The 55,778-nt window shown below is 67.5% G+C and carries 52 protein-coding genes and 1 tRNA gene (1 of these 53 running past the window's edge); 23 read left to right on the forward strand and 30 right to left on the reverse strand.

The window, feature by feature from the left end; all coding sequences use genetic code 11:
* The 3 genes from AC07NX_RS07500 to AC07NX_RS07510 form a co-directional block, all read right to left on the reverse strand.
* Positions 1-142 (reverse strand): hypothetical protein (locus tag AC07NX_RS07500; RefSeq protein WP_494640869.1); only part of this gene is annotated, 142 nt, incomplete at its 3' end.
* A gap of 95 nt (positions 143-237) precedes the next feature.
* A complete protein-coding gene (locus AC07NX_RS07505) occupies positions 238-1,026 on the reverse strand; it encodes a hypothetical protein (protein WP_494640474.1) in 789 nt (262 codons plus the stop codon).
* A gap of 70 nt (positions 1,027-1,096) precedes the next feature.
* The gene (locus AC07NX_RS07510; RefSeq protein WP_494640476.1) at positions 1,097-1,729 is read right to left on the reverse strand and encodes a peroxiredoxin; all 633 of its coding nucleotides are present in this window, start codon (positions 1,727-1,729) and stop codon (positions 1,097-1,099) included.
* A 122-nt stretch (positions 1,730-1,851) separates the two neighbouring features.
* Here AC07NX_RS07510 and AC07NX_RS07515 point away from each other — a divergent pair, with 122 nt between their 5' ends.
* Positions 1,852-2,601 (forward strand): creatininase family protein, encoded by a 750-nt coding sequence (locus tag AC07NX_RS07515; RefSeq protein WP_494640478.1) that lies wholly within the window; start codon positions 1,852-1,854, stop codon positions 2,599-2,601.
* Positions 2,602-2,647: 46 nt separating this feature from the next.
* Here the strand turns inward: AC07NX_RS07515 and AC07NX_RS07520 are convergent, their stop codons facing one another.
* The 5 genes from AC07NX_RS07520 to tsaD all read right to left on the reverse strand — a co-directional run bounded on the left by AC07NX_RS07520 (position 2,648) and on the right by tsaD (position 6,374).
* The gene (locus AC07NX_RS07520; protein ID WP_494640480.1) at positions 2,648-3,430 is read right to left on the reverse strand and encodes a class I SAM-dependent methyltransferase; all 783 of its coding nucleotides are present in this window, start codon (positions 3,428-3,430) and stop codon (positions 2,648-2,650) included.
* 60 nt (positions 3,431-3,490) lie between these two features.
* The gene (locus AC07NX_RS07525) at positions 3,491-3,859 is read right to left on the reverse strand and encodes a Rieske (2Fe-2S) protein (protein ID WP_494640482.1); all 369 of its coding nucleotides are present in this window, start codon (positions 3,857-3,859) and stop codon (positions 3,491-3,493) included.
* A gap of 37 nt (positions 3,860-3,896) precedes the next feature.
* Complete coding sequence (locus AC07NX_RS07530) at positions 3,897-4,178, reverse strand: YciI family protein (RefSeq protein WP_494640484.1); 282 nt, start codon at positions 4,176-4,178, stop codon at positions 3,897-3,899.
* A 100-nt stretch (positions 4,179-4,278) separates the two neighbouring features.
* Positions 4,279-5,274 (reverse strand): NAD(P)H-dependent glycerol-3-phosphate dehydrogenase, encoded by a 996-nt coding sequence (locus AC07NX_RS07535; RefSeq protein WP_494640486.1) that lies wholly within the window; start codon positions 5,272-5,274, stop codon positions 4,279-4,281.
* Positions 5,271-6,374, reverse strand: coding sequence for a tRNA (adenosine(37)-N6)-threonylcarbamoyltransferase complex transferase subunit TsaD (gene tsaD / locus AC07NX_RS07540; RefSeq protein WP_494640488.1), 1,104 nt, complete (start codon positions 6,372-6,374; stop codon positions 5,271-5,273). The genes AC07NX_RS07535 and tsaD overlap by 4 nt, the downstream gene beginning before the upstream one ends.
* Positions 6,375-6,445: 71 nt before the next feature.
* Here tsaD and hemC point away from each other — a divergent pair, with 71 nt between their 5' ends.
* The 5 genes from hemC to AC07NX_RS07565 all read left to right on the forward strand — a co-directional run bounded on the left by hemC (position 6,446) and on the right by AC07NX_RS07565 (position 10,756).
* Entirely contained in the window at positions 6,446-7,402 is a 957-nt protein-coding gene (gene hemC / locus AC07NX_RS07545; RefSeq protein WP_494640490.1) for a hydroxymethylbilane synthase, read from the forward strand.
* A gap of 3 nt (positions 7,403-7,405) precedes the next feature.
* Positions 7,406-8,113 carry a uroporphyrinogen-III synthase gene (locus tag AC07NX_RS07550; RefSeq protein WP_494640492.1) on the forward strand — a complete coding sequence of 236 codons (708 nt, stop codon included), beginning with the start codon at positions 7,406-7,408 and terminating at the stop codon, positions 8,111-8,113.
* A 42-nt stretch (positions 8,114-8,155) separates the two neighbouring features.
* Positions 8,156-9,040 carry a COG4223 family protein gene (locus AC07NX_RS07555; RefSeq protein WP_494640494.1) on the forward strand — a complete coding sequence of 295 codons (885 nt, stop codon included), beginning with the start codon at positions 8,156-8,158 and terminating at the stop codon, positions 9,038-9,040.
* Positions 9,037-10,596 (forward strand): heme biosynthesis HemY N-terminal domain-containing protein, encoded by a 1,560-nt coding sequence (locus AC07NX_RS07560; protein WP_494640496.1) that lies wholly within the window; start codon positions 9,037-9,039, stop codon positions 10,594-10,596. Before AC07NX_RS07555 ends, AC07NX_RS07560 begins: the two co-directional genes overlap by 4 nt.
* Positions 10,597-10,680: 84 nt before the next feature.
* Positions 10,681-10,756, forward strand: a tRNA-Thr gene (locus tag AC07NX_RS07565).
* Between the two features lie 21 nt (positions 10,757-10,777).
* Here the strand turns inward: AC07NX_RS07565 and AC07NX_RS07570 are convergent.
* The 6 genes from AC07NX_RS07570 to AC07NX_RS07595 form a co-directional block, all read right to left on the reverse strand.
* Entirely contained in the window at positions 10,778-11,428 is a 651-nt protein-coding gene (locus AC07NX_RS07570) for a hypothetical protein (protein WP_494640498.1), read from the reverse strand.
* A gap of 230 nt (positions 11,429-11,658) precedes the next feature.
* Positions 11,659-13,011: a hypothetical protein gene (locus tag AC07NX_RS07575; protein ID WP_494640500.1), complete on the reverse strand. Its 1,353-nt coding sequence runs from the start codon at positions 13,009-13,011 to the stop codon at positions 11,659-11,661.
* A 315-nt stretch (positions 13,012-13,326) separates the two neighbouring features.
* A complete protein-coding gene (locus AC07NX_RS07580; protein WP_494640502.1) occupies positions 13,327-13,470 on the reverse strand; it encodes a hypothetical protein in 144 nt (47 codons plus the stop codon).
* Positions 13,471-13,759: 289 nt separating this feature from the next.
* Positions 13,760-16,213, reverse strand: coding sequence for a GH12 family glycosyl hydrolase domain-containing protein (locus AC07NX_RS07585; RefSeq protein ID WP_494640504.1), 2,454 nt, complete (start codon positions 16,211-16,213; stop codon positions 13,760-13,762).
* A 726-nt stretch (positions 16,214-16,939) separates the two neighbouring features.
* Positions 16,940-19,126, reverse strand: a complete 2,187-nt coding sequence (locus AC07NX_RS07590) for a 3-hydroxyacyl-CoA dehydrogenase NAD-binding domain-containing protein (RefSeq protein ID WP_494640506.1) — start codon at positions 19,124-19,126, stop codon at positions 16,940-16,942.
* 18 nt (positions 19,127-19,144) lie between these two features.
* Positions 19,145-20,350, reverse strand: a complete 1,206-nt coding sequence (locus AC07NX_RS07595) for an acetyl-CoA C-acetyltransferase (RefSeq protein ID WP_494640508.1) — start codon at positions 20,348-20,350, stop codon at positions 19,145-19,147.
* 82 nt (positions 20,351-20,432) lie between these two features.
* On the opposite strand from AC07NX_RS07595, the gene AC07NX_RS07600 reads away from it, so the two are divergent.
* On the forward strand, positions 20,433-21,365 hold the full coding sequence (locus tag AC07NX_RS07600) for a phytanoyl-CoA dioxygenase family protein (RefSeq protein WP_494640510.1): 933 nt from the start codon (positions 20,433-20,435) through the stop codon (positions 21,363-21,365).
* Positions 21,366-21,373: 8 nt separating this feature from the next.
* On the opposite strand, the gene AC07NX_RS07605 is transcribed toward AC07NX_RS07600, so the two are convergent.
* The 5 genes from AC07NX_RS07605 to AC07NX_RS07625 all read right to left on the reverse strand — a co-directional run bounded on the left by AC07NX_RS07605 (position 21,374) and on the right by AC07NX_RS07625 (position 24,685).
* Positions 21,374-21,736: a hypothetical protein gene (locus tag AC07NX_RS07605; RefSeq protein ID WP_494640512.1), complete on the reverse strand. Its 363-nt coding sequence runs from the start codon at positions 21,734-21,736 to the stop codon at positions 21,374-21,376.
* The gene (locus tag AC07NX_RS07610; protein WP_494640514.1) at positions 21,736-22,116 is read right to left on the reverse strand and encodes a hypothetical protein; all 381 of its coding nucleotides are present in this window, start codon (positions 22,114-22,116) and stop codon (positions 21,736-21,738) included. The genes AC07NX_RS07605 and AC07NX_RS07610 overlap by 1 nt, the downstream gene beginning before the upstream one ends.
* A gap of 2 nt (positions 22,117-22,118) precedes the next feature.
* The gene (locus AC07NX_RS07615; RefSeq protein WP_494640516.1) at positions 22,119-22,310 is read right to left on the reverse strand and encodes a hypothetical protein; all 192 of its coding nucleotides are present in this window, start codon (positions 22,308-22,310) and stop codon (positions 22,119-22,121) included.
* Between the two features lie 2 nt (positions 22,311-22,312).
* A complete protein-coding gene (locus AC07NX_RS07620) occupies positions 22,313-24,103 on the reverse strand; it encodes an acyl-CoA dehydrogenase C-terminal domain-containing protein (RefSeq protein WP_494640518.1) in 1,791 nt (596 codons plus the stop codon).
* Positions 24,104-24,205: 102 nt separating this feature from the next.
* Positions 24,206-24,685, reverse strand: coding sequence for a MerR family transcriptional regulator (locus tag AC07NX_RS07625; protein WP_494640871.1), 480 nt, complete (start codon positions 24,683-24,685; stop codon positions 24,206-24,208).
* 187 nt (positions 24,686-24,872) lie between these two features.
* Here AC07NX_RS07625 and AC07NX_RS07630 point away from each other — a divergent pair, with 187 nt between their 5' ends.
* The gene (locus AC07NX_RS07630; RefSeq protein WP_494640520.1) at positions 24,873-25,508 is read left to right on the forward strand and encodes a S24 family peptidase; all 636 of its coding nucleotides are present in this window, start codon (positions 24,873-24,875) and stop codon (positions 25,506-25,508) included.
* A 6-nt stretch (positions 25,509-25,514) separates the two neighbouring features.
* Here the strand turns inward: AC07NX_RS07630 and AC07NX_RS07635 are convergent, their stop codons facing one another.
* The 3 genes from AC07NX_RS07635 to galE all read right to left on the reverse strand — a co-directional run bounded on the left by AC07NX_RS07635 (position 25,515) and on the right by galE (position 28,603).
* Positions 25,515-25,724: a hypothetical protein gene (locus AC07NX_RS07635; protein WP_494640522.1), complete on the reverse strand. Its 210-nt coding sequence runs from the start codon at positions 25,722-25,724 to the stop codon at positions 25,515-25,517.
* Between the two features lie 112 nt (positions 25,725-25,836).
* Complete coding sequence (gene pgm, locus AC07NX_RS07640) at positions 25,837-27,474, reverse strand: phosphoglucomutase (alpha-D-glucose-1,6-bisphosphate-dependent) (protein ID WP_494640524.1); 1,638 nt, start codon at positions 27,472-27,474, stop codon at positions 25,837-25,839.
* Between the two features lie 139 nt (positions 27,475-27,613).
* Positions 27,614-28,603: a UDP-glucose 4-epimerase GalE gene (gene galE / locus AC07NX_RS07645; RefSeq protein WP_494640526.1), complete on the reverse strand. Its 990-nt coding sequence runs from the start codon at positions 28,601-28,603 to the stop codon at positions 27,614-27,616.
* 373 nt (positions 28,604-28,976) lie between these two features.
* Here galE and rfbC point away from each other — a divergent pair, with 373 nt between their 5' ends.
* Genes rfbC through AC07NX_RS07685 form a run of 8 tightly spaced genes read left to right on the forward strand, consistent with a single transcriptional unit; the run spans position 28,977 to position 36,408 of the window.
* A complete protein-coding gene (rfbC, locus tag AC07NX_RS07650; RefSeq protein WP_494640528.1) occupies positions 28,977-29,546 on the forward strand; it encodes a dTDP-4-dehydrorhamnose 3,5-epimerase in 570 nt (189 codons plus the stop codon).
* A gap of 29 nt (positions 29,547-29,575) precedes the next feature.
* Complete coding sequence (rfbB, locus tag AC07NX_RS07655; protein ID WP_494640530.1) at positions 29,576-30,628, forward strand: dTDP-glucose 4,6-dehydratase; 1,053 nt, start codon at positions 29,576-29,578, stop codon at positions 30,626-30,628.
* Positions 30,621-31,523, forward strand: coding sequence for a dTDP-4-dehydrorhamnose reductase (rfbD, locus tag AC07NX_RS07660; protein ID WP_494640532.1), 903 nt, complete (start codon positions 30,621-30,623; stop codon positions 31,521-31,523). The genes rfbB and rfbD overlap by 8 nt, the downstream gene beginning before the upstream one ends.
* Positions 31,520-32,407 (forward strand): glucose-1-phosphate thymidylyltransferase RfbA, encoded by an 888-nt coding sequence (gene rfbA, locus AC07NX_RS07665; RefSeq protein WP_494640534.1) that lies wholly within the window; start codon positions 31,520-31,522, stop codon positions 32,405-32,407. The genes rfbD and rfbA overlap by 4 nt, the downstream gene beginning before the upstream one ends.
* Positions 32,404-33,522 carry a DUF1972 domain-containing protein gene (locus AC07NX_RS07670; protein ID WP_494640536.1) on the forward strand — a complete coding sequence of 373 codons (1,119 nt, stop codon included), beginning with the start codon at positions 32,404-32,406 and terminating at the stop codon, positions 33,520-33,522. Before rfbA ends, AC07NX_RS07670 begins: the two co-directional genes overlap by 4 nt.
* Positions 33,519-34,877 (forward strand): O-antigen ligase family protein, encoded by a 1,359-nt coding sequence (locus AC07NX_RS07675; protein WP_494640538.1) that lies wholly within the window; start codon positions 33,519-33,521, stop codon positions 34,875-34,877. The genes AC07NX_RS07670 and AC07NX_RS07675 overlap by 4 nt, the downstream gene beginning before the upstream one ends.
* Complete coding sequence (locus tag AC07NX_RS07680; protein WP_494640540.1) at positions 34,874-35,890, forward strand: glycosyltransferase family 2 protein; 1,017 nt, start codon at positions 34,874-34,876, stop codon at positions 35,888-35,890. The genes AC07NX_RS07675 and AC07NX_RS07680 overlap by 4 nt, the downstream gene beginning before the upstream one ends.
* Entirely contained in the window at positions 35,887-36,408 is a 522-nt protein-coding gene (locus tag AC07NX_RS07685; protein WP_494640542.1) for a serine O-acetyltransferase, read from the forward strand. Before AC07NX_RS07680 ends, AC07NX_RS07685 begins: the two co-directional genes overlap by 4 nt.
* Here AC07NX_RS07685 and AC07NX_RS07690 read toward each other — a convergent pair.
* The 5 genes from AC07NX_RS07690 to AC07NX_RS07710 form a co-directional block, all read right to left on the reverse strand.
* On the reverse strand, positions 36,394-37,689 hold the full coding sequence (locus AC07NX_RS07690; RefSeq protein WP_494640544.1) for an oligosaccharide flippase family protein: 1,296 nt from the start codon (positions 37,687-37,689) through the stop codon (positions 36,394-36,396). The two genes, AC07NX_RS07685 and AC07NX_RS07690, sit on opposite strands and share 15 nt — an antisense overlap.
* Before the next feature lie 48 nt (positions 37,690-37,737).
* Positions 37,738-38,724, reverse strand: coding sequence for an NAD-dependent epimerase/dehydratase family protein (locus AC07NX_RS07695; protein WP_494640546.1), 987 nt, complete (start codon positions 38,722-38,724; stop codon positions 37,738-37,740).
* 2 nt (positions 38,725-38,726) lie between these two features.
* The gene (locus AC07NX_RS07700; RefSeq protein WP_494640548.1) at positions 38,727-40,034 is read right to left on the reverse strand and encodes a UDP-glucose dehydrogenase family protein; all 1,308 of its coding nucleotides are present in this window, start codon (positions 40,032-40,034) and stop codon (positions 38,727-38,729) included.
* 322 nt (positions 40,035-40,356) lie between these two features.
* Entirely contained in the window at positions 40,357-42,012 is a 1,656-nt protein-coding gene (locus AC07NX_RS07705; protein ID WP_494640550.1) for a lysine--tRNA ligase, read from the reverse strand.
* Positions 42,013-42,205: 193 nt separating this feature from the next.
* Complete coding sequence (locus AC07NX_RS07710; RefSeq protein ID WP_494640552.1) at positions 42,206-44,338, reverse strand: ATP-binding protein; 2,133 nt, start codon at positions 44,336-44,338, stop codon at positions 42,206-42,208.
* A 509-nt stretch (positions 44,339-44,847) separates the two neighbouring features.
* Here AC07NX_RS07710 and AC07NX_RS07715 point away from each other — a divergent pair.
* From AC07NX_RS07715 to AC07NX_RS07740, 6 genes are all read left to right on the forward strand, one after another.
* Positions 44,848-46,218, forward strand: a complete 1,371-nt coding sequence (locus AC07NX_RS07715; protein WP_494640554.1) for a BNR repeat-containing protein — start codon at positions 44,848-44,850, stop codon at positions 46,216-46,218.
* A gap of 322 nt (positions 46,219-46,540) precedes the next feature.
* On the forward strand, positions 46,541-47,392 hold the full coding sequence (gene kduI, locus AC07NX_RS07720; protein ID WP_494640556.1) for a 5-dehydro-4-deoxy-D-glucuronate isomerase: 852 nt from the start codon (positions 46,541-46,543) through the stop codon (positions 47,390-47,392).
* A 70-nt stretch (positions 47,393-47,462) separates the two neighbouring features.
* Positions 47,463-48,656 carry a glycoside hydrolase family 88/105 protein gene (locus tag AC07NX_RS07725; protein WP_494640558.1) on the forward strand — a complete coding sequence of 398 codons (1,194 nt, stop codon included), beginning with the start codon at positions 47,463-47,465 and terminating at the stop codon, positions 48,654-48,656.
* A 10-nt stretch (positions 48,657-48,666) separates the two neighbouring features.
* On the forward strand, positions 48,667-49,923 hold the full coding sequence (locus tag AC07NX_RS07730; RefSeq protein ID WP_494640560.1) for a DUF2264 domain-containing protein: 1,257 nt from the start codon (positions 48,667-48,669) through the stop codon (positions 49,921-49,923).
* Positions 49,924-50,029: 106 nt separating this feature from the next.
* Complete coding sequence (locus AC07NX_RS07735) at positions 50,030-50,821, forward strand: IclR family transcriptional regulator (protein ID WP_494640562.1); 792 nt, start codon at positions 50,030-50,032, stop codon at positions 50,819-50,821.
* Between the two features lie 367 nt (positions 50,822-51,188).
* Complete coding sequence (locus AC07NX_RS07740; protein ID WP_494640564.1) at positions 51,189-54,044, forward strand: TonB-dependent receptor; 2,856 nt, start codon at positions 51,189-51,191, stop codon at positions 54,042-54,044.
* 209 nt (positions 54,045-54,253) lie between these two features.
* Here the strand turns inward: AC07NX_RS07740 and AC07NX_RS07745 are convergent, their stop codons facing one another.
* Both AC07NX_RS07745 and AC07NX_RS07750 read right to left on the reverse strand, forming a co-directional pair.
* Positions 54,254-54,427, reverse strand: coding sequence for a hypothetical protein (locus tag AC07NX_RS07745; protein ID WP_494640565.1), 174 nt, complete (start codon positions 54,425-54,427; stop codon positions 54,254-54,256).
* A 105-nt stretch (positions 54,428-54,532) separates the two neighbouring features.
* The gene (locus AC07NX_RS07750; protein WP_494640566.1) at positions 54,533-54,829 is read right to left on the reverse strand and encodes a hypothetical protein; all 297 of its coding nucleotides are present in this window, start codon (positions 54,827-54,829) and stop codon (positions 54,533-54,535) included.
* Positions 54,830-55,241: 412 nt separating this feature from the next.
* Between AC07NX_RS07750 and AC07NX_RS07755 the strand changes: the two genes are divergently transcribed.
* Entirely contained in the window at positions 55,242-55,721 is a 480-nt protein-coding gene (locus AC07NX_RS07755; protein WP_494640567.1) for a MarR family winged helix-turn-helix transcriptional regulator, read from the forward strand.
* On the opposite strand, the gene AC07NX_RS07760 is transcribed toward AC07NX_RS07755, so the two are convergent.
* Positions 55,696-55,778, reverse strand: partial view of a DUF6894 family protein gene (locus AC07NX_RS07760; RefSeq protein WP_035075536.1) — the final stretch only. 166 nt of this gene lie beyond the right edge of the window; only the last 83 of its 249 coding nucleotides appear in the window; its start codon lies off the right edge, out of view; its stop codon occupies positions 55,696-55,698. The two genes, AC07NX_RS07755 and AC07NX_RS07760, sit on opposite strands and share 26 nt — an antisense overlap.

Below are 55,778 nucleotides of genomic sequence, written 5' to 3' on the forward strand. Positions count from 1 at the left end.
AGTCCAGCCGGCCGGCCACGTCGCGCCAATAGCCCTCCGGATCGGCCTCCACCCGCGCCAGCGCCGCCTCATAGCCGGCCGCGTCGATATGGGCCTTGCCCGCCCAGTCGTCGGGAACCGGAAAAACCTGTCCGTCGCTCACGCCGTCTACTCCCTTGGCCTTGTTGCGGCGGAGTTATGCGCGGCGGCGGGTATCGCGCAAGCAGACCACTGCGATTTCTCGAAACGATCGTCCGTTCAGGGCACGGTGTAGTCGCTGCAGTCGGGCAGGGGGGCGTCGGGCGCGTAGGCGTCCGAAGCCTCGTCGAGGGCGAAGACGCGCCGATAGCTGCAGACGGGATCACGGGTCGGCGTCAGGTCGCTCTTGCGCAGACGGCTACGCGCCCGCGAATCGCCGTAGCGGGAGGCGCCGGCCGGAAAGGCGGTCGCCTGGGTCTCGAACACGAACCGCGGCGGGCCCGAGACGGTGGCCGGGTCCAGGGTCAGGTCGCCGCCGAAGCTGTATTCGTCATGACACGCCCCGCGCCGGGCCTTCATGTCCCGCTCGTCGAAGCAGGCGCGGATCATCAGCGAGCCCGAGATCGGGGCGGTGAGCATCGGCTTGGCCTCGTCGCCCACCACCCGGATCAACTGGAGCTGCGTCGCCCCGCCGCCGCCGCCCGAATAGCTGGTGCTGGCATGGCGTTGGACGCCGATGATGACTGCCGACTCGGGTCCGGCGATGCGGACGATGGAAGGCCACAGCGCCAAGTCGTCGTTATCGTCACTGCCCAGGTCCAGGGTCGCGGCGGGCGGCTGGCCGGTCGGCGTTCCAGTGAACACGTGCAGCGCCGAGGTGTTCTGATCGACGTCGCGGCTGATCTCCGCGCACCAGTCGCGATTGGTGGCGCAATGCAGCGGCGGTGCGCCCTCAGGCCCTTGCGACGGCGTCGCGGCGAAGGCCTCGAGCCGGTTGCCGGCCAGGTCCTGGACGGGCGGGGCGATCGTCGCCGCCACGAGCGCCAAGGCGAGTACGATCGATGTCATCGGGATCTCGGGTTTGAACGGCGCAGGCTCGAGCTAGCGCGTTTGGCCTGCGTCGTCCAAGGCTCGTGGATCAGGCCGGCTGCTTGACCACCCGCAGATAGGGCTTCTGCTCGTCCCAGCCGCCCGGGAACAGCGTCCTGGCCGCCTCGTTGTCGACCGACGGGACGATGATCACGTCGCCGCCCTGGGTCCAGTTGGCCGGGGTGGCCACCTTGTGGCCGTCGGTCAGCTGCAGGCTGTCGATCACCCGCAGGATCTCGTCGAAGTTCCGTCCCGTCGAGGCCGGATAGGTCAGGGACAGCCGCAGCTTCTTGTTCGGATCGATGATGAACACCGAGCGCACGGTCAGGGTGTCCGAGGCGTTGGGATGGATCATGCCGTAGAGGTTCGACACCGAGCGGTCGGTGTCGGCGATCAGCGGGAAGTTCAGCCTGGCGCCTTGCGTCTCCTCGATGTCGGCCGCCCAGCCGCCGTGGTTCTCCAGGCCGTCGACCGACAGGCCGATCACCTTGACGTTCCGCCTGTCGAATTCGGGTTTCAGCCTGGCCACGGTTCCCAGTTCGGTGGTGCACACGGGGGTGTAGTCCTTGGGGTGGGAGAACAGCACCACCCAGGAGCCCTGGGCCCAGTCGTGGAAGTGGATCGGGCCCTCGGTCGAGGCTTGGGTGAAGTCCGGAACGATGTCGCCAAGCTGCAGCGCCATGGATGGCTCTCCTGTCCGCAAAGGGGGTCGGCTTCACCGTTGGATGGGCGTAAAGCCGTGCCCAAGTTGTAGGCGGGCGCCTTTTCCCGCGCCGCCCAGGATTTCTCGCGGAGTTTCCAGCCATGCTGCTCGCCCTTTCGACCTGGCCCGAGATCGAGGCCTATCTGAAGACGTCGAAGACGGTGGTGGTGCCGATCGGCTCGAACGAGCAGCACGGACCGACGGGCCTTCTGGGCACCGACTGGCTGTGCCCGGAGATCATCGCGCACGAGGCGTCGAAACTGTCGGAGACGGTTCTGGTAGCCCCGACCTTCAATGTCGGCATGGCCCAGCATCATCTGGCCTTCCCGGGCACGATCTTCCTGCGCCCATCGACCTTCATCGCCGCGATCGGCGACTGGGTGCGCTCTCTGGGCGCGCATGGCTTCGAGAAGATCTATTTCCTCAATGGCCACGGCGGCAATGTCGCCTCGATCGAGGCGGCGTTTTCCGAGATCTATGCCGAGTACAGCTTCCGCAAGGAACGCGCGCCATTCGCCCTGAAGTTGAAGAACTGGTGGGACCTGAAGGGCGTGCTGAGCCTGGCCAACCAGCAGTTTCCGGTTGGTCACGGCAGCCATGCGACGCCGTCCGAGATCGCGGTGACCCAGTGGGCCTATCCCGACAGCATCAAGACCGCGTCTTACGAGCCGAGGATCGCGCCCACCGGCCCGATCCGCGAGGCGCTGGACTTCCGCGCCCGCTACGCCGACGGTCGCATGGGCTCGGACCCGGCCCAGGCCACGCCCGAGAAGGGCGGGGCGCTGGTGGCCCAGGGCGCCAGGGCGCTGATCGAGGACCTGGCCGAGTTCTCGGCGGAGAAACGGGTCTAGGCTCTGACGGGGACAGGCGCGTGCGCCTGTCCCCAGTCGTGAAGCCTTAGCGCGGGATCTCGGCGATCTTGGTCAGGGCCACCTGCCGGTACACGGCGGTGATCTCGAAATAGCGTCCGAACGCGCCGAAGAACTGGTCGGTGGCCTGCTTCACGCCCGGGCCGCCGATCTCGCTGATGTCGTGCCAGTAGTCGTCCAGCACCATCATGCCGCCCACGCTGAGCAGGCTGGCGCAGAAGCACAGGTCGATCAGCACGGCCAGGGCCGTGTGGCTGCCGTCGACATAGATCAGGTCGAACGACTCGCCCGCCGCCAGCATCTTGGGCAGCTCGTAGGTCGAGAAGCCCTTGCGGGCGGTCATCGACCGGAACGAGGTGCGGGCCATGTTGCGGTGAAAGCGCGGCTCGACGGCGTGGTACTTTTCTTCCGGGTTCAGGGCCTCGTCGAACCAGGGATCGATCACGGTGACGTCCAGGCGGTCCGGCATCAGCCAGTCCATGAAGGCCAGGTTGCGGCCCTCATAGGCCCCGATTTCCAGATAGCGGATCGGGGCGTCGCCGCGCTTCTTCGCGAACTCGCGCAGCAGCGGGGTGACGAACGGGATGTTGTTCGAGGCCCAGCCCGAGGTGAACTCGTAGCCGGTCTTTTCGCTATGGGCGTTGAAGGCCTCGACCACCGAATGGTCGCGCCGGGCCAGCATGGTGCGGGCCAGGTCCGGGGCGAAGCGGGGATTGACCTTGGCGAACGAGCGCAGCTTGGCGCCCAGGCCCCGGGCGTCCTGGGCGTCGGTCAGTTCGGCGTCGAAATTGGTCGTGGACCCGTCGGCCATGGCGCGGTTTCCCGGTTTGTGTCGAGCGCAAGCCTAGGTCGAACGGGTTAAGACGAGGTTCTAGGCGACAACGATATGTGAACCCTGGATCCGCACCGGCCACGGCGTCAGGGCGACTTCCTGGCAGGGACCGGCGACCATCGCCCCGTCCTCTATCCGGAACAGGGCCGCGTGGCCGGCGCAGAGGATCAGGTCGTTCTCGCGGGTCAGGAAGCGGCCGTTCGGGCCGGCCAGGGGCCAGCCGGCGTGCGGGCAGCTGTCGACATAGCCGACCACGGCCTCGTTCCGCCGGACGACGAAACCGGCGAACACGGCCTCCCCGTTCCGGAAGCGAAAGCCCCGCGCGCCGGGCGAGGCGATCTCGTCCAGGGGACACAGGATCGTGCCAGCGGCGGGGCGGGCGGGATTGGCGGGGTCGGTGCGGGACATGGCTCGAACAGGGCGCTCGTCCGGGGTGAGGTCGAGGCTACAGCGCGCCGATCGCCAGCCGCCAGAAGTGGACCTCGACGCTCTCGAACACGCCGGCGGCCGTGAACGGGTCGTTGTCGGCCTGGGCCTGGGCGGCGGCCTTGTCTTCGGCCTCGACCACGATGATCGATCCGATCGGATTGCCGTCGTCGTCCAGCAGGGCGCCGGCCAGCTTCAGGTTCGGGCTGTTGTTCAGGTAGTCCAGGTGGGCCGGGCGGGTCGCCAGGCGGGTCTCGAGCGCGCCGGGCTTGTCCTTGCAGGTGATGGCGTAGAGGGGCATGGGACGGTTCCTTTCAGGATCAAGATGGGGACACACACTCACGCGTCTGTCCGTGCCGGTATTCAAAGGCCGTGGGGTGAGTGTGTGTCCCCTCGTTGCTCTAGGCCTCGGCCTTCAGGGGGCGCGAGAGGAGGCCGAGGATGGCGCTGTCGACGTCGACCTCGCCGGCGAGGATGGCGGCGACGGCCTCGCAGATCGGGGTCTCGACCCCCAGGGATCGGGCCAGGGCGCGGACGGCGGGCGCGGAGGCGACGCCCTCGGCCACCGAGACCTTGCCGGCCAGGGCCTGGTCCAGGGTCTGGCCGCCGCCCAGGGCCAGGCCGACGCTCATGTTGCGCGACTGCGGGCTGGAGCAGGTCAGCACCAGGTCGCCCAGGCCGCACAGGCCGGCGACGGTCTCGGCCTTGCCGCCCAGGGCCACGGCCAGGCGGGTCAGCTCGGCGAAGCCGCGGGTGATCAGGGCGGCGTGGGCGCTGCGGCCCAGGCTCTTGCCTTCGGAAATGCCACACGCGATGGCCAGGACGTTCTTCACCGCTCCGCCCGCCTCGGCCCCGATCACGTCGGCGGCCCAGTAGGGCCGGAACGTGGGAATGGCGATCGCCTCGCCGATGCGGCGGCCCAGGTCCTCGTCCTCGCAGGCCAGGGTGACCGCGGTCGGCAGGCCGCGCGCCACCTCGCCGGCGAAGCTGGGTCCCGACAGCACGGCGATCGGCGCGTCGGGCAGCACCTCGGCGGCCACGTCGCTCATCAGTTTCAGCGTGCCTTGCTCGACGCCCTTGGAGCACAGCACCACCGGGACGCCCGCCTTCAGGTGCGGCTTCAGGGCCGTCAGGGCCGAGCGCAGGTGCTGGGCCGGCGGCACGGCCAGGATCAGGTCGCAGGCGGCCAGCGCCGCCATGTCGGCTGAGGCGGTGATCGCGTCCTCCAGCTTCACCCCGGCCAGGAACATCGTGTTCTCGCGGTCGGCGGCGATCGAGGCGACGACCTCGGGCTCGCGGGCCTGCAGGGTGACCTGGAGACCCGCCCGGGCCGCGACCTGGGCCAGGGCCGTGCCCCAGGCGCCGGCGCCGATGACGCCCGCATGATTGAACTTCACGCCTTGGCTCCCTTGCGGCCGAAACTGTTGCTGGGATTGGATAACGCCGCCGCCTCGTCCAGGGGCCAACGCGGACGCGCCACGGCGTCCAGATCGTCGGAAATTCCCTGCGCCAGCCGTTCGGCCCCGGCCAGGGCGATCATGGCGGCGTTGTCGGTGCAGTAGGCTAGAGGCGGGGCGTCGAACGAAAAGCCGTTGTCGGCGCAGTTCTTTCGCAGCGCCGCGCGCACCGCGCCATTGGCGGCCACGCCGCCGGCCACGACGAAGCGCAGGGCCTCGCCCGGGTGGCTGGCCGCATAGAGCTTCATCGCCCGGTCGGTGCGCTCGGACAGCTGGCGGGCGATGGCGAACTGCACGGCGGCGGCCAGGTCGGCGCGCCGCTGCTCGTCGGTGATCTTCTCAGCCAGCCGGGCGGCGGCGGTCTTCAGGCCCGAGAACGAGAAGTCGCAGTCCTTGCGGCCCAGCAGGGCGCGGGGCAGGTCGAACTGGCTCGGGTCGCCAGCCGCCGCCAGTTTCTCCAGGGCCGGACCGCCGGGATAGGGCAGGCCCAGGCTCTTGGCGATCTTGTCGAAGGCCTCGCCGGCCGCGTCGTCGATGGTGGTGCCCAGGCGGGTGCAGGCTCCGACCCCAGCCACCTCCAGGAGCTGGCAGTGACCGCCGGAGACCAGCAGCAGCAGGAACGGATAGTCCACCTCCGCCCCCAGTCGGGCCGAGACCGCGTGGCCCTCCAGGTGATTGACCGCCACCAGCGGCAGGTCGCGGGCCAGGGCCACGGCCTTGCCGAACGCCAGCCCCACCATCACCCCGCCCACCAGGCCTGGCCCGGCGGTGGCGGCCACGCCGTCCAGGGCGTCGAAGCCGATCCCCGCCGCGCGCATGGCCTCGGCGGCGACGGCGTCGACGGCCTCCACGTGGGCCCGAGCGGCGATCTCCGGCACCACGCCGCCGAACGGGGCGTGCTGCTCGAACTGGGTGCCGACAATCGAGGACAGCACCTCGACACGGCCGTCCGCGGTCCGGCGCACGACGGACGCGGCGGTCTCGTCGCAGCTGGTCTCCAGGCCGAGGATGGTGAGCGTCGACTTCTTAGGGGGCGTCATTCGGTTGCCGGGGTCCCGCCGCTCCTGTAGCAGCGAAGGCTCTTATTCGCTCTGCAGGTAACGCCCCCACCGTGTCCCGGCAACCCATCCGCATCGGCGCGCGCGGCTCGAAGCTGTCGCTGGCCCAGTCCGGCCTGATGCAGGCCCGTATCGCGGCGGCGCTCGGCGCCGGTCCCGGCGACGATCTCGACGCCTTCGCCCAGCTGATCCCGATCGTCACCAGCGGCGACCGGATCCAGGATCGCCGGCTGATGGAAATCGGCGGCAAGGGGCTGTTCACCAAGGAGATCGAGGAGGCCCTGCTGGACGGCCGCATCGACTGCGCGATCCACTCGCTGAAGGACATGCCCGCCGAGCTGCCGCCCGGCCTGGTGCTGGCCGCCACGCCGGAGCGCGAGGATCCGCGCGACGCCTTCATCAGTCCCGTGGCCGAACGACTGGAAGACCTGCCCCGGGGCGCGCGCCTGGGCACCGCCTCGCTTCGACGACAGGCGCAAGCCCTGCATGTGCGGCCCGACCTTGAGATCGTCATGCTGCGCGGCAATGTCGACACCCGCCTGGCCAAGCTGGAGCGCGGCGAGGCCGACGCCATCCTGCTGGCCCAGTCGGGCCTCAACCGCCTGGGCCTGGGCCACCTGACCCGCAGCTGGCTCGACCCCCTGGCCGCGCCGCCGGCGCCGGGCCAGGGCGCCCTGGTCATCGAGACCCGGGCCGAGGACGTCCACCTGCCCTGGCTGCAGGCCGTGCGCTGCCAGGCCACGACCCTGGCCGTCGCCGCCGAACGCGGCGCGCTCTACGCCCTGGAGGGTTCGTGCCGCACGGCGGTCGGGGCCCATGCCCGGCTGAAGGGCCTGGATCTGACGATGATCGTCGAGGCCCTGACCCCCGACGGCGTCCAGCGCTTCCGGCGCGAGGGCGCCATCACGCTTTCCAGCTCGGATGCGGCCGGCGAGGCTCGCGCTCTGGGCCTGGACCTGGGAAGCGCCGTCCGCGCCGAGGGCGGTTCGGCCCTGATCTTGACGGACTAGGCGATGACCAACGGCGCGCGGCGGATCTGGGTCACCCGGGCCTCGCCGGGCGCGGAAGCCACCGCCGCCCGCCTGGAAGCCCTGGGCCTGGCGCCGCTGGTCGATCCCCTGCTGGAGGTCCGCGACCTTTCTCCGCCCGTCGACCTCGCCGGTGTCGCGGCCCTGGCCTTCACCAGCGTCAACGGCGTCGCCGCCTTCGCCCGTCTCGACGCCGACCGCGATCGGCCGGTGTTCGCGGTCGGCGACCGGACGGCGTGGGCGGCCCGCGAGGCCGGGTTCGCGGAAGTCGCCTCGGCCGAGGGCGATGTCGAGGCCTTGGCGAGCCTGATTCTGGACCACGTGGGGCGGCTGGATGGCGCGGTGCTGCATCCGTCGGCCCTGGAGCCGGCGGGCGACCTGATCGCGCCCCTGGTTTCCGGGGGACTGAACGCCCGTCGGTTGGCGGTCTACGAGACCGTCGATCGCGATCCCTCGCCCGCCACCCTGGCGGGGCTTGGCCGGCTGGAAGCCGTGCTGCTGCATTCGCCGCGCGCGGCCCGGGTGTTGTCGCGCTGGCTCGCGGAGCGGCCCGCGCCGGGGCTGCGGGCGTTGTGCCTGTCGGCGGCGGTGGCGCGGCCGCTGGAGGGGGCGGTGGAAGCCGGGCGGCTGGGCGGCGTGACGTCCGCGCCGCACCCGAATGAAACCGCGCTGCTGGCGCTGCTTACGCCCTAGCTGAACGTTGCGCCGCGCGGCGGCGTGGGGCACGAATGGCGCATGACGCTCGCTCCCGATCCCGTTGACTCCGACGCGCCGCGCGACCCGGCGCTGTACGGCCGTCGCCGCCTGCTGGGGCCGGGCTTCTGGGCGCTGATCGCCTTCGGCATTGTCTGCGTGGCGGCTGGCGCGGCCCTGGCGCGATTCGGTCCGACCTGGTTCTCCCGCGCCAAGGCGCCGCCGGCGATCCACCAGCCCGCCGGCGATCCGGCCCCGTCCCCCTCGGTCGCCGAGCGGCCGCTCTACGGGGAGCCCAGCGTCGCCGCCGTCCCGCCCCCGGCGCCCGAAGGCGTCGCTCAGTTGGAAGGCCGCGTCGCGGTTCTGGAAACCGGCCAGCAGCGGGCCCTGGACGCCGCCGGCGCGGCCCTGGCCGCCGCCACCTTGGCCGACGCGGCCCGCACGGCGCGGCCGTTCGCCGAGGAACTGGCCAGCCTGGAGCGGGTGCTGCCCCTGTCGCCGGACCTGCGGGCCCTGGCCCGCCTGGCCCAGGACGGGGCGCCGACTCGCGCGGGCCTCGCCGACGAGTTCGAGACCCTGGCCGGCCGGGCCGCCGTCGCCGCCCGTGATCCGGGCCGCAACGCCGATTTCCTGGCGCGCCTGCGGCACGCCCTGTCCAGCATCGTCTCGATCCGCCAGGTGGGTTCGACCCAGGGGCGGAGCCCCGACGCCGTACTGGGCCGCGCGCAGAACCTGTTGAACGAAGGCGACATCGAGGGCGCTCTGGCCACCGTCGAGACCCTGCCGCCGTCGGCCCAGGCCGTGCTGGTCTCTTGGCGCGCCGCCGCCGAGCGCCGGGTCGAGATCGACCGCCACATCGCCGCCATCCGCGCCGACGCCTTGGCGGGGCTGGTCCAGGTGACGCGCCCCGCGCCGGTGGCCCCATGATCCGCGCGGCGATCGTCCTTTTCCTGGTCGCCGCCCTCGCCGTGGCGGTGGTCGCCCTGACCGGCGAACCCGGCGCGGCCAGCCTCGACTGGATGGGCTGGCGGATCGAGATGACGGCCGCCGCCGCCGCCCTGCTGACCCTGTTCACCGCCCTCCTGGCCACGATCCTGTGGCGTGGCCTGCTCTGGGTGGTCGAGGCGCCCAAGCGCGCCGCCCGGGCCCGGGCCGAGGTCAAGCGCAAGCAGGGCGTCGAGGCCCTGTCGCGCGGCTTCCTGGCCGTGGCCGCCGGCGACGGCTCCGAAGCCCGCCGCCTGGCCCAGAAAGCCTCCGAACTGGCGGAGGACGCTCCAGCCCTGGTCCGCGTCCTGGCCGCCCAGGCGGCCGAGGCGGCGGGCGACCATGTCGCCGCGCGCCAAGCCTACAACGCCATGCTGGGCTTTCCGGAGATGCGCCTGGCCGGGTTGCGCGGCCTGATGCAGACCGCCCTGGCCGAGGGCGACAAGGCCCTGGCCCTGCGGCACGCCGAGACCGCCTACGGCCTGGCCCGGACCGCCCGCTGGGCCTGGCGCGCCTTGCTCGAAGCCCGGCTGGAGGCCGGCGACTGGAAGGCGGCCCTGGCCCTGGTTCAGGGCGCCTTGGAGCGCAAGATCGTCCCGCCCCTGGTCGCCGAGCGCGCGCGGGCCGCCCTGTTGGCCGCCTCGGCCGCCAGCCTGGAGGAGTCCGACGATCCCAAGGTCCTGGCCCAGGCGCTGGACTTCGCGACCCAAGCCGCCAGGCTCAAGCCCGAGTTCGCGCCGGGCGTGGTGATGGCCGCGCGCCTGCAGGCCGCCGACGGCAAGGCGGCCAAGGCTGGAGCGCTGATCGAGGCCGCCTGGAAACAGGCGCCGCATCCGGCCCTGTGGCTGGCCTACCGCGACCTGAAGACCAGCGAGACCCCCAAGCTGCGGGCGGCGCGCCTGGCCGCTCTCGCCAGCCTGAAGCCCGAGGCCCGCGAGAGCCGGCTGCTGAAGGTGGAGAGCGCCCTGATCGGCGGCGATCCGGTCGCCGCCCGCGCCGCCGCCCGGCTGCTTCCCGAAGAAGTCCTGACCGCGCGCCTCGCCGGCCTGATGGCGCGCGTCGCCTACGCCAATGGCGAGGCCGACGAGGCCCGCGCCTGGGTCGCCCGAGGCGCGGCCGCGCCGCAGGAGCCCGACTGGTCGGACCTCGATCCGGAAGGCCGCGCCTTCGCCTATGCCCGCGACGACTGGGCGCGGCTGACCCTCAGCTACGCCGAGACCGGCGAGCTGATCCATCCGCGCTTCGAGCGCCGTGAACGCACGATGAGCGAGTTGCCGCCGCTGCCTTCGGCCTATGCCGAATCCACGCCGTTCGTCCGGGCGGCCGAGACCGGCGGCGCCCTGATGCCCATTCCGGACGATCCCGGAATTGGGCCGGGGACCGGTCCCGGCGGCTTCGACGCGGCCCCTCCGCCGGAGCCCGAAACGGGCGGCGCGGCGCCTCGCCGCAACGCCGGTTCACGCCGACGCTTGGCAAGCGGCCCTCGCGCCGCTAAATAGGCCGCTCCTCGCGCCGGGTCGGTGATTTGGCGACAGGAACACCAGTGTCTTCCGGGTCTGTTCAATGGGCCGGGGACGAAGCGCGCCGCTTTAGCTCAGCTGGTAGAGCACCTCATTCGTAATGAGGGGGTCACAGGTTCGAGTCCTGTAAGCGGCACCACTTCCAGGCGCTCGATCCGCGCTAATCCCAGCCCTTGATCTTCTTCTTCCGGCCCAGGGCGAAAAGGCCCGGATAGGGACCCTTGCCGGTGCGGTAGAGGCACCAGTCGTCGTCCTTCTTGCAGTCGCCGTCGAAGGCCGCCTTCTTGTCGGGGTCGATCGCCGCATACAGCGCCGGACCGTTCTTGTGCTTTGCGCCCAGGGCCTCGGCGCAGGCGTCGCGCTCGGCCTTGGTCAGCTTGACGATGTCGGCCTCGGTGCAACCGCTTTGTCGCGCGGCCTGACGCAGGGCCTCGCCGCCACCGGTCAGACTTCCCCGGGCGGTGAAACCGGGCGGGGCGACGATCGCGCTGGGGGCGGCGGGAGCCGGGGACCCCGGCGAGGGCGCGAGCGGCGACACGCGCGGCGGCGGGAGTGGGCGCGGCGGCGGATGGAGCGGCGTGGTCCGAGGGCTGGATGCGACGGACCGTTGCGCGAGACGCGGTTGGTCGGCCGCCAGGAGTTGGAGCACCACGCTGCGCGGCTCGACCAGGATCGGCGGCGTGGGAATGGCCTTGAGCAGAGCCCAGCCCAGCAGGCCGTGGAAGGCCAGCGAGGCGGCGCCGATCGCCAGGCGGCGTCGCTGGGCGCCCTGGCGTCGGGGTCGCCGGCGGGACGGCCTTGTCGCGGGCATGGGGGTCTCCCTGACGTCCCTTGGGGCGCGCCCGAGCGACGAGGTCGGTCTGGCCGGGTCGGTGGCGGGGTGCGTCAAAGATAGGCTCGATCTCACCCGATCAAGCTCTAGCGGCGCGGTGCGGCGGGACCATGGCCGCGAAAAGTCGGGCCTGAAACGAATGCGGCCATCAACGGCCTCGCCCTTGGAGGCGGACGTCGGCGTCCGTCACCCTGGACGGGGTCTGCATGTCAGACGAAGGCGAACACCGGGGAGTCGGTGACCAGATAGTGCGAGGACGGGGGTTGGGCGGCGTCGCCGGTGACCGCCCGCACCGATTTGAAGCCCGTCAGGTCGACATAGGCCTGCCGGCCGTCGAGGCACCAGAAAGCTTGTCCGTGTCGGCCGTCGGCGGAGGCGAACTCGGCGCTGCGCAGGTCGCCTTCGGACTGAAGCGGCGAAATCTGCCCGCCGCCGAGCAGGCCGGCGACGTGGGTCAAGGCCTGGCCGGCCGGCAAGACCCTGGCCTTGTTGGAGAAATCGATCAGTCGAAGCGCCGAGAACGGCTTGTCGACCGCATAGAAGTATTGGCGCGCCAAGCCAGAGGCGAACGATACCAGGTACGCGCGCGCAATGTACGACGCCGCCTGGGCCTGGGACATGACGGCGCCCGCGGCGGCGACCTTGGCGCCGGTCGCCGCGTCGGCGAAGCCGCCGGCCTGGGGGGCGTTTCTGATCCCGCCCCATCCGAACTCGGTCGACCACACCGGCAGGTTGAAACCGGCGTCATCGGCGACCCCACGGAGGATTTCGGCCAGGACGCCGATCTGCTCGGGTTGGCGTGGCATGACATAGGTGTGGGCCGACACGACATCGATCGCCCCCGCGCCGCCGATCGCCTTCAAGGCGCGCAGGTAACGGCGCAGATAGTCGCCGCGATCGCCGAAGGACTGAGGCGCGGCCCCGACCATGACGACGCCGGGGCGGACGGCGCGCGCCGCGCGCGCCTGGGCCACGCTGATCTCCGCCAACTGTTCGACCGTGCCGCTGTAGAACTGGTCGCGCCTGTCGGGTTCGTTCCAATGCTCCAGACCGGTGATCTGAGGATAGCGGCGCAGAAGCGCGGTGACGAAGTCCGCCGCGTCCTGGCTGTTGTTGGGCGCGTTCGGGTTCCACGAACCGTTCGCGCCGCGACGGGGGGCCGACGCCCAGTCCGGAGCCTGGCCCAGGCAGAAGAGGATGTCGCTGAAGCCCTTGGTCCAGACGGCCATTTCGGCGTCGAGCCGTGACCAGTCGTAGTCGCCCTTGCCGCGCCCCTCGATGCGCCGCCAGGTCGCTCCCGTGTCCCATATGCGCACGGACCGGCAGCCGAACGTGTTGAGCGGGGTGTTTCGGGCGGCGCCAGGTCCCTGGTCCCAACCGGCGACTCCCACCAGATGGAGGCCGAACGCCTCGCGCGAGACGGGGTGCATGGGCCGCCCCATCCGCGGCTGCAGCGCCTGCCCCGCCACGGGCGGGCTCAGGCTGGCCAGCAAGCCGCCGCTGGTCGCCGCGACGCCTTGCAGTATCCAGCGGCGCGAAGGCTTGTAGATGAACGCAGACATGTTCTTCCACCGCTCCTGCTTCCAGGCCGTGATCGAGCATGTCCCGGCCGCGGCCGGTTGTCGCCCAGAACGCGCCGCCGCGCCAGAGCGTGCCGGCGCCTGGCGTCTTCGATCATCGCGATGGGAATTATGCGGACAGTGGGCGGGGTGGGCGCCGTCGTGTCCGGTCGACCCCGACCTCATGGCGCGTGGCTGGTGACAGCTCCGCCCGGCGTCGGGAGTTCGGCGGGCCGTTGACGCGGAAGCCTGGAAGGTCTCGGCGGCTCATCGGAACCCGCGCGGATGGCGAAGACGCGCCGCTGTTCGCGGCGGCGATCAGCCGAGCAGTCGGATGGCCGTGACGATGCCGGCCCAGGCGGCGACGTTCAGCGCGAGGAAGCCGATCCGGCTCCAGTTCACGCGGAACCTCGGCGGCGGCGACATCGCGACCAAGTCATGACCTGAAGTGATAGTCGTCATGTCAATAATCCGTACTGCGAACGGGTCTGGGACCGGTCAGTGTTTAGCGTTCCATTGAATTCTCATATCGAGATTAACGGTTGCGATATAGGTACGGTTTAAAAGCCGTTAAGTACGTTTTCGACGTTGCGTTGTGGATCTGTATTGTTTCGGGAAATATAGATTGGGGGAAACTTTGGGGCCGACACGTCATCAGCCTTTGGAGCGAATGGCCCCGTTCTAAGCAAATGGACCGCCGAGCTTCGCGCCCGACGGTCCACGGAGCTTGCCCGAGCAGCCGCGGGGGCGGCTACAGGATGAAGTCGGTGCTGTGCAGCGACGTCACCGAGAGCTGGATGGAAAAGTCCGTGAGGCCGTCGCCATTGACGTCGGCCTGGACCACGACGCCGCCCGTGACCGCGCTGTAGCGGAGTTCGCCGGCGACGTGATGGAAGGCTTCCTGGCCGATGAAGGCGAAGGGATCGTCCACGCCCCCGGCGATCGCGTCGATGGCGGACAGGTCCATGCGATCGCCCTGGCTCGTCGAAAAGTCCGTAATCCTGTCGGCGTCGCCGGCGTTATACGGACCGAAGACGAACAGATCGGCGCCGGCTCCGCCGGCCAGGACGTCGGACGCCGCTCCCCCGGCCAGCGTGTCGGCGAAGGCGCTTCCGACGAGGGTGTTGGCGAATTCGGAGCCGGTCGCCGTGACGCCCGAGCCGGCCCCCGTGGCGTCGAGGTTCTCGAAGCCGGAAACATAGGCCGCACCGCTGACGACCTGGTTGGTCGTGAAGGTGCCCAAATCGACCGTCGCACCGACCTTGAGGATGAGGGTGTCACGTCCCGAGCCGCCGTTGATGACGGAGTCGGCCGCATCATAGACGACCTTGTCGTCGCCGGCTTGACCGAGGATCTTGTCCACGCCCGCGCCGCCATCGAGAATGTCGTTGCCATTGCCGCCGTCGAGGGAGTCATTGCCCGAGCGACCGCGCAGCGTGTCATTGCCGTCGCCGCCGAACAGGGTGTCGGCATAGGCGCCGCCCGTCAGGCTGTTGTCGTCAGCGGCGCCGGTGAGCGAGACGGCGCCGGTGGCGGCCGAGGCGTCGACGTCCTCGAAGCCCGTCACGACCGCGCCGCCGACCATCTGGTCGGACGTGGCGGACAGATCGACTGTGGCGGCGAGGTGCAGCACCAAGGTGTCGTGACCATCGCCCCCTTGGACCGTCGACGCCGTCCCGTCGTAGGCGACGCTGTCGTCGCCCGAGATATCGGGCAGCGGCGCGGGTTGTTCCGCGGGTTGTTCCGGGGCTGGCCGCGAGATGGTGGTCGTTACGTCGGACCCCTCCACGTGCATGGTGGTCAAGGTGCCGTCGGCCGCCTTGGTCTGGACGTCGAGGTCGAGGTTGTTGATGGTCAGCGAGCCGGCGCCGGACACGACCTCCGCCCCCAGTTCCACCGAGGCGACATAGTCGGTCGAGGAGACGAGATTCAGGCCCTTGAGCGTGGTCAGGATCCCGGCGATGTCGATCTGGCCCTTCGGCATGTCCTGGTCGAGAACGACGGCGGTGTAGGTCCAGTCGCCGGTGGTCGAGGCGTAGATCTTGCCGGTCACCGAACCGTTGGAATAGGTCCCGACCTGCTGGCCGAAGGCGTCGAAGTCGCCCTTGTGCACCCAGACCATGACTTCGGTGGTGACGGTGTCGGCGCCGCCATTGGGGGTGTCGGTCAGCCAGATGTCGAACGAGACGTTGAAGCCGCCGGTGTTGCCCTTGTAGCTGACGTCGTAGTCGGCCGTCAGGGCGGTCAGGCTGCTGACCTGGGCGGGCAGGACGGTGGTGATGTCCGAGGCCTTGTGGCCGCCGCTCATCGGGGCCGGACCGAAGATCACCTCGGGATAGGCGCGGATGGTGTGGGCCGAGTCGGTGGTGACCGGGAACGACCAGTTGAAGGTGGTCTTGGAGGTCATGTCGGCGGCGCTGTAGGCGCTGTCGACCGTGTAGTCGGTGCCGTAGACGAGGTTGCCGGGGTTCCAGACGTTGTTGAGCACGTACCAGCCGTGGGCGGTATAGGCCTTGCCGGGTCCGACCAGCTGGGAGTAGCCGGCCGGAATGGCGGCGGGGTCGGCCTTCAGGCCGAAGTCGTAGGCGGTCAGGCTGGAGAGCGCGGTGTCGCGGATCACCAGGCTCTCGCCGTTGGCGAAGCCGAGCTTGACGTCGGCGCCGCTCTGGGTGGCCAGGGTCTGGAGCTGGGCGAAGCTGGTGACGCCGTAGCCGCTCAGCTGGATGACGTCGCTGCCGGGCTTGAAGTTCAGGATGGCGTCGGAGCCGTTGCCGGCGGCGACCTTGAACAGGTCGCCCTTCGCGCCGCCGACCAGGACGTCGTCGCCGGCCAGGCCGTTCAGCGTCGCGCCGACGGTTCCCGCCACGATGATGTTGTTCAGGGCGTTGCCGGTCCCGGCGGTTGATCCCGCGGAGTTCAGCAACAGGTTCTCGACATTGGCCGCCAGCGTCACCGGGCCCCAGAACCGGGCGTCGACGGTGTCGACGCCCTGGCCGGCGTACTCGACCGCGGTCGAGCGGCTGTCCCACAGGTAATAGGTGTCGTCGCCCGCGCCTCCGATCAGCGTATCGCCGCCTGACCCTTGGAAGACGTCGTTGTTCGCGGTTCCGACTTGGGTTTCCTTGGCCGAACTATGAGCTGGCCAACTGTTCGGCGCCGCCGAAAGGAAAAGTTCGACGCCCTTGGCTGTGAAGTAGCGAGTCATGTGTCTCTCCGTGGCGAGGGGAGATCAACATTCATCGGTTAACGACTGGTACAGTGGCGCTACTTGGCTAATGTAGGCTCAAGTATAAAAAATAGGCATTTTGCCGTAACGGTGATTTATCGACGAATAACGCGACAAAACGCCTCACGTTACTTAGAAATGAAGTCAGTTTTCGTGATCGTGGCTGAGAAGAATTTCTTAATTTGAAATCTTTTCTTGTTCTCTTCGTTTGCTTTCTGGCGAGAGACCATGAAAAGTAGGTCAGTTAACACACTATCGGCCGATACATGCGACGGGGCTCTTCACAGACTAAAACGATCATTTTTTGCGCCGCAGCAAACTTGATCCGACGGTGGCGACTGCCGATGACCTAGGCTTCGAGCGACGGGATCAAGCGACCCGCGGCGGTGGCGATCTTCGACAGCGGTGTCTGGGAGCTGGTGCGAAGCGTGGAGAGTCCACTGAAGGGGATCTTCCTGGCGATAAGTTCATGCGAAAGCGTTGTGGAAAATGAATCCGACATTTCTGCTCAGCGAACTTTCAATTGTTATACAATTTTGCAATTCAAACATACATTCGGTATTATGCCACTTAATGACCGATGATATTTATGTATAGAGATACAAATTCTACGAGATGTCAGCGTCAATTATGATGTGAACTCAAATAGAAAGGGCCCGCCATAATCGGCGAGCCCTTTCCGAAGTATCGAGCTGTGCGGGCGGGTTAGGCCGCGGCCCGCTCCTTGGTCCCAAATCGACCGTAGAAAGTCTCGCCCTTGGCGGCCATGTCGCGCAGCAATTGTGGCGGCGAGAACCGCCCACCGTATTTCTGCGCCAAAGTGTCGCAGGCCTCGACAAACCGGGCCGCGCCCATGCCGTCGATCAGGCTGACGGGGCCGCCGGTCCAGGGCGCGAAGCCCCAACCCAGGATGGCGCCGACGTCGGCCTCGCGAGGGTCGGTGATCACGCCCTCCTCGAAGCAACGGGCGGCTTCCACGGCCTGGCGGTAGAGGAGCCGGGTGCGGATCTCCTCGATTCCGACCTTGTCGACTTCGGCGATCCTGACCGGCGCCAGGTCGGACAAGCCCTTCCACAAGACCTTGGGGCCGTTCTCCGGATAATCGTAGAAGCCCTTGCCGTTCTTGCGGCCGTAGCGGCCCTCGCCCTCGACCATCTTCTCGATGATCGTGGTGAAGGGGCGCTCCTCGTACTTGTCGCCGAGGTCCTTCTTGGTCTGCTGGGCGATCTTGTAGGACAGGTCCAGCGCGACGTCGTCGTGCATCTCCAGCGGACCGCGCGGCATGCCGGTGGCCCGGCCGACATTGTCGATGATGGCCGGGGCGTAGCCGTCGGCCAGCAGCTCCATGCCTTCCTGCACGAAGGTGCCGAAGCAGCGCGACGTGTAGAAGCCGCGGCTGTCGTTGACGACGATCGGGGTCTTCTTGATCTTCAGGACGTAGTCGATCGACTTGGCTAGGGCCTCCTGGCTCGTCTCTTCGCCCATGATGATCTCGACCAGGCCCATCTTGTCGACCGGCGAGAAGAAGTGGATGCCGATGAACGACGCCGGACGCACCGAAGCCTTGGCCAGGCCGGTGATCGGCAGGGTCGAGGTGTTGGAGCCGAAGATCGCGGTGTCGGCCAGCTGGGCTTCCGCCAGCTTGGTGACGCCGGCCTTCACTTCGCGGTTCTCGAACACGGCTTCCACCACCAGGTCCGAACCCTTGACGTTGGCGTAGTCGGCCGTCGGGTGGATCAGGGCGAGGATCGCTTCGCCCTTTTCCGCCGTCATCTTGCCGCGCGAGACGGCCTTCTTGACCAGGCCCTCGGCGTAGCCCTTGCCCTTGTCGGCGGCTTCCTGGCTCTGGTCGATCAGCACCGTCTCGATGCCGGCCATGGCTTGGACGTAGGCGATGCCCGCGCCCATCATGCCGGCGCCCAGCACGGCCACCTTCTTGACGTCGTAGTGCGGCACGCCGGCTGGCCGGCCCGAGCCCTTGCCCAGCTCCTGCAGGCTGAGGAACAGCGTGCGGATCATGCCCTTGGCCTGGGGCGACATCAGGGTCTTGAGGAAGTAGCGGGTCTCGATGCGGATGGCCGCGTCGAACGGAACCTGCAGGCCCTCATAGACCGCCTTCATGATGTTCAACTGGGCGGGATAGTTGCCGTAGGTCTGCTTGCGCAGCATGGCGTTGCCCATGATGAACACCTGGCTGCCGCTGGCCGTGTAGGGACCGCCGCCCGGAATCTTGAAGTCCTTCTTGTCCCAGGGCGCGACCGGGTCGCCCTTGGTCTTGACCCAGGCCTTGGCCGCCTCGACCTCGGTCCCGGCGGGAACGACCTCGTGCACCACCTTGAAGCCCAGGGCCTCGGCCGGTTTCATCGACTTGCCTTCCAGCAGGAAGGGGGCCGCGGCCATCACGCCCATCAGTCGGGTCAGGCGCTGGGTGCCGCCGCCGCCGGGCAGCAGGCCGACCTTGGCCTCCGGCAGGGACAGCTGGATCTTCGGATTGTCGGCTACCACGCGGTAGTGGCAGGCCAGGGTCATTTCCAGCCCGCCGCCCATCGCCAGGCCGTTGATCGCCGCGGCGATCGGCTTGCCGCCGGTCTCGAGCGCCCGGAAGGCCTTGTTCAGGGCGAAGCCGGCGTCGAAGGCCGCCTTCAGGTCGCCGCCCCCGATGCCGCCTTCCGCATCGCCGAGTTCGCCCAGGTCGGCGCCCGCGCAGAAGCCGGTGGTCTTGCCCGAGGTGATCACCGCGCCCTTGATGGCGGCGTCGGACTTGATGGCTTCCACCACCTCGCCGATCTCGCGGATCACCGAGGCGGTCAGGGTGTTCATCGAGCGGCCGGGCACGTCGAAGGTGACCAGGGCGATGTCGTCGCCGTCGACCTCGATCTTGAAGTTTTCCATGGTTCTAGTCCTCGGCTCTTAGACGCGTTCGATGACGGTGGCGGTGCCCATGCCGGCGCCGACGCACAGGGTGATCAGGGCGGTTTCCTTGTCCGAGCGCTCCAGCTCGTCGACCATGGTGCCCAGGATCATCGCGCCGGTGGCGCCCAGCGGGTGGCCCATGGCAATGGCGCCGCCGTTGACGTTCATCTTGTCGTGCGGGATGTCCAGCGCCTGCATCATGCGCAGGACGACGGCGGCGAAGGCTTCGTTCAGCTCATAGAGGTCGATGTCCTTGACCTCCATCTTCAGCTTCTTGAGCAGCTTCTCGGTGACCAGCGACGGACCGGTCAGCATGATCGAGGGCTCGCTGCCGATCGAGGCCGCGCCCTTGATGCGGGCGCGGGCCTTCAGGCCCAGGGCCTCGCCCATTTCCTTGGTGCCGATCAGCACGCCAGCGGCGCCATCGACGATGCCCGAGCTGTTGCCGGCGTGGTGGACGTGGTTGACCTTTTCCACCTGCGGATAGCGCTGGGTGACGACGGCGTCGAAGGCCATGTCGCCCATGCCCTGGAACGAGGGGTTCAGCGAAGCCAGGGTCTGCATGGTGGTGTTCCCACGCACGGTTTCGTCGTGATCCAGGATCGTCAGGCCCAGCTGGTCCTTCACCCCGATCACCGAGTTCCTGAACCGACCGTCGGCCCACGAGGCCGCCGCGCGCTTCTGGCTCTCGACGGCGTAGGCGTCGACGTCGTCGCGCGAGAAGCCGTACAGCGAGGCGATCAGGTCGGCGCTGACGCCCTGCGGGGCGAAATAGGTCTTGAAGGCCGAGGACGGGTCGGTCGGCCAGGCGCCGCCGTCGCTGCCCATGGGCACGCGGCTCATGCTCTCGACGCCGCCGCCGATCGCCAGCTGGGCCTCGCCGGAGGCGACCTTGGCCGCGGCCATGTTCACCGCCTCCAGGCCCGAGGCGCAGAAGCGGTTGATCTGCACGCCGGCGACGCTCTCGGCGTAGTCGGCGGTCAGCACGGCGGTGCGGGCGATGTCGCTGCCCTGCTCGCCGACCGGGGCGACGCAGCCCAGGACGACGTCATCGACGTACGCGGTGTCCAGGCCATTGCGGTCGCGCAGGCTTTCCAGGACCTGGGTGGCCAGGGACAGGGCCGTGATCTCGTGCAGAGACCCGTCCTTCTTGCCCTTGCCGCGCGGCGTGCGCACGGCGTCAAAGATGTAAGCGTCGGCCATTGTATGGCTCCTTCCTGCGTAGACTTGGATGGTTCGTTAACCAAAAAGGCGTCTGAATTCCGGTGATTTGGAGATCAGGACGATGACGGCAGCCGAACGCTCGACGGACGCGGCCCACCCGGCGGTGCGCGACTTCATCGCGCGCGGCTATCATGTGTTCGGCGGCGGCGTGGACCCGGCGGCGGCGAGCGCCCTGCTGGCCAAGATCCGCGCGCTTCGGACGTTCGACGCGGACCTGTTCCTGTCGGAAGCCGAGTTCGACGCCGATCCGCAATATATCGGCGTCAACCCCGCGCCCGGCCGCAACCTGCTGGAGCGGTTCGAGGACGACCTGGCCTTCGTCGAGAAGGATCCCGCCATTGTGGCGGCGCTCGAAGCCCTGCTGGGCGACGGCTACGAGATCCTGCTCAAGAAGCTGATCTGTGGCGTGCCGGCCAGCGTCGTGCCCGACTGGCTCAAGGCCCGCATCGCCGGCAATCCGGTCAACAACCTGGGCGCCTATGTCAGGGCCCCGTTCCGGGACATCACCTATTTCTACGGCATCGACTTCCACCAGGACCTGATCGACTACAAGGACCGGGAAGCCGACTTCATCACCCTGTACGTCTATCTGCACGACGTTGGGACGCATGACGCCCCGCTGTTCCTGCTGGAGGACAGCCACAAGCTGGGCGGGACGCTGTTCCCGCATGACCTGACCCGCAACGAGGGCGGCTGGCTGTACCGCGACGGCCGGGGCCAGGAGGTCCAGACCCGCCAGCACCTGCTGACCGGCCAGACCGGCTACGCGGCCATGTGGCACGCCTGCACTCTGCACGGCACCCAGCCCGACGCCGCGGACAACGAGCGGCTCTCTCTGCGCTACCTGATCGCCCGCAAGCCGGGTGTCGCCGCCCCGGGCATGGACGCGGTCAACGCCACCCTGTTGGGGCCGCTCAGCCTGGAGGCCACGCGCAAGGACCTGGATGCCCGCGGCGCGGCCCAGATCAAGGCCAACAGCGTCAACAAGGCCTAGGGACTGGATCACTTCCAGCTTCCGATCGGCGACTTGGCGATCGGCGCGCAGGCCAGCCCCCGGGCCGTGGCCTTGGCGCTGTAGGTGACGCGATAACCGAAGGCCGGCGCGGGCAGGTAGCAGGCCTTGAAGCCCGGCGTGGTCACCGACAGGGTCCAGTCGGCCACCTTCGAGCGCAGCAGGTTGTTGCACTGGTCGACATTGGCCTTCAGCGGCAGCTCGAAATCACCCGGCGGCTTGGAGCCAGGGCGTTTGGAAACCAGCTTGCCGGTGAAGAACAGCGGGCGGGGGCCGGCCGCGCGGACACAGACGACCGCGGAGCGGCTGTCGGGGGCGACCTGAGCGGGCGGCGGCGCGGCGGCGATCGGCATCAGCGGGTCTCCTTGCAGGTCAGGCGGCCAAACAGGCTCTTGCGATAGACGAAGGTCAGGCGCTGGCCGGCGTGGGGTGGCGCGGTCGGGCGGCAGAGGGCCTCTCCGTCGTGAACGGCGGCCAGGTCGCCGGCCGCCGCCTGGCCCGACCAGATCACCATCTGGGGCTTGGCCAGGGTGATCGGGTCGATGGTGACGCAGCCGGTCTGGCCGGCCGCCACGGCGGGAAAGGGTATCTGGGCCAGCGGCTCGCGATAGGTGAGGCTGGTCCCCGAGAGCTTGGCGGAGGTGGTCTTGAAGCGGCCATCGCGCACCTGCCCGTACGCGGCCGTGTCGGTCGCGTTGGTCAGACACAGGACGATGGCGGCTTCCAGCAGCATGGCTAGAGCGTCCTCGCGATGGAGCCGCGGCGGCCGAGCGGTCGTGGGCGAAGGTCGACGACGTGGTTCTGGCGCCGCGTCGCCAGCGCGGATCCAGGGGCGTGCTCGTCGAAGGACTCGCCGACCGCGCCGTCGAAGGTCGTCACGTCATCCCGCGCCATCAAGGCCGGTTTTTCGGCGTCGAGCACGCCCATGGTCAGAAGGCCTCCGCCGGCAACGCCATCAGCGTCTCCGAACCCGTCTTCAGCTTGGCCAGATGCGCCCCGGCGTCGGGCAGGATGCGCTCGATGAAGTACTTCGCCGTAACGATCTTGGTCGTGAAGAATGGATCCGTCGAGCCGGCGGCGATCTTGGCGTTGGCCGCCTTGACCATCAGGCACCACATATAGGCCAAGCCCGTCAGGCCGAAGAGGTGCATGTAGTCGGTCGAGGCCGCGCCGGCGTTGTCAGGGTTCTGCAGGCCGTTCTGCATCAGCCACATGGTGCCGTCCTGCAGTTGGGCCTTCACTCCGGCCAGCGCGTCGATGAACGGCTTCAGCTCGGCGTCGCCGTCGTTCTCGCCGACGAACTGGTCGATCTCCTGGAAGAAGGTCATCACGCCGCGGCCGCCCTTGGCCGCCAGCTTGCGACCGACCAGGTCCAGCGCCTGGATGCCGTTGGTGCCTTCGTAGATCAGGGCGATGCGCACGTCGCGCAGGTACTGGCTGGCCGGGAAGTGCTCGGTGAAGCCGCTGCCGCCGTGCACCTGCATGGCGTCCGAGCAGATCTTGAAGCCCTTGTCGGTCAGGTAGCCTTTCAGCACCGGCGTCATCAGGCCCATATAGTCCTCGGCCTTGGCGCGGACGGCCTCGTCGGGGTGATGGTGGGCCAGGTCCCCGTGCAGGGCGGTCCAGAACAGAAAGGCGCGGCCGCCTTCGATCAGGGCCTTGCTCTCCAGCAGCATGCGGCGCACGTCCGGGTGGACGATGATCGGATCGGCCGGACCGTCAGGGTTCTTCGGGCCTGTCAGCGAGCGGCCCTGCAGGCGGTCCTTGGCGAAGGCGGCGGCGGCCTGATAGGCGGCCTCGGCCTGGGCGACGCCCTGTAGGCCGACGCCCAGCCGGGCCTCGTTCATCATCACGAACATCAGCTTCAGGCCGCTGTTCTCCTCGCCGATCAGCCAGCCCTTGGCGTCCTCGTACTGCATCACGCAGGTGGCGTTGCCGTGGATGCCCATCTTCTCTTCGAGGCCGACGCACTTGACGCCCTCGTTGCGCTCGCCGGCCGAGCCGTCGGCCTTGGGCAGGTATTTCGGCACGATGAACAGGCTGATGCCCTTCACCCCGGCCGGGGCGCCCTCGATGCGGGCCAGCACCAGGTGGACGATGTTGTCCGACATGTCGTGCTCGCCGGCGCTGATCCAGATCTTCTGGCCGGTGATGCGATAGCTGCCGTCGGCCTGCGGAACCGCCTTGGTGCGCAGCAGGCCCAGGTCCGTGCCGCAGTGCGGCTCGGTCAGGTTCATGGTGCCGGTCCACTCGCCCGAGATCATCTTGGGCAGATAGGTCTGCTTCTGCTCGTCGCTGCCGCCGGTGTGGATGGCCGAATAGGCGCCGTGGGCCAGACCCGGATACATCGAGAAGGCCATGTTGGCCGAGCTGGACATCTCGCTGAAGGACAGGTTGACGACGTGGGGCAGGCCCTGGCCGCCGTAGGTCGGATCCGAGCCCAGGCCCGTCCAGCCGCCTTCGCACAGCTGCTTGTAGGCTTCCTTGAAGCCGTCGGGCGTCTTGACCGTGAAGTCCTTGTTCCAGACGCAGCCCTGCTTGTCGCCGACGCTATTCAGCGGGGCCAGGACCTCGCCGGTGAACTGGGCGGCGGCCTCGAGAATCTGCTCGACGGTCTCGAACGGCGCATCGGCGAAGCCCGGCAGGGCGCCGTGCTGGTCGATGTCGAGCACGTCGCGCAGGATGAAGGCGTGGTCGCGAACGGGCGGCTGGTAGGTCATGAAGCGGTCCTGGTCAGTCGGATCGGGAGTGGTGGGGTAGTAAGAAGGAAGAGGCGGCCTCTGCGTCGTCCCGGTCTTGAAGGAACGGCGCGGAACGAGAGCCTATTTGCCCAGCGAGGCGTCCTGGTGACCATCGAGCCGGGCGCGCAGCACCTGGTCGTAGTCCGCGGCGCGGGGCAGCAGGTCGGGGCGGATCTCGGCCAGGCGCTTTTCCAGGCGAGCGCAGGCTTCGCGCAGCTCGATCAGGGCGCCGTCGATATCCTCGCGCTGCTGCTCCAGCGCAGTGGCGCGCTCACGGAACTTCTTCAGCGACCGGGCCATCTGGGCCGCGCCGTCGTCGTTCTCGTCATAAAGGTCGAGCAGTTCGCGGATTTCCGACAGCGACAGGCCCACGCGCTTGCCGCGCAGGATCAGTTGCAGGCGGACGCGGTCCTTGTGGGAATAGACGCGGTTCAGGCCTTCGCGCGCCGGCGTCAAAAGGCCCTTGTCCTCATAAAAGCGCAGGGCGCGCGGCGTAGCTTTGAACTCGTTGCACAGCTGGCGGATTGTAAAGGTGCGCTCGGGGCGTCGCAGGTCGGCCAACATTCGAACCCTCCCTGGGCAGGCCCGACTTCTGCGGCCGAGCCGGTTGGTTATCGGCGATCACCATATGCTCGCGGCTAAGCGTCGTCAACGTTTACGTAAACGTCAACTTCGCGATGGTCGATTAGGTTTACTTTCCTAGGTCCGAGGCCTATTTTCTGGGGTTCACGGCCAGGATGCATCAGCCATGTCGTCTCTGTCGCATGCCGAAATCTGGACCGCGATCGACGCCTTGGCCAAGCGGTTCGACATGAGCCCGTCGGCCATGGCCAAGATGGCGGGTCTGGACCCCACCAGTTTCAATCGTTCGAAGCGTGGCGACGGCGATTCGCGGCCGCGCTGGCCGTCGACCGAGAGCCTGGCCAAGGTGCTGGAGGCGACGGGGGTCGGATTTTCCGAGTTCGCCGCCCTGACCGAGCGGACGCCCAGGCCCAATCCGCGCGCCGTGCCGCTGATCGGCTTCGCCCAGGCCGGGGCCGAGGGCGTGTTCGACGAGACCGGCGCGCCGATCGGCGCGGGCTGGGACGAGATCGACTTTCCGGGATTGGCCGACGAGGGCGTCTATGCCCTGGAGATCGCCGGCGACGCCTTGGCCCCGGTGTTCCGCGACGGTGATCGCATCCTGGTCTCGCCGGCGGTCGAGCCGCGCCGGGGCGACCGGGTGGTGGTGCGGACCACGGGCGGGGAGCTGCTGGTCAAGGAGCTGGCGCGGGTCACGGCCCGCAGCGTCGAGCTGGCCTCGCTGAACCGCGACGGCCGCGACCGGACGCTGGACCTGGCCGAGGTGGTGTGGATCGCCCGCATCCTGTGGGCCAGCCAGTAGCTCGGGTCAGGTGCGGGGGCAGTTGGCGTGCTTGCTCTGCAGCCAGGCGGTCAGGTCGCCTTCCCAAGGCGCGTCGCATGAAATGTCGACACGATAGGACGCCCAGTTGTCGTTGTGGGCGGCCTCGACGTGCGCGGCAGGGAACTGGGTGGCCAGTTCGCCGAGCAACGAGTCGAATTCCGAGCGGTCCGAAGGGCGAAGGGTGAAGCAAGCCATGAGACTAACCTTGGTTTTGATGAAACCAGACTAGGCTACAAAGTGCGGACATACCCTTAACCAGCAATTTATCTGTCGTTCATCATTCGGGGCATTGTGTCGCAGGCGACGGTCAGCCGGCCAGCGCGCCGGCGACCACCTTCCTGGCCTCGTCCTGGACCTCCTTCAGATGGTCGGGGCCCAGGAACGACTCGGCGTAGATCTTGTAGACGTCCTCGGTGCCCGAGGGGCGGGCGGCGAACCAGGCGTTCTTCGTCACCACTTTGAGGCCGCCGATCGCCTCGCCATTGCCGGGCGCCGTCGTGAGGATCCGTTCGATCGGTTCGCCGGCCAGTTCGTCCGCCGTGACGTCGCTGGGGCTCAGGGACGCCAGGCGCGTCTTCTCCTCGCGGGAGGCGGGCGCGTCGATGCGGGCATAGGCCGGGGCGCCGTGCTCGACGGTCAGGTCGGCGTACAGCTGGCTGGGGCTGGCTCCGGTCGCGCCCTTGATCTCGGCGGCCAGCAGGCCCAGCAGCAGGCCGTCCTTGTCGGTGGTCCAGACGGTTCCGTCCTGGCGCAGGAAGGCCGCGCCGGCTGACTCCTCGCCGCCGAAGCCCACGCTGCCGTCCACCAGGCCCGGCACGAAGTGCTTGAAGCCGACCGGCACCTCCAGCAGGCGGCGACCCAGCTTGGCGACCACGCGGTCGATCATCGAGGACGAAACCAGGGTCTTGCCGACGGCGACATTGGCGCCCCACTGCGGCCGATGGCTGAACAGATGGGCGATGGCCACCGCGAGATAGTGGTTGGGGTTCATCAGGCCGCCGTCGGGCGTGACGATGCCGTGGCGGTCGGCGTCGGCGTCGTTGCCGATCGCCACGTCGAACTTGGCCCCGCCCTGCATGGTGTGGATCAGGTTGGCCATCGCCGAGGCCGACGAGCAGTCCATGCGGATCTTGCCGTCGGTGTCGAGCGGCATGAACGCCCAGCGCGGATCGACCCGGTCGTTGACCACCGTCAGGTCCAGCCCGTGCCGGTCGGCGATTTCGCCCCAATAGGCGACGGCGGCGCCGCCCAGGGGATCGGCCGCGATCCGGACGCCGGCGCGGCGCACGGCCTCCAGGTCCAGGACGCTGGGCAGGTCATCGATATAATGCGCCAGAAAGTCGTACTCGCCCGCCGCGGCCCGGGCCCGTTCGAACGGGATGCGCCGGACCTCGGCCAGCCCGTCCTTCAGCAGTTGGTTGGCCCGCGCCGCGATCGGTGTGGTGGCGTCCGAGCCGGCGGGACCGCCGGACGGGGGGTTGTACTTGAAGCCGCCATCGCGCGGCGGATTGTGCGACGGGGTGATCAGCACGCCGTCGGCCGATCCCGGCACGAGGCGATTGTGCTTGAGGATGGCGTGGGACACCGCCGGGGTCGGGGTGAAGCCGTCGCGGCTGTCGACCATGACCTCGACGCCGTTGGCGACCAGCACTTCCAGGGCCGTGCGCCAGGCTGGCTCGGAGAGGCCGTGGGTGTCGCGGCCGAGGAACAGCGGGCCGGTGACGCCGGCGTTCGCGCGGTGCTCGGCGATGGCCTGGCTGATGGCCAGGATGTGGGCTTCGTTGAAGGCGCCGTCCAGGCTGGAGCCGCGATGGCCGGAGGTGCCGAACGTCACCCGCTGGTCGACCCGCGAGACGTCCGGGCGGATCTCGTCATAAGCCTTGAGCAGGGCGTTCAGATCGACCAGATCTTCGGGACGGGCTTGTTGGCCGGCGCGGCTGTGCATGACAAGAATCCTATTGCTCGCCGCGCAGGGCGACAATGTCGGCCTGCGCGGTGGGTCGGCGGAGGCGGTGTGTAGCCGCCGAATGCGTCAGTGTTGATACGATGGCGGCGACGAGACCAAGCTTCTGCCTCGGGAACGATCAGCGCTTCAAGTCCAGCGCGCCGTTGGCGTGCCAGGCCCAGGCGTGTTCGATGATCGCGTCCAGATCATGGCGTGGCGTCCAGCCCAGTTGCTCGCGCGCCTTGCGGTTGTCGGCTACCAGGCTGGGGGCGTCTCCGGCCCGGCGCTCCGTCAGTTCCAGCGGGAACGGCCGGTTGGACCGCCGTTCGATGGCGCCGACCAGCTCGCGCACGGTGGTGCCCGTGCCGGTGCCCAGGTTGAAGACCTCGCTCGGCTTGCCGTCCAGCAGCCATTTCAGCGCCAGGACATGGGCGTCGGCCAGGTCCAGCACATGAATGTAATCGCGCACGCAGGTGCCGTCGCGCGTGTCGTAGTCGCCGCCGAACAGCATGAACTTGTCGCGCTCGCCCCGGGCGGCGGCGATCGCCAGCGGGATGGCGTGGGTTTCGGGTTCGTGTTTCTCGCCGATCCGGCCCTCGGGGTCGGCGCCGGCGGCGTTGAAATAGCGCAGGGCCACCGAGCGGAAACCCTTGTAGCGGTCCAGGTCCTCAAGGACCTGCTCGACCATCAGCTTGCTGCGTCCATAAGGATTCAGCGGGGCCTGCGGATGCTTCTCGTCCATTGGCACGTAGACCGGAGCGCCATAGGTCGCGCAGGTCGAGGAGAACACCAGCTTGTCGACGCCGGCCCGTCGCGCGGCCTGGATCAGGGTCAGGGTTCCCCCGACATTGTTCTCGTAGAACGCGCCCGGCTCGGCGATCGAGAACCCGACCTCGATGAAGGCGGCGAAGTGAATGACGGCGACAGGCCTGTGTTTGGCGAAGACGGCGTCCAGTCGCGCCGCGTCCCGGATGTCGCCCACCTCCAGCGGACCCCACTGGACGAACGACTCCCAACCGTTCGACAGGTTGTCGTAGACGACGGGCGTATATCCGGCCTGCGCGAGTCGAAGGCAGGTGTGCGCGCCGATATAGCCCGCACCGCCAGCAACAAGGATGGGTGCCTTCAAGATCGCGCTCCGCCTCCGCCGCCGCCGTTTTTTGCGCGATGGGTCCCGAATCCTCCTAGGGCAATGTTCGTCTGAGCGAAATATCAAAAGCAACAGCTGCTCGAAGGCGTGTCGGCCTCTACGGTGGAGCTTAGGACTGGGTGGGCCAAGCGCTGCCTGTTTCGCCCTATATTTCCACGATTGGGCTGCGGCTTCAGGAAAATAACCCCAAATGCCGCAAGTTTCGCGGTTCTGTCATTGATTCTGAGGCGTGATTAGACAATTCAAGTCTCAAAATCCAGCCGTTCATGCCACCGCTTGACCCAATAACGCCGATGTTGCAATGCAATGCGGCGAGCGGCGGCCGACCACCGTTAAGATATGGGACGAAAATATGACGCTTGGCGTGTGTGTAATTAAAACTCGTCGGTTTGAAGATGATCGAGGATGGTTTTCAGAAACTTACAACGCGCCGAAAATGATTTCCTTGGGCATCGATTCTACATTCGTTCAGGACAACCAATCCTACTCGAAGTATTCTGGGACCATCCGGGGTATCCATTTTCAACGACCGCCTCGCGCCCAAGCCAAGCTCGTTCGCTGCGTCAAAGGTCGTATCTTGGATTACGCTATCGACTTGCGGAAAGGGTCCCCGACCTATGGTCATCACGTCTGCGCGGAGCTGAACGCGCAGAATGGCGATCAGCTATTCGTGCCGATCGGATTTGGTCACGCCTTCGTCACACTCGAGGACGACACGGAGGTGGCCTACAAGGTCTCGGACGTCTATTCCCCGGAGCACGACGGCGGAATCGTCTGGAACGATCCGGCGCTGAGCATTGATTGGCCGCTGCCGGCCGGGGGGGCGACGCTCTCGGCGAAGGACCAGGCGCTGCCGCTGCTTGCGGCCTTCGACAGCCCGTTCGAGTACGACGGCAATCCGTTGAATTTGGCTCAAGCCTGAGCTCACGACACGCAAGTGGAGACTGGTAGTTGCGCATTCTAATTACCGGCGGCGCCGGCTTCATCGGTTCCGCCCTCGTGCGGCGGCTGATCGCGAACAGCGATCACGAGGTGCTGGTCTATGACAAGCTAACCTATGCCGGCGTCCTGGAGTCCCTGGACCCCGTGGCCGACAGCCCCCGTTATCGCTTCGTGCAGGCCGACATCGCGGATTCCGACGCCGTCGCGGCCGCGCTGGCCTCGTTCCGCCCCCAGGTGATCGCTCACCTGGCGGCGGAAAGCCATGTCGATCGCTCCATCGACGGACCGGGCGACTTCATCCAGACCAACATCGTCGGCACCTTCACCTTGCTTCAGCAGGCGCTCAAGTATTGGGGCGGTCTGGAGGGCGACGAGAAGGCCGCGTTCCGCTTCCATCACATCTCGACCGACGAGGTGTTCGGATCGCTGGGCGACGAAGGCTACTTCACCGAGACCACGCCCTACGACCCGCGATCGCCCTATTCGGCGTCGAAGGCGTCCTCGGACCATCTGGTCCGCGCCTGGGGCCATACCTATGGCCTGCCGGTTCTGGTCACCAACTGCTCCAACAACTATGGCCCGTATCATTTCCCCGAGAAGCTGATCCCGCTGGTGATCATCAAGGCGCTGGCCGGCGAGCCGCTTCCGGTCTACGGCGACGGTTCCAACGTGCGCGACTGGCTGTTCGTCGAAGATCACGCCGCGGCGCTGCAGGCCGTCTTCGAGCAGGGTCAACCGCTGGAAACCTACAACATCGGCGGCAATTCCGAGCGCAAGAACCTGGATGTCGTCAAGGCCATCACCGGCACGCTGGACCGCCTGTCGCCGCGCGCGGACGGCAAGTCCTACGCCGAGCAGATCACCTTCGTGAAGGACCGTCCTGGCCACGATCAGCGCTACGCCATCGATGCGAGCAAGATCCGCCTCGAACTGGACTGGACGCCCTCGGTGACCTTCGAGCAGGGCATCGAGCGGACGATCGCCTGGTACCTGGCCAACCGGCCCTGGTGGCAGGCCATCCTCGACAAGCGCGACGCCACGGCCCGACGCGGCCATGGCTGAGTCCATGGCGATTCTGGTGACGGGCGGCGCTGGCCAGGTCGGCGCCGAGTTGCAGGCCCATGCCTGGCCGGCGGGGGTGAGGGTGCTTGCTCCCGCCCGTTCGGAGCTTGACCTGACGGACGCGGCCAGCGTCGCGGCGTGGTTCTCGGCCAACCCGGTGGCGGCGGTGATCAACCCCGCCGCCTACACCGCCGTCGACCGGGCCGAGACCGAGGTCGGCGCCGCGTTCGCGGCCAACGCCCTGGCCCCCGCGCTGCTGGCCGAGGCGACCAAGGCGGCGGGCGTCCCGCTCGTGCACGTCTCGACGGACTATGTCTTCGACGGCCAGGGCGACGGGTTCAACGCCGAGGACGCCCCGGTCGCGCCCCTGGGCGTCTACGGGGCGAGCAAGCTGGCCGGGGAACTGGCCGTGCGTTCGGGCAATCCCCGCTCGGTGATCATCCGCACGGCCTGGGTGCTGAGTGTCCATCGCGCCAACTTCCTCAAGACGATGCTGCGCCTGGCCGGCGATCGGGACCGGATCTCGGTCGTGGCCGACCAGTTCGGTTGCCCGACCTCGGCGCGCGACATCGCCCAGGCCCTGGCGACGATAACGCTGCGGATGATCGCCGATCCCGGTGCGCCGACGGGCGTCTATCACTTCGTGAACGCCGGCGAGACTAGCTGGAGCGGCCTGGCCCAGGAGATCTTCGCGCAAAGCGCCCGCCATGGCGGCGCGTTCGCCGAGGTGACGCCGATCACGACGGCGGACTACCCCACGCCGGCCCGACGGCCGGCCAATTCCCGACTTTCCACCACGAAGATCACCGCCGACTACGGCGTCGAACCGCGTCCGTGGCGGGACGCCGTCGCCGAGATCGTTGAAGAGCTTTCGCACAGGAGCGCTGCGCCATGAAGGGCATCATACTCGCCGGGGGCTCGGGTACGCGGCTGCACCCCATGACCCAGGTCACGTCGAAGCAGCTGATGCCTGTCTACGACAAGCCGATGATCTATTACCCGCTGTCGACGCTGATGCTGGCCGGGATCCGCGAGATCCTGATCATCTCGACGCCACGCGACACGCCGTCCTTCCAGGCGCTGCTCGGCGACGGGTCGCAATGGGGCTGCAGTATCGAATACGCCGTCCAGCCCAATCCCGAGGGGCTTGCCCAGGCCTACATCATCGGCGCGGACTTCGTGGCGGGTTCGTCTTCGGCGCTGATCCTGGGCGACAACATCTTCTACGGCCACGGCTCGACCGACCTGTTCAACAGCGCGTCGGCCCGTCGGGAAGGGGCGACGGTGTTCGCCTACCACGTCACCGATCCCGAGCGGTACGGCGTGGTCGCCTTCGACGAAAAGATGCGCGCCCTGTCGATCGAAGAGAAGCCGGCCAAGCCGCAGTCCAACTGGGCGGTCACGGGTCTCTATTTCTATGACGCCGACGTGGTGGACATCGCGGCCAACCTCAAGCCGTCGCCGCGCGGCGAGCTGGAGATCACCGACGTCAACCGCACCTATCTCGAGCGCGGCAAGCTGTCGGTGGAAATCATGGGCCGCGGCTACGCCTGGCTCGACACCGGCACGCCCGACAGCCTGATCGAGGCGGCAGAGTTCGTGCGGACCCTCGAGAAGCGCCAGGGCTTCAAGATCGCCTGTCCCGAGGAGATCGCGTTCGTGAAGAACTTCATCGACGCCCGGCAGCTGGAAAAGCTGGCCGACAACCTGGGCAAGTCGACCTATGGCCAGTATCTGCGCAACGTCCTGCGCCTGCACGGTGGGTACACGCCAGCATGACCAAGGTGCGTAAGCTCTCCATCCTGGGCACCCGGGGCGTCCCCGCCGGTCACGGCGGCTTCGAGACGTTCGCCGAGAAGTTCGCCCTGCACATGGTCGCCAAGGGTTGGGAGGTGACGGTCTACTGCCAGGCCGACGACGGTCCGCCCGGAGCCGTCATCGACGAGTGGCGGGGCGTGCGCCGGGTGACCTATGTCGCCGACTCCGGCGCGACCGGCACGATGAAGTTCGACTGGATGTGCGTGATGCACGCCATGCGGTCCGAAGGCGTGATGCTGGTGCTGGGCTACAACACCGCCGTGTTCAGCGCCCTGCTGCGCCTGGGCGACCATCCGGTGCTGACCAACATGGACGGCATCGAATGGAAGCGCGCCAAGTGGCCCTGGCACGGCCGGATCTGGCTGTACTTGAACGAATGGATCGGGGCGCTGACCTCCAGCAAGCTGATCGCCGACCACCCGGAGATCGAGCGTCACCTGGCGCGGCGGCGCGGCAAGCGCGACATCGTCATGATCCCCTACGGCGCCGATGCCGTGACCGAGGCTTCCGAGGAGCCGGTCAAGGCGAGGGGGCTGACGCCCGGCCGCTATCTGATCTCGATCGGGCGGATCGAGCCCGAGAACAACATCCTGCCGATGATCGAGGCCTTTGCGGCCCGCGAGCGCGACCTGCAGTTCGTCTGCCTGGGCAAGCTCGAGCCCGAGAAGAACCCCTACCACGCCGCCGTGCTCAAGGCCGGCGAGGGCAAGGTGCTGTTCCCGGGCGCGATCTACGATTCCGCCGTCGTGCGGGCGCTGCGGTTCCACGCCGCGGCCTACTGCCATGGCCATAGCGTCGGCGGCACCAATCCTTCGCTGGTCGAGGCCCTGGGCGCCGGCAATGCGATCGTCGGTCACGACAATCCCTACAATCGCTGGGTCGCGGGTCCCGAGCAGTGGTACTTCCCCGACAAGGACGGCTGCGCCCGGTGTTTCGACGAGATCGAGGCGGGCGGAGAGCGTCTGCGCCAGGCGCGAGCCGCCGCTCGCCATCGTTTCGAAACGGCTTTCCTTTGGTCGGACATCCTGTCGGAGTACGAGGCCTTGTGCCTGGCCGCCACGGAACCCGCGCGATGACCGACGCAACGCCCCCGATTCCGGAAACCCTTTCGCCCACGTCCGAAACGCCCGTCCGGCGGCGCGCGGGGCCTCGGCCACCGGGGCAACCGGGGCCGTCGTCGCAATCGTCCGACCTGAACCCCGCCGGCGCCTGGCGCTATGGCGTCATCGTCTGCGCCCTGATCATCGCCATGCCGATGTTCTCGGCGGTGCGCGGCGTCTCCCAGCCGCTCGGCCGGGCCCTGATGGGCGTGACCGACATGGTCATGCTGGCGATGTTTCTCTGGTCGCTGTTCAAGCCCGGTCTGCGGACGTTGAAGTTCCTGATCCTGGGCCTCCTGGCCCTGTCGGTGCTGAACATCGTGTTCTGGACGCACGACGTGCCGCTGACAGCCACCTATCAGGGCTTCCGCAAGTCGATTCTCTGGCTGCTGGCGATCTGCGTCGGCTACAGCGTGCGCCGCCGGGACCGAAACATCGTCCTCTGGATCATCACCGGGGTTTGCGTGGTGATCGCGCTCTATGCCGTCAAGCAGTGGCTCTTCGGGTTCACGGCCTTCGACAAGCAGATGCTCGACGCCCAGTCCGCGCAGGAGTACGCCAACAAGATCGGCGACTACCAGCGCGCCATCTCGATCCTGTCGTCGGGCTTCCACGTCGGCATGACCGGCACCCTGCTGATCATCATCGCCTTGACGATCAAGCAGGCGCCCAATCCGCTCGCCTGGGGGCGCTCGGCGATCCTGATCGCCATCGGCGCCCTGGGCATCTACGCGTCCTTCACGCGGACATTCATGATCATCGCCGCGGCCCTGGCCTGCGTGCAGATCTCGCGCTCGGGCAAGCATCCGCTGATACGCGTCGGCGTCCTGACCGCCGGCGCGGCGATCATGGCCGTCGGCATCTTCGCCGGATACTTCTCGCAGCTCGAACAGGCGATCTTCAGCGACTATCGCTTCACCTCGCGATCGATCAGCTACGAGGCCATGGCGACTCTGTTCAGCACCTATCCGATCGGCCTGTTCTCGGGCTACGGCCTGGGCAGCGCGGGCAGCACCCTGGGCGAGTCCTTCGCCATCGGGGGCGCCCATTGGGTGGAGCCGCACAACGTTCTGCTCAAGTACGTCGTCGAGTTCGGCGCACCGCTCAGCCTGTGGCTCTATTGGGAAATCGGCAAGGTGGTCCGCGCGGCCAAGCCCGATCCCATGCTGCGCTTCGACAACAGCCTGTCGATGCTGGGCGTCTTCCTGCTCATCGGCGCGGGCCTGACCATCACCTCGGTCGAGACCTGGCCGATCAGCCTCTATATCGGGTTCATCATCGGCATGTTCGCCATCCCGCCCGCCCGCGTCGTCCGGAGAGCGCCAGCATGACCAAGGTTTCGGTTGTCTGCTGCTTCTATAATCGCCCCCAGGCGGTGCGCCCCACCCTGTACGGCCTGAAGAACCAGACCCTGCAGGATTTCGAGGCGATCATCGCCGACGACGGGTCGAGCGACGAGACCGCGGCCGTGCTGCGCGACGTGCTCGCCGAGATGAACGATCCGCGCTTCCGGCTGGTGACGCGCGAGAAGAACATCGGCCTGACCCGCGGTCTGATCGAAGGCGTCCGCCAGGCCCAGAGCCCCTATGTCGCCATCCATGACGCCGGCGACGTCTCGTTGCCTCGTCGGCTGGAGGCCCAGGCCGCGCTGATGGACGCCCAGCCCGAGGTGGTGGTCGTAGGCAGCCACTACGTCAACTACATCGAGGCGATGAACCTCTACCGCGTCCGCACGCCGGACGCGGGGTCCAAGTCGTCCGAGGACCTGATCGACAACACCACCTTCACCCATGGCGAGGTGATGTTCCGGCGCGCGGCCTACGAGAAGGCCGGGGGTTACCGTCCCGAGTTTCGCATGTCGCAGGACAACGACCTGTGGCTGCGCATGCGCCACCTGGGCCGGTTCGCGACCGTGCCCGAGCCGCTTTATATCCGCGCGGTCGATTTTGGCGGCATCTCCTTCAACCCGGCCACCGTGGCGCGCCAGAGCGCCTACTACATGCTGGGCAAGAAGATCGCCCGCGGCACCGTCGACGAGGCCGAGGTGCTGTCGCGCCTGGCGGCTGGCGAGGCCGTCACCGACGTGCTGCCGATCGACGATCCGGACGTGCAGAAGCAGCTGAGCAAGGTGGCGATCCGCAGCGCCCTGTTCGGCTCGCCCCGGGCTGGCCACCAGATCGCCCGCGACTACCTGGTCGCGTCGCCCCGCAACCGGATGATCCGCACCGGCCTGGGCCTGCTGGCCGCCCCCTGGGGCGGACCGGCGCTCGCCCAGTTGCGCCGGGCGATGGGCGTGAAGTCCGGCCGCCCCGAAGGCTGGCCCAAGGCGGGCGTCGCTCCATGAGCCTGGGACGGGCCATCCGGGCCGATCTCGCCCGCGTCACCGACAGTCGCAAGCCCTATACGCCGCTGGTGAAGTGGCTGTTCACGCCGGCCTTCAAGACGATGGTCCTGGCGCGCCTGGCGGCGCGGCTGGCCAAACAGGGCAAGGTGGGCAAGGGCCTGGGCCGTCTGGTCTGGCGCTGGAACGTCGCGTCCAGCGCCTGCTACATCTCGTTCGACGCCGAGATCGGCGACGGCCTGCTGCTGCCGCATCCCACCGGGATCGTCATCGGAGACGACGTGCGGATTGGCGAGGGCGTGACGATCTATCAGAACGTCACCCTGGGCCGGGCCGACGCCGAGCAGTCGTCGTATCCGGTGATCGGCGACGGGGTCGTCATCTATGCGGGGGCGGTGATCATCGGCGCGGTGACGGTGGGCGACGGCGCCGTGGTCGCGGCCAACGCCGTGGTCAACCGCGATGTACCGCCCGGCAGCGTCGTCGGGGGCGTTCCGGCGAAGGTGCTAGCTCGGCGCTGACGTCGCCCCCCGGTTCGAGCCCAGGTGCCGCCAGCACAGGAGCGCCGCGAACCCGAAGATGAACAGCTCCGAGAACAGGCGCGAGGCGGCCATGCCTACGCCGCCGAAGCTGTGGCTGAGGATGAAAGCCGACGCTAGGCTCACGACCGCCCCGGCCAGGACGACCTGGGCGATCTTCTTGTCCAGGCGCAAGGCGACCATCAGCTGGTTGACGACGATGGTGTTCAAGGCGGCGGCGGGCATCACGAAGGCCAGCACGGCCAGGACCGGAGCGCCGCCGGAGAATCCCGCGCCGAAGATCAGCTTGAACAGGATCGGCGCGCCCAGGCACACGGCCAGGGCGCCGAGCAGATAGAGCGCCCCGGTCGCCACGCAGATCAGCCCCGCCGTCCGGGCGGCCTTCCTGGGGTCTTCGCTGGCCTGGGCCGAGAGGCGGGGCAGCAGGATCGTTGACATCGGGCGCAGCAAGGCGGCGGCGGGGGCGATGACCCGCTCGGCCGCGCCATACCACGCCGCGTGGGTGGCCGAGCTGGTCAGGCCCAGCACGAACACGCCGGCCGTGCCGTAGATCACCACGGCCGATCGGCTGATGAAGATCGGGAAGCCGGCGACCAGGGCGTCCATGGCCTCCCGAACGTTGGGCTTGGGACGGTCCGGATACTGGCGCAGCATGATGAAGACGCCGCCGATGGAGGTGACGGCGATCGCGCCGGCCTGGATCGACAGCGCCAGGATCGTGTCCTTGGGGTGCTGGACCAGCAGGAAGGTGGAAATCAGGCCGATGACCTGGCCGGAGACTTCCAGCGATACGGCCAGGAAGATCCGGCGCATGCCCTGGAAATACCAGAACGCCGACAGGCCCAGGGCGCAGCCGATGGCGATCGAGGCCAGGGTGACGGCGGGATCGCCTCCGACCACCGGATTGGTCGCGCCCAGGGCGAAGCCGATCGCCACGGCGGGCAGGCAGAGCAGCGCCTTGGCGAACGAGATGCGGGCGACGATCTGGCCCCGCTGTTCGTCGTCGGCGGCGGTGGCGACGTCGCGGGTGCCGCTGAGGTTGAAGCCGTACTCCACGACGATCGAGGTCAGCAGCGCGATCGAATAGGCCGTGGCGTAGACGGAGAACCCGTCCACGCCCAGTCGCCGTGTCAGCAGCGGGTAGAGCAGCAGGGGCGAGATGAAACGGAAACAGTAGGCGAAATAGACGAGCACCGCGTCGCGGAAGCCCTTGCTGGTCAGAACCTTACCCGCGAGCGCGCGCGGGTTGACGGGCAATTTCATCCGGTTTGGTCTCCGCCGGCGGGGCGCTGGCCCCGCGCGGTGATGGCGTCAGCGGCCGTAGTACTGATCCCACCAGGCCACGAAGTTCTCCAGCCCCTGCTTCAGCTTCACCTTGGGCTTGTAGCCGGTGAGCGCGTTGAGCTTGGCGATGTCGGCATAGGTGCAGGTGACGTCGCCCGGCTGCATCGGGCGCATGACCTTGACCGCCTCGCGGCCAAGGGCCGTCTCCAGGGTCGAGATCATCTCCATCAGGCCCACGGGGTCGTTGTCGCCGATGTTGTAGATCTCGTGCCGACCCTGGGCTGGGGGATGGTCCAGGACGCCGACCACACCGTCGACGATGTCGTCGATATAGGTGAAGTCGCGGGCCATCCTGCCCTCGCCGTACACCTCGATCGACTGGCCGCTCAGGATCTTCTGGGTGAAACCGAAATAGGCCATGTCAGGGCGACCCCATGGGCCGTAGACGGTGAAGAACCGCAGGGCCGACATCGGAAAGCCGTAGAGCTTGGCGTAGCTGATGCTCATCAGCTCGTCGGCGCGCTTGGTGGCGGCGTACAGCGAGACCGGCGCGTCGACCGGGTCGGTTTCCTTGAAGCCGGCGCCTTCGCCGCCGTCCAGCGACTGGGGCCGATCGCCATAGACGCTGCTCGACGAGGCGTACACCAGATGCACGGCCTCGACGCGCCGCGCGGCTTCCAGGACCGACAGGTGGCCGGCCAGGTTCGAGCGCTGGTAGGCGAACGGGTTCTCGATCGAGTAGCGCACGCCGGCCTGGGCGGCCAGGTGCACGATGCGCTTGGCGCCGCTGTCGCGCACCAGGGCTTCGAACGCCTCGGCGTCGGCGATGTCCATGCGGACCATCGTGAAGCCCGCGCGGCCTTCCAGCCGGGCCGCTCGCGCGGCCTTCAGGGCCGGATCGTAATAGTCGTTGAAGACGTCGACGCCGATCACCGTCTCGCCGCGGGCGAGCAGGCGCTCGGCCACGTGCATGCCGATGAAGCCCGCGGCTCCCGTAACGATCACCGCGGTCATGTTCAGCCTCGACCGATCGAGGCGTAGGTGAAACCGTGCCGGACCATCTCGGCGGGCTTGTAGACATTGCGCAGATCGACCACGACCGGGGCGTTCAGCAGGTCCTTAATGCGATCCAGGTCCAGGGCCCGGAACTGATCCCATTCGGTCAGGATCAGCAGGACGTCGGCGCCGTCGGCCACCTCATAGGGACCGTTCTTGAAGGTCACGCCCGGCAGCAACTTCTCGGCCTCGTGTCGGCCTTCCGGATCGAAGGCCTGAACCGCGGCGCCCTTGGCCAGCAGGGCCGGCAGGATGTCCAGGCTGGGCGCGTCGCGCATGTCGTCGGTGTTTGGCTTGAACGTCACGCCCAGCACGCCGACGGTCTTGCCCGCCAGATCGTCCAGGCCCATGGCCGCCGCCACCTTGTCGGCCATGGCTTTCTTGCGCGCGTCGTTGACCGCCACGGTGGTTTCGATCAGCCGGGTCGGCGCGCCGTAGTCGTTGGCGGTGCGCACCAGGGCGATCGTGTCCTTGGGGAAGCACGAACCGCCATAGCCCGGGCCGGCGTTGAGGAACTTCGACCCGATCCGCTTGTCCAGGCCGATGCCCTTGGCCACCTGCTGGACGTCGGCTCCGACCTTCTCGCACAGGTCGGCCATCTCGTTGATGAAGGTGATCTTCATGGCCAGGAAGGCGTTGGCGGCGTACTTAATCAGCTCGCTGGTGCGGCGGCCCGTGAAGACGATCGGCGTCTCGTTCAGGCTCAGCGGGCGGTAGAGCTCGCGCATCACCGCCTGGGCGCGCTCGTCCTCGGTGCCGACCACGACGCGGTCGGGCCGCTTGAAGTCCTCGATGGCCGCGCCTTCGCGCAGGAATTCGGGGTTGGAGACCACCGCGAACTGGGCGTCGGGGCGAACCTTCTTGATGATCGCCTCGACCTCGTCGCCGGTGCCCACCGGCACGGTCGACTTGGTGACCACCACCGTGAAGTCCTCGATCAGGCCGGCGATTTCCTCGGCGGCGGCGTAGACATAGCTGAGGTCGGCGTGGCCATCGCCGCGGCGGGTCGGCGTGCCCACCGCGATGAACACCGCGTCGGCGGCCTTGATGGCCTCCGCGCCGTCAAGGGTGAAGGACAGGCGGCCTTCGCGAACGTTGCGCGCCACCAGGTCATCCAGGCCGGGCTCGAAGATCGGGATCTCGCCTTGCTCGAGGCGCTCGATCTTGCTCGGATCCTTGTCGATGCACGTCACGACGTGACCGAAGTCGGCGAAGCAGGCCCCAGACACCAGGCCCACATAACCGGTGCCAATCATCGCAACGCGCATGAAGTCCCCATCTGCAAAGCCGCCCAAATTGGCGGTGACAAAAGTAAAATGTGACTAGCACCGCTCGTCCGTGTGGAGCAACCGCTTACGGTGAAAGTCGCTTAAGAAAGTCCAATACAGTCGCGACCTGCAAAATTTCGGCGCAATTGCAGTTCCATGACGCATTTCCGCCATCGAATGCCTGTTCGAAATCCACGGTCAGGCGGCGGTTGATTGTTGCATCTGATACAATCTGCCTGAATTTATGAAGCTTCTGTTGCTAGTGGCGGTCGTCTTCTATGTTCGGCGTCGAAAGAACAGCAGCGCTTGGCAATCCTCGTCGTCAGCGCAGTTTTTCCTCGATCAAGGCCGTCGTCCGGTCCAGGCCGAAGATCGCCGCGAACGAGCCGAAGCGGGGGCCCTGGCTCTGGCCCAGCAGCACCTCGTACAGCGCCTGGAACCAGGCTCGCAGCGGATCGAAGCCGTGGTCCTTGCCGACCGCGAACACCTCGTTCTGGATCAGCTCGGCGTCCTGGCAGTCGGAGGGCAGGGCCTTGAGGCGACCCAGCAGGTCGAGAATCGCGGCACGCTCCTTGTCGTCGGGCGCGCGGAACGCCTTCGTCGGCTTCACGAAGTCGTCGTAATAGTTGATCGCGTAGCCGGCCAGGCGGTCCAGCAGCGGCTGGCTCTCGGGCGTCGCGCCCGGGATGTAGCGCGACAGGAAGCCCCACAGGATCGCTTTGTCCGAGGCGTTGGCGGCCGAGACCAGGTTGAGCATCAGGCTGAACGACACCGGCGAGCCGTACTGCGGCGGGCGGCCCGAGTGGACGTGCCAGACCGGGTTGTCCAGCTGCTTGGCCGCTTCCTGGCGCGGATAGGCGTCCAACTGCTGAAGGTACTCGTCGGTCGCCTTGGGAATGACGTCGAAATACAGCTTCTTGGCCGATTTCGGGCTCTGGAACATGTAGTAGGCCAGGCTCTCGGGCGCGCCATAGCGCAGCCACTCATCCATGGTCAGGCCGTTGCCCTTGGTCTTGGAGATCTTCAGGTTGTTCTCGTCCATGAAGAGTTCGTAGTGGAACCCTTCCGGGGGTGAGCCGCCCAGCACCTTGCAGACCTGGTTGGACAGACGGACGCTGTCGATCAGGTCCTTGCCGCTCATCTCGTAGTCGACGCCCAGGGCTGTCCAGCGCATGGCCCAGTCGGGGCGCCACTGCATCTTCACGCCGCCGCCGGTGACCGGAACCTGCGTCAGCGCGCCGTCCTCGTCGCGGAACACGATCGTGCCCTTGGCGACATCGCGCTCCAGCGTCGGGACCTGCAGCACCTTGCCGGTCTTGGGGCTGATCGGCAGGAACGGCGAATAGGTGGCGCGGCGTTCTTCGCCCAGCGAGGGCAGCATGATCTTCTGGATGGCGTCGAAGCGCTCCAGGGCGGTCAGCAGCGTCTCGTCGAACCGCCCGCCGCGATAGCAGTCGGTCGAGGATACGAACTCGTAGTCGAAGCCGAAACCGTCAAGGAAGGCGCGCAGGCGGGCGTTGTTGTGGTGGCCAAAGCTCTCGAACTCGCCATAGGGGTCGCGGACCACGGTCAGCGGCTTGTCGAGATCGGGGGTCATGACCTCGCCGTTGGGCACGTTCGGCGGGATCTTGCGCAGGCCGTCCATGTCGTCGCTGAAGGCGATCAGACGCGTGGGGATCGCGTCATCGACCAGGGCGCGGAAGGCGTTGCGCACCATGGTCGTGCGCGCCACCTCGCCGAAGGTGCCCAGGTGAGGCAGGCCCGACGGGCCATAGCCGGTCTCCAGGATCACCGGCCGGGCCAGCGCCGGGAAGGTCTTCACCGCCTCGTCGGCCTTGCCTGAATGGATCAGGACCGAGGCGAGGTCGCGCTCGGCGTCGGACAGGCGCAGGCGCAGGATGCGGGCAAGCAGGGCGCGCGCCTGCTCGAACGGCCAGGCGCGAGCGTCGCGGGCGAGGGGGGAGAGGCCTTCAAACATGGCGCGGGGTATAAGCGGTGTAGGCGGCCGAGGCTAGGTTTCCAGTGACGGTCGGCCTGGCTTTTGGACCTGGGCCGCTCCAGTCCGCCTCGGATCCGGCGTCGTCGGCGCCTGGTCCTGATCGTCGCCGACGACCATCGTCAAGGTCTTGGCGCTTGGCCTGGACCGCGTCGGCGCTTCGACGGGACGCTGCTTAAGGCGGGGCGAAGCTCGCGGAGGGCGGGTGAGGGCCTACGAGCTTGGCGATCGTCTCGATGAGATCGCTCGCGACGATCGGCTTCGTCAGAAAGGCGTCGGCGCCGGCCCCCATCCCGGCCATCTCGTGTTCCGGCAAGGCGTTTGCGGTCAACATCACGATCGGCGTCGCGGCCGCGCCGGTGTCCCATTCGGCCTTGCGGATGTGGCTAATGGCCTCCAGGCCGCCCATGTTGGGCATCTGCATGTCCATCAGCACCAGGTCGTAGGCGCCAGGCCGGAAGCGCGCGACCGCCTCCCGTCCGTCGACGGCCGTGGTCAGTTCCACGTCCAGGCCATCCAGCATCAGGCCGACCACGCGGCGATTGATGTCGTGGTCCTCGGCCAGCATGATCTTCAGCGTGCGTCCCGCCGCCAGGACGGGTTCGGCGAGGCCTCGCGGCGGAGGCGGGCGATCGTCCGCCGCCGCCACGGCGAGGGGCAGGCGCACCGTGAAGCGCGATCCCTCGCCGGGTGCGGAAACCGCCTCGATCTCCCCGTTCATCAGGCGCGTCAGGGCCAGGGAGATCGACAGGCCAAGGCCCGTGCCGCCGAACTTCCGGGTGATCGAGCCGTCGGCCTGCGCGAAGCGGGCGAAGAGGCGTCGGCCGGTCTCCGCGTCGAAACCGATGCCGGTGTCGGCGACCGCCAGGCTGAGCGCCTGCTCGCCGTCGATTTCGGGGCCGGCTTCGACGCTCAGCTCGACCCGGCCGCGATCGGTGAACTTGAGGGCGTTCGAGATCAGGTTGCCAAGGATCTGCTTCAGGCGGGCCGCGTCGCCGATGTGCCGGACGGCCACGGCTGGCGCGATCCGAAGCTCCAGGGCGAGGCCCTTTTCCTCGGCCTTGGCCCGAAACAGTTCGACGATGGCCCGGCAGGTCGCCCGAAGATCGAAGCTTTCGGCGTGAATGGCCAGTTCCCCCGCCTCGACCCGCGCCAGGTCCAGGACGTCGTTGAGCAGGACTTGCAGGGAATCGGCGCTGGTTTCGACCAACTGGACCATCTCCCGCTGGCGCTCGGCCAGGTCGGTGCGGGCGAGGGCTCCGACGACGCCGATTATGCCGTTCATCGGGGTCCGGATCTCGTGGCTCATATTGGCCAGGAATTCTGATTTGGAGCGACTGGCCGCCTCGGCCTTTTCCTTGGCCTTGCGCACGGCCGCGTAGGCGCGCTCCAGCCGCTGGGCGCTGCGGTTGCGCACGCTGAGCGCGGCGGTGGCGGGGACGGCCGCGGCGAAGGCCGAGGCGATGAACAGCTGGATCATGAACTGCTGGCGATAGGGCTCCGCGGGGGCCATGAAGGCGATCGGTCCATGTCCGTTGGCCGTCAGCGCCATGGCGATGACGCCAGCCGTCAGCACCGACGCGTAGACCCAGCCCGGCCCCGCGCGGAACGCCGTCAGCACCAGGGCCGGCATGACGACCGTCAGGGCGATGAACTGGTCGCTGGTGAAGGATACGATCGTCAGGGCGATCGTGAGCAGGAGCAGCAGAAAGCGCTCGAGGCGCGGGCCGGCCGCCGCATTGAACAGCCGCCTTTGCTTGAACGGCAGCAACGCCGCCGGTGTCGCGATCAGCAGGCCAAGACCGTCCTCCAGCGCCCACTGCAGCCACGCATGGGCGAAGTCATCGAAAGACCCATCAATCAGCCCCGCCAGAATCTGGCCGACCAAGGCTTCCAGGGCCGCCGCGAAGGCGGCGATCAGGGTGAAGATAAGCAGGCGTCTGGCGCGTGAGAGGTCCAGCGCCGCGCCGCAGAAGCTGCGCGTCAGCATCGCTCCGCCGAAGGCCAGCGCCTGGTTCAGGCCGCTGAACAGCATCGCGTGCGTCAGGTCGATCCGGCCGATCCAGTTGTGGGTGAGGTCGACCGTGAAGCAGGCGAGGCAGAAGCCGATGCCAAGCCGTGGCGGCAGCACCAGGATCGCCGCCAGCAAAATGCCGTTGGAGGGAAAGAAGGCGACGGCGTCGCTGATGTCGCGACAGAACAGCCAGATGCACAGCTCGATGGCGACATAGGCCAAAAACAGCGCCGCCGCGGTCCGCAGGCCGCGCCGTTGATCGGCCGACCGATAGAGGCGAACGCGAACGGCCATATACAAAGGCATCCTTTCCTGGGCTCGAAGGCGTGGCGAACGTCGCCGGTTCTGGACGGCCCTGTCGAGCCGAACGTTCGACCCCCGCCGGCCTTGGGGGCGTTCGGCGCCGAGCAAGCCCCGGCCACTGTGCTTGAATTCTTCCCGGCGAGTCCGGCCGACGAGTCGAGCGCGAGGGCGTCGGACCTCAAACGATTGCACGCGATGACGGCCCGTCCTCCCGCCGGGTCTTATGGCGCAGGAGAGCGGCGGCAAGGTCAAGGATCGGTAAAATCCGAGGGGGCGCTTTGTCGCATCCCGTGCGGCATGACTTGCCTTGATCAGGCCGGGCCGTCGGGATCATGGGTTGATCAAGCGCGGGCGAGGAAGGCGGTCGACCGGGACAAGGGCGCGGTCGGCGCGAAATCGAGTCTCGACGTCGCGACCGCGAAGCGCGCACAATCCGGTCGCCGGGCGCGCCGGGCCCTCCCTGGCCCTTGCCGATGGCGTTCAGTCCATCGGAGGGTTTCATGCGCCAGGCCTGGTCGCGCGCCTTGGTTTCCGTGCTCTCGAGCGCGATCCTGTTCCTGGGCGCCGCGGAGGCCCAAGCCCAGGCTCCCGAGGCCGACCATCCCGTTCGTGCACTGCCGATCAAGTCCGTCGAGGCCATCGACCAGGTCTGGTCGGGCCACAAGGTCGGCTTCGCCCTGACCGCCAGCGCGACGCGGATCTACGCCGGCTATTATGACGCCAACCGACAGCTGACGATCGCCCAGCGCGACAGGGCCGGAACCGCCTGGACCTATGTCAAGCTCGATACCTGGCTGGGATGGGACAGCCACAACTACGTCGCGATGGCGGTGGATCCGGCCGGGCAGCTGCACGTCATGGCCAACATGCATTCCGAGCCCCTGATCTATTTCAGCACGACCGGAACCGGCGACGCCCGCGATCTTCGGCGGCGGCCCAACATGATCGGACCCGACGACGAGGCCCGCGTCACCTACCCGATGTTCCTGCACGACGCCGGCGGCCGCCTGATGGTCAAGTATCGCTCCGGGCGGAGCGGGTCCGGCGACGAGATCTATAATGTCTTCGATCCCGCGACCCATGTCTGGCGACGCCTGCTCGACGCGCCGCTGGCCAGCGGCGAGGGCAAGCGCAACGCCTATTTCGTCGGGCCGGTGCTGGGGCCCGACAAGATGTTCCATATCGTCTGGGTCTGGCGCGACTCGCCCGACGCCTCGACGAACCACGATCTGAGCTATGCCCGCAGCCGCGACCTGATCCATTGGGAGCGGTCGGATGGCGCGTCCCTGGCCCTTCCCATCACGCTGGGCCAGGCCGAGATCGTCGATCCGGTTCCCGTGCGGGGCGGAATGATCAACAACAACACCGTGCTGGGCTTCGATTCCGCGGGCCGTCCGGTCGTCACCTACCACAAGTTCGACGCGGCCGGGGACACGCAGATCTATCTGGCGCGGCGCGAGGCCGCCGGCTGGCGTCGCGCGCAGATCAGCCGCTGGAAAGGCTTTCGCTGGGACTTCGGCGGCGCCGGCAGCCTCGCGGGCCAGGTGTCGGTCGGCGGCGCCCAGCCCACGGGGGCGGGCCGACTGCTCGTGCCGGTGATCCGCGAGGGGCGATCGCTGGAGCTGATCGTGGACGAGGCTTCGCTGGCCTTCGTCGAGGAACGCCCCACGGCCAGCCTCGCCGATCAACTGGCAGGCAAGTTTCCGCCGCCCGCGGACATGCGGTTCAACGTGCTGCCGCTTTCGATCGGACCGGCCGAGACCTACGCGCTGGTCTGGGCCACGCGCCCTCCCAACCGTGACCGGCCCACCGAGGATATTCCCGCCGCGACCACCCTCCGCCTGGTGGAGCTCCAGGCTGGACGGCCTTGATAGGCGCCCGCGGAGTCCTTCCGAAGGGCGTGACCCGCATCCAACGCGCGACGGTCGGCCTTCTGCGTTCCAAATCTTTGCGTGAAGTTTCGCGAATCGAAACGCTACGTGTTCGATGTGAAGCCCACGCATGACATGGCAGGGTTGGAGTTCTGCGAGGAAGAGCGCATACGGCCAAAGGAGTCTGTTCCGATTTTCGGACTTGTGTTTCAGAAATCTATTTGTCAGATAAATGAGGCAAGGCCGAGCGGGCGACGGGAAGGCCAAGGCCGACGGTCAAGGGCGGCCCGCCCCGGTCGAACAGGGTCCAGGATCTCAGGCTTTGACGTACGACAAGGTTTTCTACGCCACCCATCCCGCGATGATGGCGGGGGCGAGCAATCAGGACCTTCGCGATCGGTACCTGATCGAGAGCCTGTTCGTCGCCGGCGTCGTCAAGCTCAACTACCTGCATCAGGAGCGCCTGGTGATCGGCGGCGCCGCGCCGCTGGAGGCGGCGATCCACCTGCCGGCCCAGGCCGAGCCGCCGTCGCTGGCCGGACAGCCGCTCCTGGCGAGCCGAGAGATGGGCGTCGTCAATGTCGGCCAGGGCGCGGGCCGTGTCGTGGTCGACGAACAGGCCTTCGTTCTGGAGCCGCTCGACGCGCTCTACATCACGCGCGGCGCCGTCGATGTCCGGTTCGAGAGCCTCGACGCGACCTGTCCCGCCCGATTCTACCTGGCCTCGACGCCCGCCCACGCCGCCTTCGAAACCAAGGCGCTGTCGACCTCGGCGGCCATCCCCCTCGAACGCGGGGCGCGCGAGACGGCCAATCATCGGATCATCTACCAGCTGGTCGTGCCTGGCGTTTGCGCCTCGGCCCAGCTGTTGCTGGGCCTGACCATCCTGCAGCCGGGCAGCGTCTGGAACACCATGCCGCCGCACCTGCACGACCGTCGTTCGGAGGCCTATTTCTACTTCCGACTCGGGACGGACGAGCGGGCGCTTCATTTCATGGGCGAGCCCAGCGCCACGCGGCATCTCGTCGTCGCCAACGAGCAGGCCGTGATCTGCCCGCCGTGGTCGGTCCACAGCGGCGTGGGCACTGGCAGCTATGCCTTCATCTGGGCGATGGGCGGCGAAAACCTCGACTACGACGACATGAATGTGCTCGACATCTGCCAGTTGCAGTGACGAGGCCGCCCTCGCGGCGGCGCGAAACCACAAAAGGGGCCGGGCGAACCCGGCCTGGACGGAGGAAGCGATGAAGTCTGTTTTCCGTGCGGCGGTCGGGGTCGCGGCCTTGCTGGCGACGGGCGCGCCGCCAGCCGCCACGGCCGCCCAAGCGCCGGCGTCCTCCCAGGTCGCGCCCGTTCCCCATGCGCGGGCCGACGTGCTGCGACTGGCCGAGAAGGTGGCGGACTACCAGCTGGCCACCATGGCGGCCGGCTACATCCCGCCAAACACTTCGCGCGACACGGCCGACCCGAAGGGATGGGTGCAGGGCGCCCTGTTCGTCGGGCTGCGCGACCTCGCCGACCGGTCGAGCAACCCGGCCTACCGTCAGGCGATCCTGGCGCGGGGCCTGGCCAACCAATGGGAGCTGGGCAAGCGCTTCTATCACGCCGACGACCACGTGATCGGCCAGGCCTATCTCTGGGCCTCGCGCCATGGCGGCGGCGAGGCGGCGATCGGACCGCTGCGCCAGCGGTTCGACGCCATCCTGGCCTATCCGCCGAAGGTGGGGCTGGAGCACGCCGAGTATACCGACCCGCGCGGCGTCGACTGCGACCAGCGCTGGTGCTGGAGCGACGCCCTGTTCATGGCCCCGGCGACCTGGTTCGAGCTGAGCGCGGTCACGGGCGATCCGCGCTACGCGGCCTATGCGCGCAAGGAATTCGCCGCCGTCACCGACTTCCTCTACGACAAGGAGGAGCACCTCTACTATCGCGACTCCCGGTTCTTCACCCGGCGCGGCCCGAACGGCGAGAAGGTGTTCTGGAGCCGCGGCGACGGCTGGGTGTTCGCCGGCCTGGCCCGCATCATCCCCCTGTTGCCGCCGGGCGATCCGGACCGCGCGCGGATGGAGACGGTGTTCAAGGAAATGGCCGGCAAGCTGAAGGCGATCCAGAAGCCCGACGGCTACTGGTCGCCCTCCCTGTTGTCCGATCCCGCCACGTCGCCGCCGGAATCCAGCGGCACGGCCTTCTTCACCTATGGCATGGCGTGGGGCGTCAAGAACGGGTTGCTCGACCGCGCCGGTTACGAACCCGTCGCCCGGAAGGGCTGGATCGCCCTGACGCGCGCGGTGCATCCGGACGGCAAGTTCGGCTATGTGCAGCCGGTCTCGGATCGCCCGGAAAGCGTCAGCTATGACGACACCCAGTTCTACGGCGTCGGCGCCTTCCTGCTGGCGGCGACGGCGATGGCCGACCTCGACCTGAAGCCGGCACGATAGGGGAGCGACCATGCACAAGCGCGATTTCATGAAGGCGGCGCTGGTCGGCGCCGCGTCCCTGGGAGGCGGCGGGGCGGCCAACGCGGGCAAGCCGGCCTCCGCGCCGATCGACGACCGCGCCTACATGGCCGGGCTGCTGGAAAAGATCGCCAGCCCGGTGCTGTCGGCGATGTCCAAGGGCGAGCTGAGGAAGACCTTTCCGCTGGAACTCAGCCCCACCTGGGACGGCCGCGAGTCCGGCGTGGCCTATCTCGAATGCTTCGGCCGCATGATCTCGGGCCTGTCGCCGTGGCTGGCCCTGCCCGAGGACGCCACCGCCGAGGGCAAGGCCCGCAAGCGGCTGACGGAACAGGCGCTGCAGAGCTACGTCCACGCTGTGGATCCCAAGAGCTCGGACTATCTGCTGTGGCGCGGCCACGGGCAGGCCCTGGTGGATTCGGCCTATTTCACCCAGGCTTTGCTGCGCGCGCCCAAGGCCCTGTGGGAGCCGCTGGACGCGACGACCAAGGCGCGGATCGTCGAGGAGATCAAGGGCCTGCGCCGGGTCAATCCGCCCTTCATCAACTGGCTGCTGTTCGCGGCGATGAACGAGGCCTTCCTGCTGCAGATCGGCGAGGAGTCGGACCCGATGCGGCTCAATACGGCCGTGCGCATGATCGACGAATGGTACATCGGCGACGGCTGGATCAAGGACGGGTCGACCTTCCACTTCGACTACTACGGCTCGTTCGTGATGCACCCGATGATGATCCAGGTGCTGGAGGTCATGGAGGCCCACAAGGCCCCGTTCTGGAAGGACGACCTGACCAAGTGGCGCGAGCTGGCCGTCAAGCGCGCCCAGCGCTATAGCGAACACCTGGAACGGTTCGTCTCGCCCGAAGGGACCTTCCCGCCGTTCGGCCGTTCGCTGACCTATCGCACCGCGGTGTTCCAGCCGCTGGCGCTGCTGGCCTGGCGCAAGGCCTTGCCGGCCAAGCTGCCCGAGGGGCAGGTGCGCTCGGCCCTGGTCGCCGCGCACAAGGCGGTGTTCAACCAGCCCAGCAACTTCACCCCGGGCGGTTTCCTGACCATCGGCTTCGCCGGGCATAACCCGGCGCTGGGCGATTGGTATTCGAACAACGGCAGCATGTATATCACCACCGAGGGCTTCCTCGCCCTCGGTCTCCCGGCGTCCGACAGCTTCTGGACCGCGCCAGCCCAGGCCTGGACCCAGAAGCTGGCCTTCGCGGGCCAGCCGTTCCAGAAAGACTACGCTGTCGACTACTGAACCGGAACGGCGAGCTTGGGCGGTCATTGCATTTTGTCCACGGGGTCGTATCACTATCCGGTACGGCTCGTGGCAATGTCGCCGTGGCGCCCGCTGAATGGTTGATATGACGGACATCGTCCCCACGGATGCGGAGGAGGCCGGCTCGTCGCGCACGAGCGCCGGAGCCCAGACTCTTTTCAAGGGGCTGGAGGTGCTCAGCCGGGTCGCCAAGGGCGACACGACCCTGGGCAAGATGGCCAAGTCCCTGGACCTGAACAAGACGACTGTCCATCGCCTGGCCTCGACCCTGGTCGAGGCGGGCTTCCTGTCCTTTTCGCCTCGCGAAGGCTACGCCCTGGGGACCAAGCTGCTGGAGCTGGGTTACGCCGCCTCCCAGCAGATCACCCTGACCCGGGTGAGCCACGACCACCTGCGCCAGCTGTCGCTCGACACCGGCGACACGGTGAACCTTGGCGTTCTCGACCGTGACCAGGTGCACTATATCGACAAGATACCCGGGACGCGGCGCATCGAGGTGCGTTGCGTCATCGGCGAGCGCCAACCCCTGCGGCACACCGGCCTGGGCAAGGCGCTGCTGATGGACGAGGGCGAGGATGTCCTGCGCGAGGTCTTCCTGCGCGAGGCCGCCGTCTTCCCGCGCTACCGCTACGATCTTCGCCAGTGGCTGGAGGTCATGGGCCGGTACCGCGCCCTGGGCTACGCGCTCGATCTCGACGAGAACGAGGATCACATCCGCTGCGTCGCCGCGCCGATCCGTGACATGGGCGGCAAGATCATCGCCGCCGTCTCGGTGTCCTCGATCGCCCAGTACATGGATGACGCCCGGATCGAGACGATCGCGGCCTACGTCAAGGAAACCACCCAGAAGATCAGCGCCGAGTTCGGCTACCGCTGAGACCGACTCCTTTTTCGGGGGCGCGGCCGGTGGAGAGCTCTCGCTTTTCCGCGCCTGAGGCTCGCCGTCATGTTGCTGTCACGCAACATTGGTCGCTCAAACAGGCCTTCGCCTGAAAAATCATACAAATGACGTTCCCATATGTGTTGCATCGCTTCGCTATGTGTTACGCCTTGGGTCAGAAGCGAAAACGCTCGACCGTGAGGAAACATGCAGGACCGATGATGCGGAACTCAACCGCCTAGACGCCCGGACAGCGTCTGTTCTCGATTTTGAAACGCGCCGCCCTTGGGCGGGCAGCCCCCTCGACCCGTCGAGCGGGGAGGGGATTTCGCGCGGCCAGAATGCGCCGCGAGGGGAGGGAACCATGAAGAAGCAACTGCTGCTGACAACCATTCTGGCCGTGGGCATGGGCGCCGCCACGGCGGCGTGGGCCCAGGACGCGGCCACGGCTAGCGACGCCGCGGCCAACAGGGACGCGGCTCGCGACACGGTCGACGAGGTGGTCGTCACGGGCTTCCGGTCTTCCCTGCAGAAGTCGCTGGGGCTGAAGAAGGAGGCGATCGTCGTTCGCGACTCGATCGTCGCCGAAGACATCGGCAAGTTCCCCGAGGCCAATGTCGCCGAAGCCCTTCAGCGCATTCCGGGCGTCTATCTGAGCCGCGACGGCGCCTCGAACGAAGGCCAGCGGATCTCGATCCGCGGCCTGGGTTCGGACTACAACGTCACCACCATCAACGGCGCGCCGGTCCGCACGACCTCGTCCAGCAACGTCGGCGGCTCGTCGCGCGACTTCAACTACGATGTCTTCGCCTCCGAACTGTTCGGGCGCGTGGACTTCTACAAGACGCCTCTGGCCGAACTGGAAGAGGGCGGGATCGGCGGCGTCGTCGATCTGCAGACGCCGCGGCCGTTCGACCATCCGGGACGCGCGATCCGCTACCAGGTCGTGGGATCCTACAACGACAAGTCCAAGCACCTGGACCCGGCCGGCTTCGCGCTGTTCTCCAACACCTGGGGCAATTTCGGCGCGCTGCTGGCCGTGGCGCATTCCAAGAGCGTCAACAACCGCTCGGGCTTCGAGGCCACCGGCGGCTACAACAGCCACGCCCTGGGCAGCCAGTCGCCCAACAAGGGGCCGTTCGCGGTGACGCTGGACTTCGCCGATCCGCGCTATAATCCGGGGAGCCTGACCCGCGCCCAGATCGAGAACGGCTATCTGCCGCGCTTCTATCGCTACTATGGCGGCGAAAACACCCGCAAGCGCGACGGGGCGGTCGGGTCGCTGCAATACCAGAACGAAAAGCTGAACGTCAGCCTCGACGGGCTCTATTCGAAGCTGACGGACTCGCTGGACGAGTACACCTTCGGCCTGCCGATCCGGAACTCCAAGACCACCAACACCGCCGCCCAGCCGGGCGCGCCGGGACACAACGGCCTGGTGCCGATCAATGTCACCCTGGATCCGAAGTCGAACCTGCTGGAAGGCACGTTCGGCAACACGTCCTATCTGGGCGAGAGCTACTTCTACAACGCCGAGACCAAGTTCAAGATGGTCTCGTTCAACGCCAGCTATCAGTTCACCGACCGCCTGAAGCTGACGGCTCAGGGCAGCCTCAGCAAGAGCGACGCGTTCTTCACCGGCAACCGCCTGGTCTCCAACCTCTATGGCGTGACCTCGACGATCGACTACACCGACGACCACGTCTATCCGGCCCTGTCGGCGCCCGGCGTCGACTTCACCAACCCCAACAACTACCAGGATTTCGGCGTCGGTTTCGACTGGCGGCGCGAGATCGACAAGGAAAAGACGGTCAAGATCTTCGCCGACTACGACTACGGCCTGTTTGGTATCGAGGGCCACCTGAAGGGCGGCGTCTCCTACGTCTCGACCCAGAAGGACACCAGCAAGCGCAACGCCACGGCGGCCGGAACCGCCAAGGTCAACGCCATCGGCGCCGCCGGACTGCGCTCACAGATGCTGCACGAGGTTCCGCTCGACAACCTGGTGATCGGGGCGGGCTATCCCCAGGAATGGGCGACATTCAGCCGCGACTACATGATGAACACCTTCGATCCGATCGGCACGGCCAGGGCCACGCCGATCGATTTCAACGCCAGCTTCGGGGCCGAGGAGGAGGTCAAGACCGCCTTCCTGCAGACCGACCTCAAGGGCCAGGTCTTCGATCGCGAACTGCGGGTCAACGCCGGCGTGCGCTATTCCGAGACCAGCACCCACATCGACAACTATCTGCGCCAGACCAACGGGGCGGTGACGACCTACGTGCCCAACCAGGCGGACGGCTCGTACGAGAACACCCTGCCGTCGGCCAGCTTCGCCTACGACCTGACCGACAAGCTGATCTGGCGGGGGTCATGGGGCAAGACGATCACGCGGGCGTCGCTGTCGATCATCGCGGCCAACACCGTCATCCCGAACATCTACGACACCCGCGCGACTTCGGGGAATCCGGACCTGCTGCCGCAGACCTCGACCAACTACGACACGGGCCTGGAGTGGTACTTCGGGCGCGGCGGGATCCTAAGCGCCGGGTTCTTCTGGAAGGAACTCAAGGACACCACGGTGTCGACCACGACCACCGTGCCGTTCTCGTCGCTGGGGCTGCCCGACACCGCCCTGGCGCCGATCTTCCAGGATCCGGCGACCGGCAAGGTCGACCCTAACCTGCCGATCACCCTGGCCACCTACTACAACCAGGGTTCGATCAAGCTGGACGGTTACGAGCTGGCCTACCAGCAGTCGTTCGACTTCCTGCCGGGCTTCTGGAGCGGCCTGGGCGCCCTGGCCAGCTTCACCCACGTCAACACGTCCGGCTACGACTATACGACCACGGCCGGCAAGATCCTCAACGTCAATACGGTGCCGAAGTACTCCTACAGTTTGACGGGGTACTACGAGAAAGGTCCGTTCGGCCTTCGCCTGTCGTACAACTACAAGGCCAGGAACATCATCGAGACCACCAACAACGGCTCGGACCTGCAGCGCTGGCATGCCGGGTCGGGCTTCCTCGATGGCAACGTCACCTACAAGGTCAACGACAGCATCGAGGTGCGCCTGGACGCGCTGAACCTCACCAACGCCCTGACCTGGGACTATTTCGACGACGTCAGCGGTCGCTACGGCGATGGCCGCAAGACGCGCATGGACTACGCCAAGTTCAACGGCCGGACGATCAAGTTCGGCGTTCGCGGCAAGTTCTAGGACCTGGCGGGAGGGCCCTCGCCCTCCCGCCGGAACCTGCCGTGGAAAGCGGAGGCCGGTTCTCCGCAAGGCGCGATGCGACGACAAGGATCCGGAGCAAGCCGTGCGATCACCCTATCGTGCGGCTTGCCCTGGCTACTGGCCGGTGAGTCCCGCAGGGTGGGGAGGCGTCCATCGGAGTGACGGTCGGAGTGTCGGGCGCGGCGGTTTCAGGCTAGGCGCCGAAGGGCGACCTCGGCCCTGACGCCTTCCTCGAAAAGCTGGCTGCTGGCTTCCAGGGCATAAACGAAGCACCGCTCTTCGAACGGACTGGCGAAGATGACTTCGCCGTCCTGTTCGACGCGCCATCCATCCTGCCACTCGACGACAGGCAACGTTTGCATGGCGGGTCACGCTGATTTTCGCATGCCGCGCGTGTTGAGATAAATCACGGGTTGTGGTGGGCGTAAAACATCCGCGCTTGCCTACTCGGCGCCGGCGCGCCCGGCTCAGTCGATCGTCGAGGCCGGGGCGTCCAGACGGGCGGTCAGGCATCGGGTGACCTCGGTCAGCGCCTGCACCCGGGTGAATCCCTCATTCTCAATCGCTCGGCGCGGCAAGTCGCCAGGCATCCCCGACCAGGCCAGCGCGTCGGACATGCCCTTTGAATGCGACAGAACCCGTAGCGACCGTAGAAGAAACTCGGAGTCGTTCGTCGCCACGGCAAGCTTGAAAATCGCCGCCGCGGTTTCTGGCGTGTTTATCAAATCGGCCGCGCCAAGTAATCGACCGCATAGCGCTTGCATGCGGGCCTCCTTCAACAAATCATATACTAGCTTAATCCGACGGTTTACTTTTGCATGACGTTGGCGATCTTGGCCATGGTTAACTTTGCAATTTTTACGTTTCTTTTTCGAGAAGCACAATTGTTTACAATTGAAAGGGTTAGGGCGTCCTGGTCGGGAACGGAGGCGGACAGCGCCGCGCGGGGCGCGACGCGGTTCAGCTTTCACGATAGATCGCCAGGTTGCCAATGCGGACCGACGCGGGGGGCGGACGAAAGCTGCGGCGTGCAAGGACGGCACGGCCACGCTTGGCATGTCCAGACTTGAGACGCTGAAGCTCCGGTCGCCAGGTGGGAGATTTCGGCGCCTCGTCGCCGGGGCCGCGCCCCAATGTCGCCCACTCGCGATGGCTTTCTGGAGACTCTCCACGGAGATGATCGCGATCGTGACCACCGTCGCCGCCCTGACCGATCTGCTCTACCGCGTCGAGCAACACCGAAGGGCGCTGGTGACCGAGGTTCTCGGGCACCACGACCTCAACCTCACCCAATGGATGGCGCTTGGGACGCTCCGGAAGCGCGGCGAGTGCAGCATGACCGAGCTGGCCCAGGCCAGCGCCATCGACCGCACGTCCCTGACCCGCACCGTCGACGGCCTGATCGCCAGGGGCTGCGTCATCCGTTCCGCCTTGCTTGGCGATCGCCGCGCGGTGATCGTGCGGGTTTCTCCCGACGGCGGCGCCTTGGCCAGTCGGGTCAGCGCGGAGGTCGAGGCCGTTGAAAGCCAACTGCTTTCGGTTCTCGACCCGGGCCGGCAGGCCGATCTTGCGCACGACCTGGCCAGACTTCTATCGCCGCGGTCCTCGACCGATCGCCCGGGCGATGCGGTCAGTCGTCGTTCGCGTTCGGCTTGAGATCGAGCGCATCGAACGGCTGGGCTTCGAGCGTATTGCCGTCGTCGTCCAGGATGC

The sequence above is a fragment of the Caulobacter sp. GW821-FHT09A05 genome, assembly GCF_059418465.1.

Coding starts and splice junctions, on each gene's coding strand:
- AC07NX_RS07705 (WP_494640550.1), bottom strand. CDS start 42,012: ATGTTTGAAGGCCTCTCCCCCCTCGCCCGCGACGCTCGCGCCTGGCCG.
- AC07NX_RS07730 (WP_494640560.1), top strand. CDS start 48,667: ATGCACAAGCGCGATTTCATGAAGGCGGCGCTGGTCGGCGCCGCGTCC.
- rfbC (WP_494640528.1), top strand. CDS start 28,977: ATGACGCTTGGCGTGTGTGTAATTAAAACTCGTCGGTTTGAAGATGAT.
- rfbA (WP_494640534.1), top strand. CDS start 31,520: ATGAAGGGCATCATACTCGCCGGGGGCTCGGGTACGCGGCTGCACCCC.
- AC07NX_RS07690 (WP_494640544.1), bottom strand. CDS start 37,689: ATGAAATTGCCCGTCAACCCGCGCGCGCTCGCGGGTAAGGTTCTGACC.
- pgm (WP_494640524.1), bottom strand. CDS start 27,474: ATGCACAGCCGCGCCGGCCAACAAGCCCGTCCCGAAGATCTGGTCGAT.
- AC07NX_RS07670 (WP_494640536.1), top strand. CDS start 32,404: ATGACCAAGGTGCGTAAGCTCTCCATCCTGGGCACCCGGGGCGTCCCC.
- AC07NX_RS07550 (WP_494640492.1), top strand. CDS start 7,406: ATGACCAACGGCGCGCGGCGGATCTGGGTCACCCGGGCCTCGCCGGGC.
- AC07NX_RS07740 (WP_494640564.1), top strand. CDS start 51,189: ATGAAGAAGCAACTGCTGCTGACAACCATTCTGGCCGTGGGCATGGGC.
- rfbD (WP_494640532.1), top strand. CDS start 30,621: ATGGCTGAGTCCATGGCGATTCTGGTGACGGGCGGCGCTGGCCAGGTC.
- AC07NX_RS07605 (WP_494640512.1), bottom strand. CDS start 21,736: ATGCCGATCGCCGCCGCGCCGCCGCCCGCTCAGGTCGCCCCCGACAGC.
- AC07NX_RS07700 (WP_494640548.1), bottom strand. CDS start 40,034: ATGCGCGTTGCGATGATTGGCACCGGTTATGTGGGCCTGGTGTCTGGG.
- AC07NX_RS07515 (WP_494640478.1), top strand. CDS start 1,852: ATGCTGCTCGCCCTTTCGACCTGGCCCGAGATCGAGGCCTATCTGAAG.
- AC07NX_RS07525 (WP_494640482.1), bottom strand. CDS start 3,859: ATGTCCCGCACCGACCCCGCCAATCCCGCCCGCCCCGCCGCTGGCACG.
- AC07NX_RS07695 (WP_494640546.1), bottom strand. CDS start 38,724: ATGACCGCGGTGATCGTTACGGGAGCCGCGGGCTTCATCGGCATGCAC.
- AC07NX_RS07590 (WP_494640506.1), bottom strand. CDS start 19,126: ATGGAAAACTTCAAGATCGAGGTCGACGGCGACGACATCGCCCTGGTC.
- AC07NX_RS07610 (WP_494640514.1), bottom strand. CDS start 22,116: ATGCTGCTGGAAGCCGCCATCGTCCTGTGTCTGACCAACGCGACCGAC.
- AC07NX_RS07620 (WP_494640518.1), bottom strand. CDS start 24,103: ATGACCTACCAGCCGCCCGTTCGCGACCACGCCTTCATCCTGCGCGAC.
- AC07NX_RS07755 (WP_494640567.1), top strand. CDS start 55,242: ATGATCGCGATCGTGACCACCGTCGCCGCCCTGACCGATCTGCTCTAC.
- AC07NX_RS07680 (WP_494640540.1), top strand. CDS start 34,874: ATGACCAAGGTTTCGGTTGTCTGCTGCTTCTATAATCGCCCCCAGGCG.
- AC07NX_RS07570 (WP_494640498.1), bottom strand. CDS start 11,428: ATGCCCGCGACAAGGCCGTCCCGCCGGCGACCCCGACGCCAGGGCGCC.
- AC07NX_RS07580 (WP_494640502.1), bottom strand. CDS start 13,470: ATGACGACTATCACTTCAGGTCATGACTTGGTCGCGATGTCGCCGCCG.
- AC07NX_RS07635 (WP_494640522.1), bottom strand. CDS start 25,724: ATGGCTTGCTTCACCCTTCGCCCTTCGGACCGCTCGGAATTCGACTCG.
- AC07NX_RS07725 (WP_494640558.1), top strand. CDS start 47,463: ATGAAGTCTGTTTTCCGTGCGGCGGTCGGGGTCGCGGCCTTGCTGGCG.
- AC07NX_RS07750 (WP_494640566.1), bottom strand. CDS start 54,829: ATGCAAGCGCTATGCGGTCGATTACTTGGCGCGGCCGATTTGATAAAC.
- AC07NX_RS07600 (WP_494640510.1), top strand. CDS start 20,433: ATGACGGCAGCCGAACGCTCGACGGACGCGGCCCACCCGGCGGTGCGC.
- tsaD (WP_494640488.1), bottom strand. CDS start 6,374: ATGACGCCCCCTAAGAAGTCGACGCTCACCATCCTCGGCCTGGAGACC.
- AC07NX_RS07675 (WP_494640538.1), top strand. CDS start 33,519: ATGACCGACGCAACGCCCCCGATTCCGGAAACCCTTTCGCCCACGTCC.
- AC07NX_RS07595 (WP_494640508.1), bottom strand. CDS start 20,350: ATGGCCGACGCTTACATCTTTGACGCCGTGCGCACGCCGCGCGGCAAG.
- AC07NX_RS07710 (WP_494640552.1), bottom strand. CDS start 44,338: ATGGCCGTTCGCGTTCGCCTCTATCGGTCGGCCGATCAACGGCGCGGC.
- AC07NX_RS07560 (WP_494640496.1), top strand. CDS start 9,037: ATGATCCGCGCGGCGATCGTCCTTTTCCTGGTCGCCGCCCTCGCCGTG.
- AC07NX_RS07735 (WP_494640562.1), top strand. CDS start 50,030: ATGACGGACATCGTCCCCACGGATGCGGAGGAGGCCGGCTCGTCGCGC.
- AC07NX_RS07530 (WP_494640484.1), bottom strand. CDS start 4,178: ATGCCCCTCTACGCCATCACCTGCAAGGACAAGCCCGGCGCGCTCGAG.
- AC07NX_RS07615 (WP_494640516.1), bottom strand. CDS start 22,310: ATGGGCGTGCTCGACGCCGAAAAACCGGCCTTGATGGCGCGGGATGAC.
- AC07NX_RS07685 (WP_494640542.1), top strand. CDS start 35,887: ATGAGCCTGGGACGGGCCATCCGGGCCGATCTCGCCCGCGTCACCGAC.
- AC07NX_RS07585 (WP_494640504.1), bottom strand. CDS start 16,213: ATGACTCGCTACTTCACAGCCAAGGGCGTCGAACTTTTCCTTTCGGCG.
- AC07NX_RS07510 (WP_494640476.1), bottom strand. CDS start 1,729: ATGGCGCTGCAGCTTGGCGACATCGTTCCGGACTTCACCCAAGCCTCG.
- AC07NX_RS07555 (WP_494640494.1), top strand. CDS start 8,156: ATGACGCTCGCTCCCGATCCCGTTGACTCCGACGCGCCGCGCGACCCG.
- AC07NX_RS07715 (WP_494640554.1), top strand. CDS start 44,848: ATGCGCCAGGCCTGGTCGCGCGCCTTGGTTTCCGTGCTCTCGAGCGCG.
- AC07NX_RS07520 (WP_494640480.1), bottom strand. CDS start 3,430: ATGGCCGACGGGTCCACGACCAATTTCGACGCCGAACTGACCGACGCC.
- AC07NX_RS07575 (WP_494640500.1), bottom strand. CDS start 13,011: ATGTCTGCGTTCATCTACAAGCCTTCGCGCCGCTGGATACTGCAAGGC.
- AC07NX_RS07505 (WP_494640474.1), bottom strand. CDS start 1,026: ATGACATCGATCGTACTCGCCTTGGCGCTCGTGGCGGCGACGATCGCC.
- AC07NX_RS07745 (WP_494640565.1), bottom strand. CDS start 54,427: ATGCAAACGTTGCCTGTCGTCGAGTGGCAGGATGGATGGCGCGTCGAA.
- AC07NX_RS07630 (WP_494640520.1), top strand. CDS start 24,873: ATGTCGTCTCTGTCGCATGCCGAAATCTGGACCGCGATCGACGCCTTG.